This window comes from Croceivirga sp. ABH4_376, from assembly GCF_056160685.1.
The window spans coordinates 1-57,671 of record NZ_JBSWXQ010000006.1 but is presented as its reverse complement, the minus strand read 5'-3'; the positions used below and the strand labels follow the sequence as shown (position 1 = coordinate 57,671).

Annotated in this window: 46 protein-coding genes (1 of these 46 running past the window's edge); 5 read left to right on the top strand and 41 right to left on the bottom strand. The window is 34.9% G+C overall.

Translation table 11 applies throughout. The features are described 5' to 3' along the window. From ACXAGS_RS12995 to ACXAGS_RS12960, 8 genes are all read right to left on the bottom strand, one after another. Window positions 1–217: the 5' end (the start) of a uracil-DNA glycosylase family protein gene (locus tag ACXAGS_RS12995; RefSeq protein ID WP_474907309.1), read on the bottom strand. It extends 449 nt beyond the left edge of the window; only the first 217 of its 666 coding nucleotides appear in the window; its start codon is at window positions 215–217; its stop codon lies beyond the left edge, outside the window. A gap of 195 nt (window positions 218–412) precedes the next feature. Further along, complete coding sequence (locus ACXAGS_RS12990; RefSeq protein WP_474907308.1) at window positions 413–1,933, bottom strand: class I SAM-dependent DNA methyltransferase; 1,521 nt, start codon at window positions 1,931–1,933, stop codon at window positions 413–415. Next, on the bottom strand, window positions 1,933–2,517 hold the full coding sequence (locus ACXAGS_RS12985) for a hypothetical protein (protein WP_474907306.1): 585 nt from the start codon (window positions 2,515–2,517) through the stop codon (window positions 1,933–1,935). Before ACXAGS_RS12985 ends, ACXAGS_RS12990 begins: the two co-directional genes overlap by 1 nt. After that, the gene (locus ACXAGS_RS12980; protein ID WP_474907303.1) at window positions 2,510–3,778 is read right to left on the bottom strand and encodes a restriction endonuclease subunit S; all 1,269 of its coding nucleotides are present in this window, start codon (window positions 3,776–3,778) and stop codon (window positions 2,510–2,512) included. The genes ACXAGS_RS12985 and ACXAGS_RS12980 overlap by 8 nt, the downstream gene beginning before the upstream one ends. Beyond that, window positions 3,778–3,918, bottom strand: coding sequence for a type I restriction-modification enzyme R subunit C-terminal domain-containing protein (locus ACXAGS_RS12975; RefSeq protein WP_474907302.1), 141 nt, complete (start codon window positions 3,916–3,918; stop codon window positions 3,778–3,780). Before ACXAGS_RS12975 ends, ACXAGS_RS12980 begins: the two co-directional genes overlap by 1 nt. 25 nt (window positions 3,919–3,943) lie before the next feature. Continuing rightward, window positions 3,944–4,222, bottom strand: a complete 279-nt coding sequence (locus tag ACXAGS_RS12970; protein ID WP_474907300.1) for a hypothetical protein — start codon at window positions 4,220–4,222, stop codon at window positions 3,944–3,946. Between the two features lie 11 nt (window positions 4,223–4,233). Then, on the bottom strand, window positions 4,234–7,584 hold the full coding sequence (locus tag ACXAGS_RS12965; protein ID WP_474907298.1) for an AAA domain-containing protein: 3,351 nt from the start codon (window positions 7,582–7,584) through the stop codon (window positions 4,234–4,236). Window positions 7,585–7,586: 2 nt separating this feature from the next. Then, a complete protein-coding gene (locus tag ACXAGS_RS12960; RefSeq protein ID WP_474907296.1) occupies window positions 7,587–10,400 on the bottom strand; it encodes a type I restriction endonuclease subunit R in 2,814 nt (937 codons plus the stop codon). A 203-nt stretch (window positions 10,401–10,603) separates the two neighbouring features. On the opposite strand from ACXAGS_RS12960, the gene ACXAGS_RS12955 reads away from it, so the two are divergent. Further along, on the top strand, window positions 10,604–11,425 hold the full coding sequence (locus ACXAGS_RS12955; protein WP_474907295.1) for a hypothetical protein: 822 nt from the start codon (window positions 10,604–10,606) through the stop codon (window positions 11,423–11,425). 46 nt (window positions 11,426–11,471) lie between these two features. Here the strand turns inward: ACXAGS_RS12955 and ACXAGS_RS12950 are convergent, their stop codons facing one another. From ACXAGS_RS12950 to ACXAGS_RS12920, 7 genes are all read right to left on the bottom strand, one after another. Beyond that, window positions 11,472–13,400, bottom strand: a complete 1,929-nt coding sequence (locus tag ACXAGS_RS12950) for a DNA/RNA non-specific endonuclease (protein ID WP_474907293.1) — start codon at window positions 13,398–13,400, stop codon at window positions 11,472–11,474. 51 nt (window positions 13,401–13,451) lie between these two features. Continuing rightward, window positions 13,452–15,197, bottom strand: coding sequence for a patatin-like phospholipase domain-containing protein (locus tag ACXAGS_RS12945; protein ID WP_474907291.1), 1,746 nt, complete (start codon window positions 15,195–15,197; stop codon window positions 13,452–13,454). Between the two features lie 277 nt (window positions 15,198–15,474). Then, window positions 15,475–17,061 carry a purple acid phosphatase family protein gene (locus ACXAGS_RS12940; protein WP_474907290.1) on the bottom strand — a complete coding sequence of 529 codons (1,587 nt, stop codon included), beginning with the start codon at window positions 17,059–17,061 and terminating at the stop codon, window positions 15,475–15,477. Window position 17,062: 1 nt separating this feature from the next. After that, complete coding sequence (gene pbfA / locus ACXAGS_RS12935) at window positions 17,063–18,430, bottom strand: (R)-1-hydroxy-2-aminoethylphosphonate ammonia-lyase (RefSeq protein ID WP_474907289.1); 1,368 nt, start codon at window positions 18,428–18,430, stop codon at window positions 17,063–17,065. A gap of 4 nt (window positions 18,431–18,434) precedes the next feature. Continuing rightward, window positions 18,435–20,105, bottom strand: coding sequence for an alkaline phosphatase family protein (locus tag ACXAGS_RS12930; RefSeq protein WP_474907287.1), 1,671 nt, complete (start codon window positions 20,103–20,105; stop codon window positions 18,435–18,437). Between the two features lie 95 nt (window positions 20,106–20,200). Beyond that, the gene (locus tag ACXAGS_RS12925; protein WP_474907286.1) at window positions 20,201–21,643 is read right to left on the bottom strand and encodes a SusD/RagB family nutrient-binding outer membrane lipoprotein; all 1,443 of its coding nucleotides are present in this window, start codon (window positions 21,641–21,643) and stop codon (window positions 20,201–20,203) included. A gap of 18 nt (window positions 21,644–21,661) precedes the next feature. After that, window positions 21,662–24,880, bottom strand: coding sequence for a SusC/RagA family TonB-linked outer membrane protein (locus tag ACXAGS_RS12920; protein WP_474907284.1), 3,219 nt, complete (start codon window positions 24,878–24,880; stop codon window positions 21,662–21,664). Between the two features lie 276 nt (window positions 24,881–25,156). On the opposite strand from ACXAGS_RS12920, the gene ACXAGS_RS12915 reads away from it, so the two are divergent. Next, window positions 25,157–25,723, top strand: a complete 567-nt coding sequence (locus ACXAGS_RS12915; RefSeq protein ID WP_474907283.1) for a helix-turn-helix domain-containing protein — start codon at window positions 25,157–25,159, stop codon at window positions 25,721–25,723. Between the two features lies 1 nt (window position 25,724). Here the strand turns inward: ACXAGS_RS12915 and ACXAGS_RS12910 are convergent, their stop codons facing one another. The 6 genes from ACXAGS_RS12910 to ACXAGS_RS12885 all read right to left on the bottom strand — a co-directional run bounded on the left by ACXAGS_RS12910 (window position 25,725) and on the right by ACXAGS_RS12885 (window position 32,312). Continuing rightward, window positions 25,725–26,411 (bottom strand): phosphonatase-like hydrolase, encoded by a 687-nt coding sequence (locus ACXAGS_RS12910; protein ID WP_474907281.1) that lies wholly within the window; start codon window positions 26,409–26,411, stop codon window positions 25,725–25,727. A gap of 5 nt (window positions 26,412–26,416) precedes the next feature. Continuing rightward, entirely contained in the window at window positions 26,417–27,574 is a 1,158-nt protein-coding gene (locus ACXAGS_RS12905; protein WP_474907280.1) for a TIGR03364 family FAD-dependent oxidoreductase, read from the bottom strand. Further along, a complete protein-coding gene (locus tag ACXAGS_RS12900; protein ID WP_474907278.1) occupies window positions 27,558–28,856 on the bottom strand; it encodes a DUF5690 family protein in 1,299 nt (432 codons plus the stop codon). Before ACXAGS_RS12900 ends, ACXAGS_RS12905 begins: the two co-directional genes overlap by 17 nt. Window positions 28,857–29,617: 761 nt before the next feature. Continuing rightward, the gene (locus ACXAGS_RS12895) at window positions 29,618–29,878 is read right to left on the bottom strand and encodes a hypothetical protein (protein WP_474907276.1); all 261 of its coding nucleotides are present in this window, start codon (window positions 29,876–29,878) and stop codon (window positions 29,618–29,620) included. 203 nt (window positions 29,879–30,081) lie between these two features. Next, window positions 30,082–31,755, bottom strand: coding sequence for a GH39 family glycosyl hydrolase (locus ACXAGS_RS12890; protein WP_474907275.1), 1,674 nt, complete (start codon window positions 31,753–31,755; stop codon window positions 30,082–30,084). 17 nt (window positions 31,756–31,772) lie between these two features. Beyond that, entirely contained in the window at window positions 31,773–32,312 is a 540-nt protein-coding gene (locus ACXAGS_RS12885) for a helix-turn-helix domain-containing protein (protein WP_474907273.1), read from the bottom strand. A gap of 515 nt (window positions 32,313–32,827) precedes the next feature. Between ACXAGS_RS12885 and ACXAGS_RS12880 the strand changes: the two genes are divergently transcribed. Next, entirely contained in the window at window positions 32,828–33,514 is a 687-nt protein-coding gene (locus ACXAGS_RS12880) for a phosphatase PAP2 family protein (protein ID WP_474907271.1), read from the top strand. After that, window positions 33,507–35,111, top strand: coding sequence for an ArnT family glycosyltransferase (locus tag ACXAGS_RS12875; protein ID WP_474907269.1), 1,605 nt, complete (start codon window positions 33,507–33,509; stop codon window positions 35,109–35,111). The genes ACXAGS_RS12880 and ACXAGS_RS12875 overlap by 8 nt, the downstream gene beginning before the upstream one ends. A 148-nt stretch (window positions 35,112–35,259) precedes the next feature. Here ACXAGS_RS12875 and ACXAGS_RS12870 read toward each other — a convergent pair whose 3' ends face one another. From ACXAGS_RS12870 to ACXAGS_RS12845, 6 genes are all read right to left on the bottom strand, one after another. Beyond that, window positions 35,260–35,934, bottom strand: a complete 675-nt coding sequence (locus ACXAGS_RS12870) for a hypothetical protein (protein WP_474907267.1) — start codon at window positions 35,932–35,934, stop codon at window positions 35,260–35,262. 164 nt (window positions 35,935–36,098) lie between these two features. Beyond that, on the bottom strand, window positions 36,099–37,127 hold the full coding sequence (locus ACXAGS_RS12865; RefSeq protein WP_474907265.1) for a serine hydrolase domain-containing protein: 1,029 nt from the start codon (window positions 37,125–37,127) through the stop codon (window positions 36,099–36,101). Between the two features lie 3 nt (window positions 37,128–37,130). Beyond that, window positions 37,131–37,895 (bottom strand): DUF6090 family protein, encoded by a 765-nt coding sequence (locus tag ACXAGS_RS12860; protein WP_474907263.1) that lies wholly within the window; start codon window positions 37,893–37,895, stop codon window positions 37,131–37,133. A gap of 180 nt (window positions 37,896–38,075) precedes the next feature. Beyond that, window positions 38,076–38,381, bottom strand: a complete 306-nt coding sequence (locus ACXAGS_RS12855) for an antibiotic biosynthesis monooxygenase family protein (RefSeq protein WP_474907262.1) — start codon at window positions 38,379–38,381, stop codon at window positions 38,076–38,078. Between the two features lie 411 nt (window positions 38,382–38,792). Continuing rightward, the gene (locus tag ACXAGS_RS12850; RefSeq protein WP_474907260.1) at window positions 38,793–39,758 is read right to left on the bottom strand and encodes an AlbA family DNA-binding domain-containing protein; all 966 of its coding nucleotides are present in this window, start codon (window positions 39,756–39,758) and stop codon (window positions 38,793–38,795) included. A gap of 186 nt (window positions 39,759–39,944) precedes the next feature. Then, window positions 39,945–41,591 carry a serine hydrolase domain-containing protein gene (locus ACXAGS_RS12845; RefSeq protein ID WP_474907258.1) on the bottom strand — a complete coding sequence of 549 codons (1,647 nt, stop codon included), beginning with the start codon at window positions 41,589–41,591 and terminating at the stop codon, window positions 39,945–39,947. A gap of 1,048 nt (window positions 41,592–42,639) precedes the next feature. On the opposite strand from ACXAGS_RS12845, the gene ACXAGS_RS12840 reads away from it, so the two are divergent. Further along, on the top strand, window positions 42,640–43,218 hold the full coding sequence (locus tag ACXAGS_RS12840; protein WP_474907256.1) for a biliverdin-producing heme oxygenase: 579 nt from the start codon (window positions 42,640–42,642) through the stop codon (window positions 43,216–43,218). On the opposite strand, the gene ACXAGS_RS12835 is transcribed toward ACXAGS_RS12840, so the two are convergent. From ACXAGS_RS12835 to ACXAGS_RS12770, 14 genes are all read right to left on the bottom strand, one after another. Beyond that, a complete protein-coding gene (locus tag ACXAGS_RS12835) occupies window positions 43,193–45,436 on the bottom strand; it encodes an ATP-binding protein (RefSeq protein ID WP_474907254.1) in 2,244 nt (747 codons plus the stop codon). The genes ACXAGS_RS12840 and ACXAGS_RS12835 overlap by 26 nt on opposite strands. 3 nt (window positions 45,437–45,439) lie before the next feature. Further along, window positions 45,440–45,892 (bottom strand): response regulator, encoded by a 453-nt coding sequence (locus tag ACXAGS_RS12830; RefSeq protein ID WP_474907253.1) that lies wholly within the window; start codon window positions 45,890–45,892, stop codon window positions 45,440–45,442. Window positions 45,893–46,180: 288 nt separating this feature from the next. Then, entirely contained in the window at window positions 46,181–47,836 is a 1,656-nt protein-coding gene (locus tag ACXAGS_RS12825) for an RluA family pseudouridine synthase (RefSeq protein WP_474907251.1), read from the bottom strand. Between the two features lie 100 nt (window positions 47,837–47,936). Beyond that, window positions 47,937–49,052 (bottom strand): hypothetical protein, encoded by a 1,116-nt coding sequence (locus tag ACXAGS_RS12820; RefSeq protein WP_474907249.1) that lies wholly within the window; start codon window positions 49,050–49,052, stop codon window positions 47,937–47,939. Window positions 49,053–49,169: 117 nt separating this feature from the next. Continuing rightward, window positions 49,170–49,856 carry a ZIP family metal transporter gene (locus ACXAGS_RS12815; RefSeq protein ID WP_474907247.1) on the bottom strand — a complete coding sequence of 229 codons (687 nt, stop codon included), beginning with the start codon at window positions 49,854–49,856 and terminating at the stop codon, window positions 49,170–49,172. Between the two features lie 157 nt (window positions 49,857–50,013). Further along, complete coding sequence (gene bla, locus ACXAGS_RS12810; RefSeq protein ID WP_474907245.1) at window positions 50,014–50,739, bottom strand: subclass B1 metallo-beta-lactamase; 726 nt, start codon at window positions 50,737–50,739, stop codon at window positions 50,014–50,016. 108 nt (window positions 50,740–50,847) lie between these two features. Continuing rightward, window positions 50,848–51,435 carry a hypothetical protein gene (locus tag ACXAGS_RS12805; RefSeq protein ID WP_474907243.1) on the bottom strand — a complete coding sequence of 196 codons (588 nt, stop codon included), beginning with the start codon at window positions 51,433–51,435 and terminating at the stop codon, window positions 50,848–50,850. Beyond that, the gene (locus ACXAGS_RS12800; RefSeq protein ID WP_474907241.1) at window positions 51,419–52,216 is read right to left on the bottom strand and encodes an alpha/beta hydrolase; all 798 of its coding nucleotides are present in this window, start codon (window positions 52,214–52,216) and stop codon (window positions 51,419–51,421) included. Before ACXAGS_RS12800 ends, ACXAGS_RS12805 begins: the two co-directional genes overlap by 17 nt. A gap of 71 nt (window positions 52,217–52,287) precedes the next feature. Beyond that, window positions 52,288–52,896 (bottom strand): Crp/Fnr family transcriptional regulator, encoded by a 609-nt coding sequence (locus tag ACXAGS_RS12795; RefSeq protein ID WP_474907239.1) that lies wholly within the window; start codon window positions 52,894–52,896, stop codon window positions 52,288–52,290. Window positions 52,897–53,039: 143 nt separating this feature from the next. Next, on the bottom strand, window positions 53,040–53,186 hold the full coding sequence (locus ACXAGS_RS12790; RefSeq protein WP_474907238.1) for a hypothetical protein: 147 nt from the start codon (window positions 53,184–53,186) through the stop codon (window positions 53,040–53,042). Window positions 53,187–53,603: 417 nt separating this feature from the next. Beyond that, window positions 53,604–53,780 carry a hypothetical protein gene (locus ACXAGS_RS12785; protein WP_474907236.1) on the bottom strand — a complete coding sequence of 59 codons (177 nt, stop codon included), beginning with the start codon at window positions 53,778–53,780 and terminating at the stop codon, window positions 53,604–53,606. Between the two features lie 222 nt (window positions 53,781–54,002). After that, a complete protein-coding gene (locus ACXAGS_RS12780) occupies window positions 54,003–54,683 on the bottom strand; it encodes a HupE/UreJ family protein (RefSeq protein ID WP_474907235.1) in 681 nt (226 codons plus the stop codon). A 5-nt stretch (window positions 54,684–54,688) separates the two neighbouring features. After that, window positions 54,689–55,738, bottom strand: a complete 1,050-nt coding sequence (locus tag ACXAGS_RS12775; protein ID WP_474907435.1) for a DUF4198 domain-containing protein — start codon at window positions 55,736–55,738, stop codon at window positions 54,689–54,691. Between the two features lie 270 nt (window positions 55,739–56,008). Then, complete coding sequence (locus tag ACXAGS_RS12770; protein ID WP_474907233.1) at window positions 56,009–57,397, bottom strand: S41 family peptidase; 1,389 nt, start codon at window positions 57,395–57,397, stop codon at window positions 56,009–56,011. Between the last annotated feature and the right edge of the window lie 274 nt (window positions 57,398–57,671).

The following is a 57,671-nucleotide window of genomic DNA, read 5'->3' as shown; positions in this document are numbered from 1 at the left end:
TTAATCCTTCAATACCAATGTCCAAATTAGGCCAACCTTTCGTTTCCTGGCCAACAACAAGAATTTTGGTCTGCGCTTTAAAGTAATTTTCTTTAGGAGAACAAAGAAATGGACCGTGGAGACTAACATCCTTGATATTATACTTAATTCTTTGAAAATTTTGTAAATTTTGATTATATAGGGTTCTTAGCTGATTACCTTTGGCTTGTTCTATCACTTATTCTTTGATTTTTATATTACTCAATCCCCAAGAAATCTTTTTTCAAACATTTCAAGGTTTTACTAAGAAGCCACTTAAGGCTTTTTAGCTTTTGTTAGTTTTTTTCTTCAATTAACATTTAATCAATTAATCCACGTTCCATTTTCATTGATTTGATGGATTTGTTATTGTAATACATATAAAAAGAAGAAGTTAACTTTCCCCTCCTATTATTTCCATTATTTCTTTAAAACTATTTAGTCCAGATTCTATGTTTATAATGATTTCATTGGCTAAAATATCTGGGTCTGGTAGATTATCTAAATCGGTTAAACTTTTGTCTTTTAACCAAAAAATATCCAAACTGGTTTTGTCTCGTGCAATGATTTCATCATAGGTGTATTTTCGCCATCTACCATCTTCATTTTCCTCGCTCCAAGTTTCTTTTCGTTTGCTAATATTACTCCCATTGTAGAGTTCTATAAATTCAGACAAATGCTCTTGCCGCATTGGGCTTTTCTTTGGCGTGTGATGTACGTTTGTCCTGTAATCATAAAACCAAATATCTTTAGTCCACGCTTCTTTACTTGCTGGTTTGTTATTGAAAAACAGCACATTTGCCTTGACACCTTGAGCATAAAAGATACCCGTAGGTAATCTAAGAATGGTATGTAATTCTGTGGTTTTTAATAGTTGTTTTCTAACCTCTTCACCTGCGCCACCTTCAAATAAAACATTGTCCGGAAGCACAACAGCTGCTTCTCCGTTTATTTTTAATTGTGTTTTTATATGTTGCAAGAAGTTTAATTGCTTGTTGGAAGTTGTTTCCCAAAAATCTTGACGATTGTAGCTTAAATCTTCTTTTACAATTTCACCTTGTTCGTTGGTAAACGTCATACTGCTTTTTTTACCAAATGGCGGATTTGCTAAAACATAATCATAACGTTCGCCATCATCTGAAATTAACGCATCATTTGGATTTATAAACGATTCTCCGTCTATTTCTCCAATGTTGTGCAAATACATATTCATTAAGCACATTCTACGTGTATTGGCTACAATTTCATTTCCGTGAAAGGTTTTGTTCTTTAAAAACTCTTTTTCTTCTCTATCAAGCTTGTTGTTATCTACAATCCAATCGTAAGCTGCTAAAAAAAAACCACCGGTACCACACGCTGGGTCCACAATGGTTTTCATTGGTTTTGGCTTTACACAAGCTACCATTGTTTTAATTAAAGCTCTAGGGGTAAAATATTGCCCAGCACCACTTTTGGTATCTTCTGCGTTTTTCTCTAAAAGACCTTCATAGATTTTACCTTTTATATCTGCTCCCATTAGTGACCAATCTTCTTTATCAATGAGATTGATGACTTTGAGCAATTTTGCAGGGTCTTGTATTTTATTCTGGCTTTTGGTGAAAATCTGTCCTAATGTTCCTTTTTCTGTGGAAAGTGTACGCAACAACTGGCTGTAAAAGGCTTCCAGTTCTGCACCGCGCTTGCTGGATAAGGTTTCCCAGTTCGCAACCTCTGCATCCTCAACTTCGTTGCCTTCTACATCTTTTAGTTTAGGAAAAACCAAGCCTTTATTATAGGGCGGCTTATTAAGCTCATCTGCCATTTTAAGGAATAGCAGGTAGGTAATTTGTTCTAAGTAATCTCCATAACCAACACCATCATCACGCAATACGTTGGCAAGGTTCCATATTTTTGATATTATACTTGAGTCTGTCATTATAGTTTTAATTTGGAATAATCATAATTTTCATCAGAACGTTTTAATAGAAGTTCAATATGGTCAAGGTTTATGTAATTACGACCACCTAAAAAACTCTTTATATAAAAACTTCTCGATATTAAATTGCTTATTGCCCAAGGATTTTCAATATTTTTGAGAAAAATTTCACTAAAGACAAACTCGTCATGGTATGCGTAAGAAAATCTGTTGTTTGAACTGTCCTCATGTTTAAGTCCAGTTGCACTACGCACATTAGTACAATATTGCTTAAGGTCTTTAGATAAAACAAACACACAATAGTTATACAAAATATACCGAACCGAATCATGTATCATAAATTCCTCATCTGTAATTTTAACCAAAGGAGCTTTATAATTCTCTAAATACGGTTTTAATTGAGGATAATCTTTCTTAAACAAAGACAGTACTTCAGTATTATTATTATCCTCAAGGAAAGATTTTAAGTAGCTGTTACTTTCTATATAATCCCTTGGAAATATCCAATAATATTCATCTTCGCTTTTAAAATGTTTTGCTAATTCGCTGGCACCATCAATTAATCTCTGAATTTTTTTATCCATTTTTCTCCTTTTTAATTCGCTCCAATAACACACTCGCAGGTTCGTAAGCTGCATCTGCTTTGCATTTAGCAATTTCTTCTTCACTTAACAATTTACCTTCAAATGCTTTTTTAAGAATGCTTTGGCGTAAGGCTTGGGCTTTTTCTAAACTGTCTACTAAGTCTTTTTCTACTTTATCACAAACCGATAAACGACTTTCTATTTCGCTAACGATTTGGTGTTGTTCCTTTAATTCAATTTTGGGAATTTCAATTGATTTAAGATTATTTAAATTAATTCCCTTAACGGTTGTTCCACTTGATAGTTTAACAACTTTTCTTTCTGTGGACTTAAACAGATAATGAATGAACTTATTGAAAGTTTCAAACTTTGGCTTTACGACTTTTAAATCTTGATTAATTGCTGTATCAATTTCAGAAATTATACTTTTCCCAGGTGAAATTCTGGTTATTAAAATTATTTCGTTTTTTTTCGCAAGATTAGCAGAACTATTTTTAAGTCCTTCTTCGGTTATAAAATCTTGAGTGCAACTTAGAAAATCACCTTTAATATCTTTTACAGAAGCCCAAGGGATTTTTCCGTTCCAATATTTTGTTTCTCGTTTACTTGGTGTTCCTCCTCCAACAAAATCAAATAGTTCTCCAACAGTAGTACTTTCTCTATATCCCTCAAAAGCCTTTTTCAACACAGCTTGCCTGTAAATTTTGAGTTGGTCTTGTGCTTTTTTTAGGTCTGCAATTCCGCTATCTAAACTGCTAAATAGTTCTTCTATTTTTTTGACGATGGCTTTTTGTTCGACTACAGGTGGAAGAGGAAGTTCAATTTTACGTAAATGCCCTAAAGGGATAAATTTTTGAGTTGTACCTTTTAAAAATTGTTTCTTTTGAAGTTGATGATAAAAAGTAGTAGAGTCTAAAAAATAAGCTAAAAGGTTTGACTCTATAACTTTAAATCTATTTTTAAAAAGACCAACATTCTTTATTGAATAATGTGGTTCTTTTTTAATTACAACTGGATTTCCAATTGTACCTATCATTGCAAAAAGTACATCTCCAATATCAACCTTTGACCTTTTATTTATTTCAATAAAATCTTCTTCAGAAATATATTTTACGTTTGTTAAGTCTAATACTCCTTGTTTTAAATTTTTAGAAGTTACAAGAGGGTGTACTTCATCTTGAATATATTTCGGTGTTTCGTGGGTTCCGTCTCTAATATCTAATATTTCAGATGAAATTACTTCTATCCAATCTTTCCTCATTATGCTGCTAGTACTTCATTGAGTTCGTTAATAATGTCATTCATTAGGTTACCAAATAATTGGTGCATTTTTCCATTTCCGCCTTTAGCGTCAAAAGGTGTATAATCTAAATCGTCTATCTCTATATGGTAACTACTCACTACGTGAGTCTTTTTTATAATCTATTTATTCTATTATACAAGCTTTTATAATTCGAGCTATTTTAAAGGTACGCTCTTCTTCTCGAAGACTACAAAACCCTTTTATATGGTCTTTGTAAAAACCATCACCTTCAAAAGAATTATTGTACGCAATATTACTCAACACTCTAGAACTTACATCACCATTGAATTTTTTATAAGTAATTTTTATTGGTTTATTTAGAGTTATTGCCTTTTCAATGATTGATTGTGGAGAGTTGCCCCCCTCATTATTTGTTTTGTTCCATAAATCCAATAATCCCATGCTACTTTCTTTTAGTTGGCTGACACATAATTCGCCAAGTTTGCGAGCAATGAGTTTTGCCCGTTCAACCTCAATCTTCTACAATAGCTCTTATTACCTACTATATATAGTGCGCTCTTAGCTCGTGTTACTGCAACATTCAACAAAAATGGTGATGTCTCGTTTAGAAATCTAGGCAGTGACGCCCTACAATTTGTAGTGACAACAAGACTTAATATAATAATGTCTTTTTCGTCGCCCTGAAAATTGTGTATGACATCGCATGTTATTTTCTCAGCACCCTTGACATCTCTTAAAGCCGTAATTAAAGCTTCCTTTTGGTGTCTAAACGGTGTGGCCACACCAATGGATGCTTCAGGATATTCTTGCATTAATTTTATAGCTAGACCAATACATTGATGTACTTCTTGTTTATTCTCATTTCTTCCGTTCTCCATTTGACCAGTTACATTTATCCAATTCAGCCCTGGTGTACCCTGCGTAAAATCTTTAGGGTCGGTTTTTATATTTAAACTATGACCCGCTTTTGGCAAATAAAAATATTGATTGCTGAAACCAACTATATTAGGGTGACATCTATAATGCTCATTCAAAAAAGCAGATTCCAATAATGAAAGGTTACTAAGTGTTTTTGCTTTTTCAAACAGTGAATCCGAAATATAATTAAAATCTTTTTCAGGCAGACCAAGCCTGTCAATGACAAATTTTTGCTCATGTTTCCTCACAGAAGAAATATGTGGCAACTGTAAAGAATCTCCTATAATTACAACACGCTTGGCCCTATATATTAACGGCAGTGCAGAAGGTAAATCGCACTGCGAGGCTTCATCAATCACTAGTAGGTCAAATATCCCTGATTCTTGTAAAAACCCTTTTTTTATTGTAAGATTCGTAATAGATATGGTATTGAATATTTCCAAAAAACTATTGGTAATATTGGCACATTCCATTTGTTCATTTCTTTGCCATGGTATTCCATTTTGAACTAAACCTTTATAGCCCTCTATTGCTGAAATATCTGCTTTTCTAAGTCTTTCGTTGATGGTTGCCTTTAAAATTTCAATACCTATCAAGGGTTCTTGTTCAGTTAGGTTTTGGAAAGACTTTTTAAGGTTTTCTTTATTTTCCTGTAAGTACGAGAGTTTAGTTTTTGAGTCTTCAATTTTTTCTGAAAGTGAATTTATTTCCTTTGTAAACTTTTCATGTCTAGTAGTCAATTCCTTTTGGTTGTCGAGTTGTGTTTTAATGCAATCCAAATTTGAATATAAACTTTCAACAATATCACCTTGCGATGTAAAGACTGGAGCTATACCATCTATATATGATTTTATTTCAGATGGTTGGTTTTGATTAAGCTTTTCAACGCTCTCAATAGTTTTGCCTTTTTTAAACAAATTAAATGCAGTACGATTTAAAAAACTCGATTTGGATTTTGAAACTACTCTGAGCAATAAATTCAATTCAGAATTAGAAACATTTAATCTTAAATTGTTGGCTACATATAATTGAAACTCATCTTTGTTTGTGCTATCTAACCAATCACTAAAAGTGTTTTGAACTTGCTGAAGTCTCTCTTTTAATTTGGGAATCTCAGAATTTAAAACATCGATATGAGCTAGGTTATTAAGAATGTCTTCCTTGTCCTGTTTTATTTTTTTTAATTCTAACTTTTTAGTTCTTAACAAACCTGAATGGTCTTCATAATCATTATTTCGTATTTTTTGGATAATCGCATTCAGATTATCCAAAAGTGCGTTAGTGTGGTGGTTAGAACCTAATCGTAAAAAATAATTGGTGTTTAGCAAATTGCTTATCCTTTGATGAACATTATCAACTGCTTTGTTGTTTTTACTGGCAAATAGTACTTTTTGTTCCTTTAAGGTAGCATTTGCCAAAATGTTAGCAACTACTTGACTCTTTCCTGTTCCTGGCGGTCCAGTAATCACTGTTAAAGGTTGTTGAAAGGATAAGGCGATTCCTTGTTTTTGCGCTTTGTTTAATTCAGTTATTTGTATTATAGGGTCGTTATCTTCTACACATTTATATTGGATTTTAGAATTGGTTACAAACCCATTAAACACTGGTGGGTTATCCAGTATTCTTTTTTTCCTAATCCATTGATTTAATTCTGATTGTAGTTGTGCAGAAAATAAGCTCTCATTACTTAAACCTACTGATATTCTATCCACAAGTTCTAGTGGCACTTCCAAATAATTCCTAACCGCTTCAATTTTGTCAGACAATGAATACTTAACGTTTACCAAAGAAGACAATTCTTCAATTACATCCTCTGTTAAGTTCAATTCCTCTAATACAGGTCTGTAAAGGTCAAACCCATCAAAGTTCATTTCTATAGCCTTATGATTATCTACATCGGAAAATTGAATAATGGTATAAAAAAAAGGAACAGTCAATTCTTGAAAAAGAAGATTAATACTGAAAAATAAATTCTTAGGAAATTGCTGTTGACTGTTTTGTAAATAAATGTCTAAAAATCTAGTGTTATCCTCAAGATTTAAAATATACTTGTTAGTAGTAACACCTCCCCAATTTAATGGGTAATGGTGAATGTCTAAAACACTAGAATTGTTCAACCTTTCAATTGATAACATCGTGTTATAGAATCCGAGAGCTTTGATTATGTTATCTTCATGTTCAACCTCGGGGATTAATCCTATTATTCTTTCCAATCGACTTGAATCAATAGTGGTTGATTCTTCATCCTTATCAAAATCCTCTTGATTTGACTTAAATTGATTGGAGCTATTAATATTTAGAGTTTTTAAAATATTTTGAATCTCAACATCAGAAAAATTTAGTCCATTGCTATAGATGTCTTCAATATCATCAATAACTCTATCAAAATGAGTTATATGAAAATATCTTTGAATTTTAGGAGGAATTGAGTTTTGCTTAAACCTTACTTCCCTTTGAAACAACACCATTGCATTCGTATGTGCCCAAGTAATATTTGAATGATTTGCCTCCAAAATTGTTTGCTCATTCTCACTAAGAAACTGGAACAATGCAAATCTATAAGCATTGACTTGTTGATATGGATTTCTAGAATGGGCTCCTCCAGCAACAAATAGTATTCCACCATCATCCCTAGTTATTCTCCAAGGCCCGTTTTCAGAGAACGTTAACTCGCCAGAGTAGTCTTTAAAGTCAATAACAATTATTGCCCCCCTTTTTATAAAAATCGCATCCAAGGAATGTCCGCCAACACTTAAATTCCCTACAAGAACATGGTCATCGTCATGGTCATTAAATGCTAAGCGAAATTCTTCGTCTAAAAGGCGAAAGAATTTATTCTCATGAGTAAAATCAAACTTTTCTAATAAATAAGATGTGTAACCCATTACTATGCCGCTAATACTTCATTGAGTTCGTTAATAATCTCATTCATTTCCTTACCAAAAAGCTGATACATTTTTCCTTTTCCGCCTTTGGCATCAAAAGGCGTATAATCTAAATCGTCTATTTCTATATGGTAACTACTAACAACATGGTCTTTTATCATTCGCAACCAATCTAATTGTTCTGGTGTAAAACGATTGTGTTGTCCTGCGTTTTGTTTAAACATCCAGTTTTTAAAATTTTCGTCTATGGCTTTGTCAAAGGCTTTTAGTTCTTTGTCTATGCCACAAACTCTTCGTATCAAAGAAACCAAAGCTGTTAATTCATCTTTAGGTTGTTGACTTTTTACTTCTTCTAATTGTGTATAAGCATCCCAAACATAATCTGGTGCTAATAGCGGTTTTTCTAATTGCAGCTTTTCCATCACGTCTTTTATCATTTTAAATGTGATGTCTCTACGATTGTAGGGTTGATTGTAAAAAATACTCAACGCTTTAATTTCGTCTTTGTTTGCTTCTAAATATTCGGTAAAATCTTTTACAATTTTAGTTGCTTTATCAACAGAAGTGGTTTCCCATTCGCTTTTTATAACCGTGTCTATGTTTACGCTATCAATAATTTGTTCGTATTGTTTACGAACATTATCTAAATAATCATTCAACTCTCCATTAAACGTTTTACTTGCTTCTAAAATCAATTGTTCTTGAGCATTCTTTTTTGCATCTTCGATTAAAGCAGGTGTTTGGTCTTGAACAGGAATTTTGTCAATTTCAATTTGTGCTTTCGTTTCAATTTCGTCTTGGTCAAAAGCTGTAATTAGTTCTTTGGTAATTTGTTTTAAGTTTTTTCCACCAGAAAAATCCAATAATCTATCTTTTTCCTTTTCTGTAATTTGTTTCTCTAAACGGATTAATCGGTTAGCCAAAGACAAAAACAAATCTTCGTCTGCAACTCCCATTGTTACTGCTCCCAATAAATCTTTCATGGGCACAGACGGTTTGCGTTCTAAAGGTCTGCTGTCTGTTTTTTTAGATTTTGTTGCACCCACAGCATCTACAATTACGAAATGTGTTTTTGTTTTAGCCGTTTTAGTTACTAATTGCAAAGAATCACTATTTATAGTTCGTGTTCCACGACCTTTCATTTGTTCAAAATAGTTGATGCTTTTTACATCTCGCATAAACAGTAAAACCTCTAAAGGTTTTACGTCTGTTCCTGTTGCAATCATATCTACTGTAACAGCAATTCTTGGATAGTATGAATTTCTAAAACGATTTAATACCGATTTTGGGTCTTCGTCTATTTTATAGGTTACTTTTTTACAAAAGTCGTTGCCTTCGTCAAATTCCTCTCGAATAATTTTGATAATATCATCTGCGTGACTATCTGTTTTTGCAAACACTAATGTTTTGGGTACTTCATATTCGCCATTTTCGTCAATACGATTTGGATAAATAGTAGTTTTTAAAGCTCGTTTATATTCACGAATGATGTTACGGATTTGACTTGGATTGACAACTTTTTTATCTAAATCGTTGCGTTTGTATTCGGTGTCTTCATCTTCTTGTTGCCAACGTTTTTTACGAGTGAGTTTGTCTCGTCTATCTACAAACCAACCTGCTTTTATGGTTTCTCCTTTTTGAGAAATCTCCGTTTCAATCGTGTACACATCATAAGGAACATTTACACCATCTGTTACAGATTCTTCATACGTATATTGGCTAACTACGTTTTCATTAAAAAAACCGAAGGTTCTTTTGTCTGGTGTTGCGGTTAAGCCAATCAAAAACGCATCGAAATAATCTAATACTTGTTTCCATAAATTATAAATAGAGCGGTGAGCTTCGTCAATGACTATAAAATCAAATTGTTCAATGGGTACTTTTGGTGTGTACTCAACAGGAACCGCCTTGTTTTTTGACATTTTGTTTTGAAGCCAAGAATTTTCGTTTGGATTTTCTAGTTCAGCACTTTCGTCCAATTCTTCTCCTTTTAAAATAGAGTAGAGGCGCTGAATGGTAGAAATGCAAACTTGACTATCTGAAGCAATATAACTTGATGATAAACGCTGAACATTGTACAATTCTGTAAATTTTCGGTTATCGTCATTTGGCTGAAAGGTCATAAACTCTTGTTCTGCTTGTTCGCCAAGGTTTTTGGTGTCAACCAAAAACATAATACGTTTTGCATCTGCGTGTTTTAGCAAACGATAAACAAATGTAGCTGCTGTAAAAGTTTTACCAGCACCAGTAGCCATTTGGATTAAGGCTTTTGGTCTGTTCTTTTTAAATGAATGCTCCAAATTATTAATCGCAACAATTTGAGCAGGACGTAGTCCTGTTTCGTCTAATTTTGGAATAGCCAATAATCTTTCACGAAGACTTTTATCTTTTCGCAACCATTCCGCAATAGTTTCAGGTTTATGAAAACTAAATACATTTCTCCCTCGTGGTTTAGGGTCACGATAATCTGTAAATCGTGTTATTGTTCCGGTACTTTCATACACGAAAGGTAAAGAGTCGTTATTTAAATATTTGAGTTTTGCGTTGGCATAGTTTGAAGATTGTTCCTCAACAACAGTTAATCTGTGTCCTTCGTCCTCTCGTTTTGCTTCTATAATTCCGACAGGTTTTCGGTCAACGAAAAGTACATAATCGGCAGGTCCAACATCAGTTTGGTATTCACGAACTGCAACACCTTTTCCAGCAGATAAGTCAACTTTGTTTTTAGACTGAACTAACCATCCAGCTTCACGTAGCATTTCGTCTATTTTATCACGAGCTATTTGCTCAGGATTTTGGTTTAAGTTATTGGTCATTTTGGTCTCTTTAACAAAGATATTACTCAGTAATACTTTGATTATAGATTGGTTGTCTGTTCTGGGGGAATAAAAACGGTCAATTTTAGGTCTAATCTAAGACAAGTCTAAAATAACTATTTTTTTGAACCTTTAGAAATACAATTTCTTATACTCAATTATATCAAATAAGTAATCGACCTATTAGGATTCAAAAAAATGTAATGAAAACAATTCAAGAAAGAACCAAAAGTATTAAAAATGAACTTGGAGCTTTAATAAGCTGTCCAAAGCAACTAAGAAATGTAAACCCATTACTCATTGGAGCTAAACGAAATTTTTTATTGAACTATAAAAAGTACGGTAATACCCATCAAAGTCAAATTACTACTTCCGAAGACTTTTTTTCTATTAGCGTGTCTAAAAAATGCTTAAACCGTAGCTTAATTTTTTTAAATACCTTGATTAAAGGGTTTAAAGCCAGAGGTCACAAAATTGTTGTTAGGACAAACCAAAAATATAGTAATTATAACGGTACTAAAGCCATAGTATATGAACAAGTTTATCCCATAAGGTTAAGAGAATCTAGTATTAAAATTCCAAAGAAAGACAATTATAATTGGACTACGTATGACTATGAACCAACAGGGAAGCTTGTTTTTGTTTTGGATGACTTGTTTAGAAAGGAATGGACAGACTCTAAGACAGTCAAAATCGAAGATAAATTGGCAAACATAATAGCTTACTTTGAGCTTAAGGCTTTAGAAGATATTGAGAAAAAAAAGTATCACGAAGCGCGCAGAAAAGAAGAAGAATTAGCCCGGATTCAAAGAGAAGAACAAGAAAAAGCAATTGCCCTAGAACAAGCAAAGCTAGAAGCACTTATAAAACAGGTTCAACAACATACCTTAGCAAACCAAATACGTTCTTTTCTTAAACACAAAGAACTGCAGATAAAAGATTTACCTTTGAACAAAGAAAAAATTGAGCTGCAGTCCTATTTAGAATGGGGGTATAAAAAGGCAGATGAACTAGATTCCATTTAATAGTTTATATCCAAATCAGTTAGCTTACATAAGTAAGCAAAACCTTTTAAATACTTATTTCATAACTTGAGAATAAGTCTGGCAAACTTTTTAAGGCTTTGGCATCTTGTTGTAAGCTGTTAGCCGCGTCTCCATTTAAAATAGCTTCACCAAATTGTATACCTGTTAACTTTTCAATAGTATGTATTGGTTGTCGCACTGATTTCACATCCAATTCATATGCTTTTTCAAAGTCTATAATTTCTACCCATTGAGATTGGTCTAAAATATAACCAGCACTTACCAAACTACCATTTATATCTAAAAAAGCAGCTATTTTAAAAAATTTCTTTGGAATCTGCACACCTCTATGTACCGTGTCCTCTTTTGAGAAAATTGGCCCGGAAAAAATAGACATACGTAAATTATGTTTAATAGCCCCTTCATCCAACAAATACGTTTCAATACCCTGCCAATGTCTAGAGTTTTGATTAAAATACTTGTATTGAGGCAAACAATTGGTCCAATGAAACGTATCATCATTGGCTAACCTAGCACTTTCCGTTGGCCCCCAAGTAGGTTCTGTTCTTCGTACCAAGTGCCCCCTATCAAAATAATTACTATTATACCTTGCTGGTTCATTGCCATAAAACCAATTACCTATCTGCAAACGCTCCGGAAGTCTTCCATCATACTCCCACTTATCGCCTCCAAATTCCTTTCTAGGGCGCTGGTTATGATTTTTTCCATCAATATTTACTGCGGAGACAAAAGCCATTCTACGGTTTTTACTCATCCATAAAGAATAGTTGTAATAAGTGAACTCTGCTTCTCCCGTATCGCTATTAAAAGAGGTAGACCCCCATAATTCTTGTGCCTTATCTAAATTTGGTTTGGGTAATTCCACCCCTAAAAACGAACTTTGATAGCCATTCCTTTTCTCATAATCCTTGTCAGCTCTTCTGTTCTCAATAAAGCTGTTAGGGCTATGAGCTATTTCTGAACCATATTGGGTAATATTATCAAAACTTATTGGCCCAAGGTTGTTAAGCCATTCTGTAATTAATGGGTATTCCTTTGCTGCATCTGATTCTTTTAAGGCTTTTATCAAGACGCTAACTCGAGTACCTTCATTAGCCATCCAAACGATGTCACTTTCTAGGATACGAAGATTCTCAATAGCCTCCCACGTCATGTATTGGCCATTTTTTAATTTGATAAGCTTTGAGTCGCCTTCTTTTGTTTCTGGAATACCTCTTCTATGTATGGCAACTACCTGCCATTTATCTGAAAAACATGGAGCACCAGAACTGCCGTTAGAAGTATCTGAGGCATAAACCAATACTTTCTGTTTTTTTTGAATTAACCTATTTTCCCTCAATGCAACCTGTTTTAATTCGCCATTTGGATGATGAATTATACTGATAAAATTATTTACCTCTATTTTGCCTTCTTCTGGGTCAAGACTTAAAAATCCATAATCGGCTAATGCTTTATTTGCTTGGCTAAAAGGATTAACGGCAATAATGGTAACATCTAAATCTACATCTGTCCAAAACGCTTTCTCTGGATCCAAAACAAAACGATGTTGATTTTTTGGAAACCCATCTGGTCCTAGTTCATGGTCAAATTCAACAAATGCCTTTTTAGCTACCTGCCTATTGGGCAAATTATGATTATTGGTAATTAGTAAGTTTTCTGAAACCATAAAGCCCGTACCCGTAAATGGACCTTTATAATCTCTTGAATATACCTTGCATACAGAACGGGAAACAATATAGCCCTTCTGCAGGTAATTAATATCTACCAAATCCCAGGTATTGATTTGCCTTTCGTTAAAGACTTTAGGCAATACCGTTTTATCAATTTGCTTTTTGGTGATAGTATCTATTGGCGCTGTGGCAATGAAATCTTTAATTAAACCTGTTTTATTGCGTAAACTTTTAATTTCTAGAATCTCTTTGGCATCTGGGATAAATATTTGTTGTTCTTTCATGACTTTATGGTGATGGTAATTTGATTGTGTTTATAGTAAACGATGGTCTTTTTACATTCCCCTTTTGGTAAAATCACATTCAATAGATTTTGTAGCCCAATTAGTGATTCTTTTAGATACAAAACTGATTACAAACCTCTTGGACAACCACCAAAACACACCAGACATTCGCTGGTCTAATTCAATTTTCAATATTTTTTTTACTCGTTTTCTTATTGGTTGCTTCAGCTTATTTAGTGCTACTCTGTCTAATCTAGGCATGTCTGGAATATCAAACTTGGTTGGATTAGGGTCGTCATTAGGATGTAATTTGCTAACATCTGGAATAATCGGCATGTAGATTTTATCATTATACTTTTTACCGAATTCATTAACAGCTTCCTCCGTAACTCCATGAAATAAATTATTCACATCATTGGGATCATATTCTAACATTAAAAAATGACGTAAATATTTTCTTGCATTATTTCTACCTAGGAAAAAATCGTGTTGTCTAAATTTAATATCTAAAAAACCACCAAAGCCACCTATGGCCCCTGTTGCTAATGGATATTCAAGAGGTTCCTTTATTTTTCCTAATTCATACTTCCTAGGAAAAGACATGACCTTATAAAGGTTCGTAGCAAACACATCACTCCGTTTAGTCCTTGCCTGATTTAGTATAGTAGGTATTAAACTACCAATAAGATTTAGAATACCTTCAATCCTATAATTTAAATTAGTGGCACTTGTAAAATTAGGAAAGGGGTCAATGAGCATGGTGCCGTATTTTGGATTTTTAGGGTCTACCTCTCCATGTAATTGCTTTAAACACCTTAGTACTTCATCAAACGGTTCGTTATTAATAGTACCACCATCTACTGCCGTGAAGGATGTAAATTCCTTTTGATTATGATTTAATTCCTTTTCCTCATTAAACACCTCATTAGTAGACTCAAGTCCATTTCTAAAGACTAGACTATTTTTAAGATATTTAATTGTAAAATCAGCATCAAAATAACGTGGAGCCAAACCGATTGGAAATGCTCCTGTTGCGATGGTTGTTTTTATAAGGAAATCCCGATTATAATCTAGTTGGTTATCTAACGGACTAAAAGGTAAAAATTTGTCTTTATCCTCTTCCTCTGCATAATCAGTTTTAAAATGAGCTATTACATCATGGTAATAAATATTATGCTCCGGATTCAGATTAAATAAATTAGATTTTATTTTACTTAAGTTAATTGATTCCTTTATCGGAGTAAGACTAGTAAGTGTAATTAATATTCTTAGACCTTTTGAAACATATTTTGGAAAATTTTCTAAGCTTGCATTTGCTGGTAATTGTTTAAATACCCGTTCTGCAATAGTGTCAATAGGTTTTGAGTTTAAGAGAGAAACTACAGAAGATTGATTTTCCAAATCATCTAGGTTAAGCATTTTTTCAAATGTAGTTTTACCGCCATCACTGCTTTTACTTTCTACTTTATCATCATCTAGAAATACCCAATTATCGTACAATAAATTACCAGTTTTTGTATTCACTGGTTCTTTTACCGGAACGTATTCTTTTTGATAAAAAGCGAGTGCAGTCATCATACTAACCATACCACCAGCGGATGCTCCGCCTATAGCATCTATACTAACCTGATGCATTGGAATAGCACCCCTATCCTTTTCTTCCCATGTTTTTGCTTCCTCCCAAGCATTCAAGGCTTCAATTAAATAATCTACAAAACCAGCAGTATATGCACCCGCAGACACAGCACCAGCCATAGATAAGCCTAAATGGAAAATTTTGTTGTTTTCGTTTGGCATTTCAACTATGTTAAATTAAAATTTAGCAACTACTCTAAAGAATAACTGCAAGTATTGAGGGAAGTTTAAAACTACTTTAATTCATTTCGGGGAATGCTTAAATTTATAAATAGCATTTAAAATTTCTTTGCAGAAAAACCACAATATTTTAAAGGTTTACCAAAACTAAACCTCTCTTTTACAATATATTAATACACCAATAGCACACACTACAAACCTTTTAAACATAACAACTTTAAACTTAAAAAGCACGCTAATAATAGCGTGCTTTTTTTGCTTATTTGGTTTTGAAGCTATTTGTAATAGACCATTTACTCCAATTTAAAAATTGGTCTCTATAGCGTACCCGCCAATAGTAGGTAGTATTAGGGTTTAATCTAGTGGACACTTCATCGGTTAAATCGTCATCTTTTTGCCTATTTTCTTTATAATACCAATTTTCAAACTGTTTCCAACTATCAAAAACTGGTTTATCAAAAGTACTATCCGTTGCAATTTGCCACTGGCTAGCCGCATGGAAAGTCCCTTTACGACCACCAGAAAAAGTCCCGGCTTTAAGGGTTACAAATAATGTATCTACTAAGGAATCTTTGGGAGAGATAGGGTCTGGAGTGTTTGGTTCTTTTTTAAAACGATATACCGTAACCCGGTCCGTTTCTTCGTTATCTTTAAGGCCATCTACGTTATTGCCCCTAGATATGCGCTTAAGGGTCATTTTAGGGTCGTTTTTATCAGGATCTATGGTAACCATGACAAATCCGTATTCGTCTTCCGTTTTGGTAAACTCCTCATAATCCCTTCCTTCAAATTCGCCCCAATTGTCTAGCGCACCGCCTGCAGAGGCCACGTTTACCCATAGATGGTCGTGCTCCTTACTTTGCCCCCTAGAATAACCATGGGTATGTCCAAAAAAATGTAGTGTTGGTTTCCCGGTTTTATCGGAAAATTGCTCCAATAGTTTTACCACCTTACCAGTAGAAGCTTCCTCTCCCGGTATCCATAGTTCTGATTTATGTGGATGGTGCAACTGCGCAAAAACAAAGTCTATATCGGCATTGTTTGCCGTTTCCTCCAATACCTTCTCTAGCCATTCAAATTGATATTTAGAATCGCGATAGCCTTCATTGGAATTTAAGCCAATAATACGAATGTTGCCATAATCTTTAAACCACCAATGCTCTGCATAGGCCGGGGTTCCGTTTTTTGGTAACTCAAAATACTTGAAATAGAAGACCGAGTTCTGCTCATGGTTACCCAACACAGGATATACGGGCACCTGTGAAAACAAATTAGCAGATTGTTTAAAAAAATGCTGGGTCCAATGATTGTAATTAGACCCTGTAGAAACCAAATCGCCCGGAATCATAACCAAGGCTAAATTATCCGGAACACTGCCATCAAATTCATTCTTAAGGTATTTAATTACCCCTTCATTCACTATTTCTTCAAACTTCTCTGGATACTGCCAATCGTATTGCATATCGCTCATGGCCACTAAATTGAACGGTTCTGCTTCTTCTGCAAATGGAGGCGTTTTAAATTGATAGATAGCCGATTTTAAGCCTGCTGTTTTAACGCGATAGTAATAGGTGGTAAAGCGTTTAAGGCCTTCCAATTTTACTTCGTGTATTCGTGTGGCCGAAAAATTAACGTCATAGGCTATACCCGTTGTCTTTTTACCTAATTTCTCGGTAGTTCCATATTCTACCACACTTTCTTCGCCAGAACTGGTTTCCCACATGATTTTAATAGAATTGGGTTCGGCATCTTGTAAATAGGGTTTAACCACAAAAGTGGGTTGCTGTGCCACTACACTGGTTACACAGGCTATGGCCCAAAGGGCCAATCTTACTTTTCTTTTCATTTTATGCTATGGTGTTGATTTTTAAAAATGCTTGGTTCAATATTTCTATGGCGCGTTCCAAATTGCACCTTGTAATGGTCAAGGCTGGGGATAGTTGTAAAACGTTGCCTTTAGATACTTTAAAACTAAGGCCGTTCTTTAGACATTCATACATAATTTCTTCCGCTTCTTGGCAGGCCTTTTCTTTGGTTTTACGGTCCTTGACCAACTCTATGCCCCACAATAAACCCTTGCCCCTGACATCGCCAATTAAAGAGAATCTTTTGTGTAGCTTGTGTAAGGCATTTTTCATGAAAACTGCATCTTCCTTTACTTTTTGAAGTAGTTGATCCTCTTCTATGATTTGTAATACGGACAAACCTGCAGCCGCCCCTAATGGACTTTTCTCGTGCGTATAGTGCCCTAATGAGATGTCGCCAAACCTGTTGTATTCATCCTTGGTAACTATTGCGGCCTGCGGAACTATGCCACCGCCAAGACCTTTGCCCAAACACAGAATGTCCGGAACTATACCGTAATGCTCAAAAGCATACATTTTTCCTGTTCTACCAAAAGCAATGGGAATCTCGTCCAAAATCAATAAAACCTTATGGGCACTACAAAGTTTTTTGGCCTCTTTCCAAAAGTGTCTAGATGGAAACTGTACATCTGTGTTACGCACGGTTTCTGCTAAAAAAGCCCCAATTTGATTGTCTTTCTGTAGTACGTACTCCAAATGCTCCAAAACCTTATCGGCATTGCCCTCAAAAAGTCCTCTGTAGGCTATTGGTGGTGGTATCCTAATAGCACCTGGCACAAGGGGTCCCAAATACTCTTGAAATATAGCCTCACCGCTTACACCAGCCACATCCATGGAGGCACCATGAAATGAATCCCAAAAGGTAATAACTTTATATTTTTGGGTTACCGCTCTTGCCAGTTTTAATGCAATACCAACTGCAGAGCTGCCGTTGGGCGTCATTAAAATACGGTCTAGACCACTGGGTAGACTACTTACTAATTTCTCGGCAAAGTTTATGGCCACCTCATTAGTAAAACGTCTAGTACTAAAGGTTAAGTACGCTAATTGTTCTTGAATATTTTGAATCAATTTTGGGTGGCCAAAGCCCAACTGGTGTACATTGTTACCATGAAAATCCAAATACTTTTTTCCTTCAATATTTTCGATATATGCGCCATAATTTTTACCTAAAACATCCATACAGGGTGTAGAAAGCGCTTGGTGCATAAAGTATTTGGAATCTTTTTCTAAAAGCTGCTTGGTTTTATCGCTCACAGCAGTTTGTAGCCAATCTGCCCTGCCCCGGGTTAAATTAACATCTCCCTCTACGGCCCTTTCAAAATTCGCTTCAACGTTTATCTTTAGCATAGGCCTATTCTTTAGTGCGATACAATTGATTGGCAGAAATAATTTGTTTGGGTAAGTTTTTACCGGCATATTTTACATCTAAATGATAGCCACCACCACCGTTAAAATAACCCACACTTATTTTATGTCTACCCGCATTTAGGTTTATTTTACCACTTCGTTCGCGTACGCCATGATCACCATCATTATCTACAACTTTACTATCATTAACCCAAAGGATACTCCCATCATCACTATTGGTAAAAAAGGTATACTCGCCTGCTTCCTCAATTGCTAAATAGGCTTCATAAAGCAAAGCTACCTGTTCTTCTTGCGCTTGTATACCCAAAACATTTTTATGGCTATACTCCAAGCAGTACCCGCTTGCATTTGGGGTTAGCGAGTTAAAATCGGGCATTTTTTCAATCCCTTCAACCATATAGGACTTAAACGCTACCGGCTCTTTTTTGCTTTTGGGAACTAATCTGAAATTTCCTTCGGACAGGGTACTCGCCAACATTTCACCTTCAAAAACACCCGCCTTTATTAAGGTAGTTTCTTTTACATAAAAAGTATCCTTGTAGACTATGCTATTTTTAATAGTAGGTTTACTGGCATCTAAAGTATATCTGATGGTTCCTTTGTTATTTGGGTTTTGCATAATTACCGCTACAGAATCTGCCTTGAAAGCACCACCTGCTGGTTCAAAATAACCAGCATCCGGTAGTATCTTTGGAGCAGAAATTACTTCTTTGCGTTTGTAACGCAATACAGGTTTTTCATTACCAATAAAAGCGCCCATTACAGGTCTGCCAATCCAAGATTGGGGTGTATTTAGATTGAAAGCGTAGGCAACGGTTGCTGCATTATCATATTGATACACTGTCTCTTCTATACTATATCCTTTCTTTATCCCGGCTCCCGAAAGAATAAAAGGGATGGTCATTTCTGCTGGACTTTCCCCACCATGACCAAACCCAAGACCACCATGGTCTGAAGCAATCAAGAATAAGGTTTTTTCTAAAATACCGGCAGAACGGGCAGCATTAACTATTTCGCCTATTAACGAATCTGCCTTTGTAATTGAAGCATAATAAGCCTTGGAACCATGCCCCTTGCTGTGGCCCGCATGATCTACGTGGTCTAAATGAACAAAAGTAAATGCTGGGGTATTATCGCGTATATAAGTTACTGCCTCTTGAGTAGTTTTATCTTCATGGTCCGCATCTATATCAAAATCCACATCGGTTTTTTCAAATAAGCGTCCAAAACCATCCCAATCATAAATTGCCCCTTGATGTGCATCGGGTTTTTGGTCTTTTAGCAAGGTAAAGATTGTTGGGAAGGTACCAGCCTCAGTAGCTACTATAGTTGGTAACCTATGGTCATATTTTTCCCAACCGTTAGAGGTTATTCCATGTTGTTCGGGTCCGGCACCCATAATCATGCTTGCCCAATTTGGACTGGAACTAGATGGTAAAACCGAACGTGCATTCATGGTTGCTGCACCATTATCAATTAAGGAATCTAAAACAGGAGTGGGCGCTTTTTCTATTCCGTCTGGGCTCATCCCGTCTACCCCAATTACTACCACATGGGCAATGCCCTCTCTTTTGGTTTCTTTATTGGTATTGCAGGATACAATTAGCGCAAACATAGCTAACACTGCGTAATTAATTTGGTTTGCTTTGGTCATTTTTATACGTATTTATAAGCTGTTTTTTTAAATGATAAAAGGGTTACCCTAGCTATTATGCCAGGATAACCTTTTACACTAACTGAACATTTTTGTTAATATCTGGAACCGCTTTCCCACCATCCTGGAGAATTAATGTTATCTCCACCAATAGCTTCTACCGCCGCCCCATAGTTTTGGGTGTTTAGGGTTTGTTCTGAAGATGGATATAAAAAACGTACCGGATACCTACCTTGGTTTAAGTTATCTGGCCCTGCTTCTAACGCTGGCAAACCGGTTCTTCTGTAATTGAACCATCCTTGGTAATCCACGTTCCACAGCGCAATAGTTTTTTGGGTTAGCAACAGTTCTAAAGAACCATCATACACAACAGTTGGTTCTGCCAAGTAAGCAGAAATGGCATCATCGCCAACACCCCAATATGCTAAACTAGCAGTTATACCTGCATTGTAATAAGACGCTGCATCGCCAGAGATGAACCCTCTTTCTGCCGCTTCTGCAAGAATAAACTGAACCTCGGAATTTTTCATGATATAGGCTTCGGCATCTGTTCTAGAAAAATAGAACAAGTTTACGTCTAACCTACTAGGACTATTGGCATCGTCATAAGCACGGGCATTATCCTGATTAAGCCCTACAGGAATCCCTACCCATTCGCCATCACTGTTTCTATCGAACCAAATTTCTAAACGCGGGTCATTAAAATTTTCAAAATATGCTAAACCCGTAGTACATAGACTTTTTTCATCAAAACCACCAATACGTCCGGTACTTTCTGGCCAAGAGTCCGTATTAGAAGTGCCACTATAAGTTAGTATGGCATTATCCGCATTGTTGTTTATAAAATTACCATCGTTAACAATGGCTTGCATTTGGGCAGATACATCTCTTTGTTTAGAGATACGCAATAAGTACCTTAATCTTAGGGAATTGGCCAACTTACGCCATTGGCTAGGGTTACCATCATAAATAACATCACCAGTAGAACCCGCAATTGCTTGGTTCTGGGCCAAAGCTACATCGGCAGCTGCTAAGTCTGCCAAAACACCATCATAAACGGTTTCTTGACTATCATATATAGGCCTAAAAACACCATCTGTATCACCAGACATAGCCTCTGTATAAGGTATGGCCCCATATAAATCTGTTAAATTGGCAAAACACAAAGCTCTTAACGTAAGGGCAATACCTTCATAAGTACTATTTTGGCTCCCTTCTTTCCTTGCTATTTCTAGAATATCATTTACCTCTGGTAAAATACCATAGTAGAAATTCCACATGCCTTGGTCTCCCCAATCAAACTGACCAAAACCCGGAAAGTTATTTTTAGCCATTAATTGGGTTAAGGTGTTACCATCACTATACCCTTCTTGGGTTAATGTTCTGGTAATTTCTGAAGTTACCGTAGAAGTAAGTAAGTTGGCACTTACCTGTTCTGGTGCGTTGGGGTTGGTATTTATGCTTTCAAAATCTTCCGTACAGGAAACAAGTACCGCTCCGGAAAACAAAAGTGCTGTAATAAATTTATAAGCTTTCATCTGTAAATTTCTTTCCAATTAGAATTCAACGTTTAAGTTTAGGCCCAAGCTACGAGTACTTGGTAAGGCCATATCCTCTACTCCGGGCACTATGGTGCCACCAGAAAAAGAAATGGATTCTGGATCTACATGATCGTTCTCTGTCCATAAGGCTAGGTTACGCCCTACAATAGAAATACTAGCGGCATTTACCGGTAAGGATTTTAATAGTTTTTTAGGGAAGTTATAACCTAATTTCACCTCTCTTAATTTAACATAGGTAGCATCAAACATTGAGCTTTCCTCATTACCACGGTTGTATACATGAGAGTAATAATTAGAAGCCGCTACGTTCTGGGTGTTGGGCGTATATACCGGATTGTCTGCAGTACCGGTATTGATAACGCCTTGTGCCACAATACCATTTTCCCTACCTGGCACCGTAAAATCTAACATACCTGTTGTACCACCAATGGCAACGGTCCTGGAATGGAACCTTCCTCCTTGTCTCCAATCAAAAAGAAAACTTAGATTAAGGTTTTTGTATTGGAAGTTGTTTTGTAGGCCAACCATAAAGTCTGGGTTGTAATTACCTAGATTTCTTAATTCATTGCTACGAATAGGTAGACCAGATGCCTCATCTATAATCCATTGCCCAAAGAATGGACTACTCTTATCCGTAACTTTTTCAAAGCCGGTACCATACAAATCGCCCATGCGCTCACCTACTTCCGCGCCAACAATTAGGTAATTACTTTTTATTTGATAAAAATCTAAATCTTCTGTTAGTTCTTTAATCTCACCCCGGTTAGTGGTAAAATTTATATTGGTATTCCAGCTAAAATTTTGTGTGCTTACAGGGGTTGCGTTTAAGGCAACCTCCAAACCTTTGTTCTGTACTTTACCCGCATTAATAATTCTAGACCCAAACCCAGAAGTATTAGAAACAGGCAACGAAATAATCTGGTTTTTGGTTTCGGACTGGTACACGGCCACATCTAAACCAAGACGATTGTTAAGGAACCGCAAATCTGCACCAACTTCTATAGAATTAGTACGCTCTGGTTTAAGGTCGGACAGTTTTAATTCCGAAGGGGAATACACTCTTGAAAATCCATTGAAAGCTGTACCAAAACCATAGGTTGCGGCCAAATTGTAAGGATCGGTATCATTACCCACACTTGCCCAACCACCTCTAAGCTTTGCAAAGCTTATGGCTTCTGGCATTTGAAACATATCTGAAAGGATAAAAGACAACCCTACGGATGGATAAAAATAACTGTTATTACCCTTTGGTAATGTAGAAGACCAATCGTTACGTGCCGTTACATCTAAGAATGCATAATCTTTATAAGCCAAATTAGAGAAGGCGTACAAGCTGTTTACATTAAACTCACTATCATAATCTGAAGAGGTCAATGGTTCTGCAGCGTTGCCAAAATTATAGATACCCGGAACACTTAAAGAACGTGCACTTATACGTTGATATCTATTTTTAGCCGAACGGTGATTGCCGCCAAAAGAAACTCCAAAATCGAAATCTGAATTAAGCTCCGTATTATACGCCAATAAAAAATCTGTATTTTGTTCAAAAGCGTACACATAATCTTCTCTATACATACCGTTTGGAAAACGTTGTGTGGAATAGGCTCTTTTACGAGTGTCCGTTTCGTTAGAATAATCAAAACCGGTACGTAACATAAAATCCAACCCTTTTGCCACTTTAATATCTGCACGCATGTTGGTTATTAACCTATCCTTATTAAACGCATTAGTATTTTCATGAACCGTGAAATAAGGGTTGTCATGATAGTTATAATTGTAATTGTATTGTTGTACGCCCTCTAGACCCGGTTGCCAGTAATCTTTTAAACTATTCATGTTAATATGCCTACCGAACCAAATCCACAAATACATAATGTTTTCCGTTCCATAGGAGTTGTTGGGCCTATTATCCGAGCTACTATTTACATAGTTCATAGAACCGGTAACCTTTAACCAATCTGTAAGGTTGTAAGTACCATTTACGGCATAGCTTCTTCTCTTAAAATCAGAATTAGGAATAATACTTTCGCTTTGCAAATCTGTAAAGGATACACGGAAGTTACCATCTTCATTAGCACCTGTTAAGGCTATATTATTGCTCATGGTAAAACCTGTTCTAAAAAAATCTTCGATATTTCCAGGTTGTGGTAAGAATGGGGTTGCTATAATTTCGTCTGCAAATGTACCATCTGCGTTTCTTGGTCTTACATGCACATCACCAGCGCGCAAACCACTTGTGGTGGGGCTATCGTGTTGTGGTAATAATTGGCCATCCATAGCTGGACCCCAACTTTCGTCTACATGATCATTAATACCACCGGTTAAAGAACGGTTTTGACCACCATCATTAAAAGCGAACTGAAAATTAGAACCTTGCCCGTATCTGTCTTGATATTTAGGCATGGTCAAAATATCTTCAAAAGTGGTATTATTGGTAAAAGAAATGCCGATACCCTTTGTTCCTTTACCCGATTTTGTGGTAATCAAGACCACTCCATTTGCACCCCTAGAACCATATAGAGCCGTTGCGTTTGGACCTTTTAATACGGTCATGGTTTCCACATCATCCGGGTTAATGTCCATGGCGCCATTACCATAGTCTACCTCCATATTACCATCTCCACCCCTACTACTCACATTGTTATTTATAGGAATACCATCCACCACAAATAATGGTGAGTTCGCATTAGGACTAGGATTTAAAGAGTTTTCTCCTCTAATGATGATTTGTGAAGAACCTCCAACACCAGAGTTACCACCGGTCACTTGTACCCCAGCCATTTTACCTGCCAAAGAATTTACTACGTTGGTCTCTTTTGCCTGTGCAATTTCTTCTCCAGACACCTTTTGGACCGCATAGGCCAGTTTCTTTGTTTCCCTCTTAATACCAAGAGCGGTAACCACAACCTCATCAAGCGCCTGGGAGTTTGGTTGTAATTGTACATTTACATTGGTTTTACCCGTAATGTCCACTTCTAAATCTAAGTACCCTAAAAAGGAAACCATAAGAGCAGTTGTACCCTCAGGGACACCAATCTGAAAATTTCCATCAAAATCGGTAACTACACCTGTACCACCTCCTACAACCATAACGGTTGCACCGGGTAATGGCACGTTGTTTTCATCTACGACCGTACCCGTTATTTGGGTTTGGGCCCATCCCACAATACTACACCAAAAGAGAAGCATTGTAACGAATAGTGTTCTTTTCATTTTTTGAATATTTGTAAATATTGGTTAATTATTTATCAACAAATATCCTTCAAGATTATTAAGGCATGCTTCAAATAGAATTAATAAAAAGCAAGGATAAGGTTAAAAGAAAGCCACTAATGTTAGCTAAACATTATTTACTCATATGCAACTTTTACCCATCCCTTTTAGCATAAACCTTTTGAAAGGCAACAGTTAGTAATACCTAAAAGAATTAGTATTTTTAAGACTTTTACAAATAGTTATAAATATTAAACTTTTTAACACTACCCAAAAATGGAGGACTACCTAATTGGAATTGGCAAACGCATAAAAGAAATACGTAAGAACAATAAAAAGACCATAAATGATATTGCGTCTACCGCGGGCGTTACCGCCGGGTTAATTTCTAGGATAGAAAATGGACGTACCATACCTTCTTTACCTGTGTTTTTAAAAATAGTTGATGCTTTGGAAACCGAATTACCCGTTTTTTTTGATGGCATACCTAAGGGAACCGGACAAACATTTTTGGTTGCCAGAAAAAACGAATACACTGTTATAGAAAAAGAAGATGAAGCGGTTGGCTTTACCTATAACTATATGTTTAGTAAACAATTAAATTCTGTAGGCTTTGAGAGTGTACTGTTAGAAGTTCAGCCTAATTCTAAAAGGGAAAAAGTAGTTACGGATGCATTTGAATTTAAATATATCCTTTCTGGGTCTTGTTATTATGAAATTGGAGACCAAGAAGTACTTTTAAATGAGGGCGATTCTATTTTTTTTGATGGACGAATTCCCCATGTTCCTAAGAACCGGGGAACAATCGCCTCTAAAATGTTGGTAGTTTACTTTTTTATTTAGTTCAATTATCAAAAAGAATTTTATCCAACTCTGGTAAGGAGTTAAGAATATAATCTGGATTAGCTTCTTCTAATTGTAATCTTGTTTGTGCTCCAGAAAGTACACCTACCGTAATACCACATTGTGCGTTCTTGCCTTCTTCAATATCTATTGCAGAATCACCCGCTTTTAAAACTTCCTCCGCATCTGTGATATTGCAAATTTCCATGGCCTTATAAATCATATCTGGCGCAGGCCTACCATGCTCAGCATCGTCTGCGGTAACCAAACCATCAATGGTTTCCCCAATAATCCAATTTAATTTAGACAATAAGGTTGTTGCCGTTTTTTTGTCATAACCCGTATTTAAAACAACTTGGATTTCATTATTTTTTAAGTTTTGAAATAACTGCTCCATTCCTGGATAAGTTGTAACAGCTAATCTTTCATAGGCTTCTTTCAATTCCATTTTAAAGGTTGCAAATAAATCGTCTGCTACACCGTCAACATTCTCTACAGTAGTAAATCTTCTTAAAATATCTGCAATTGCTGTTCTTTTTTCTTTACCCGCCCCATATGTAAGTACGTCTTCTAATTTTATAGAAAAACCTGAATTGTTTAGCACCTTTGCCAATGTTTTGTAAACCACGTTTCCTTCATCTACGGTGGTTCCGGCCATATCAAAAACAGCAAGTTTAATGTTGCCCATAATTTTTATAAGTTGAAAAGTTTTGTAATATTCTTTTTTGCATAACCTGCGCTCCCTGTCATTCCTTTACCGCCAATACCCGTTATCACATGTATATTAGGTTCTATTTCTTGGTTAAAAATATCACTGTTCTTACACTGGGCATACATTCCGTACCACCTATTCTGAATGGTATAATTGGGTAACTTAAATATTTTTTTGGCTTCTGTAAGCATAAAGTTGTCTATGTCCATATTTAAATCGAAACCTAACTGATCTATGTTTTTTGCATCTGCATATTCATGGGAATCTCCTAAAATCATAGAGCCATCCATAGCTTGTTTAAATAAAATATGAACTCCCCATTTTTTTTGTAAACTGTTTGCATCTTCTTTACTTTTTACCGCAGCATAAGACGGACACTCTGTAAAAGCTTCGTACCTGCGTATAGACCAACCCGTGAGAATGCTACCTTTTAAACTGTAGTTTTCTTGTGGCTTGGTTTGCATCATTTGTAATTTAGACACCTCCAAATCACTCAATTCAAAATGATTAGGATATAAAATCTTAAATTCGGAACCGTTACAAATAACAATCTTTTTTGACTCCAAAACCTCCCCTTTAGTACTGTGTATGCGCACAGTGTCCATTACAGACTCGCAAGTATTGGCCGTCCATTGGGTAAATAGGTGCAAATTTTTATGATTTACCAAATAAGACTGTAATTGATGAATCATTATCCTTGGCTCTACAGTAACTTCTTCTGGAAAAAAAAGGCCTGCTTTTACATAATCTTGGTTTAATCCGGGATAATTAGCCAAGCATTCTTGCTTAGTTAGCATTCTTGAACTGTAAGAATTGGTATTGTTTATTGCCCTTAACTCTACCAACAATTGCTCTTCTTCCTCATTTGACGCCAGATAAACCGACCCATTTTGGCGCACACTAATATTAAATTGTGATTGAATTTCCTTGTAAATTCTTAAACTTTCCCTACCAAACTTTTGCCATTTGGCATTCATACCAGATGGTACTACTTGCCCAAAATTCTGCGTAGTTGCTCCCCTAGGTTTTTGGTCTTTTTCTACCAAAGCCACTTTTAAACCTGCTTGCAAGGCGTGATAAGCGTGAAATGTTCCTAAAACACCTCCGCCAATCACGATTAAATCATATTTCATTTCCATAAATGGCTTTACTATTTAATCCTATTTTATTGTATCTAGATTTAAAATCTAAGTAAGAAATGATGGTGATTAGGATACCCACAGTGGTTATTGCGTAAGCACCATACACAAAGAAGTTTAACCAAGACAAACTACCTTGTCCAAAATTCTTATATAACAAAACCCCAACACTACCTAAATATCCAAACGTATCTGCTATATAAATTAAAAAACCGGAATTACCTTTTATTCGAAATGCGGCTATAAATCGGTCAAAAAACAAGCAGTTAAACGGTACGTAACAACTGTACAAACCAAAACCCGTAATTACCATCCATAGAAAAGGATTAAGTAATCCATATTGAAAGAACACCGTAGATATTCCAATTACACCTACCCCTAGCAGTAGTAGAAAGTGATAGGCCAATAATGCTTTAAAATTATTTTTGATAAAGAACACCGTTGCAACCAATGCTAGCACTACAACTGCTATAACCACCTCAGAAGTTGCATATACACTAGCATCTCCCTCATAGCCTATACTATCCCATAATTCTCTAGCAAAATTGTCTCTAAAATCTCTAAACGCCGTTAAAAAGGTATAGAACAGAACCAAAATAGCTAAGGGAAACCAAAAAACACTAATTACCTTTTTACGGTCTGCTTTTGTCATAGGTTTACGGGCTACCTTATCTATTTTATCTAGCTTGTTGGGTTCTGGAATTTTGTTGAGCCAGTAAGCACAGGCTATTAATGGAAGGTAAAAAATAGCCCCAGTAACAAATGGCATCCAAAACGGGGACACCCCAAATTGGTTTATTGTTACCAAGCCAACAGATTTTACCATTCCACTAGAGACTATAAAGGAGGAACATAAAACCACCCCAAGAATATCTGTATATCGCCTACCCTCCAAATAGGAAAAAACAATACCCCAAATCATTCCAAGGGGTATGCCGTTCAAAAACATGAATAAAATGTTATAGGGTGAGGGTACTAACGCAAAAAATAATAAGGCAAATTCTGCCAAACTTATTAAACCTATTAAATAGACCAGTCTACGTTTGGGCTTAAGCTCTGAAATAAATTTAATACCCAGATATTTAGAAAGGGCGTAACCTAAAACCTGCGAGATTACCAGCCAAATCTTGTAATCTATACCTGCAAATGTTAGACCTTCAAAGGAGGCTACAGCAAAAGGTTTCCTAAAAGCGTACATGCAGAAATAGGTGCCAAAAGCAGCTAAAGAGGCATGGCCTACCACTATTACATCTTTAAACTTTTTACTTTTAAAACCCTTCAAGTTTACTAATATTAAATATATGAGGCAAAAAAAGACAATAATATGATTATAAGTAAACTTCTATAAGTTAATATTTGGTTAGGAAATTGGAACGTTATTTTGAAAAAAGGCAATTTTAGAAAATTAGCAACTAAGAACACTGCCTAAGTTATTTTTTAATAACAACAATTATTAAGATAATTTTAGCTAGTATTGCCTTTAAATATTTATTAATAATCAGTGTATACGAATACGCATACGTTTTTTGTTAAAACAAGCTAAAAAGAGGCGGAAAAAGGTAAAATCTTTGAACTCATAACCCGAAGGTCGCTGGTTCGAGTCCAGTCCCCGCTACTAAGGCTAAGGCCAGTAAAATCAACGGTTCGTCCAAAACGAGCCGTTTTTTTATGCCTGAAATTTCCGTATTTTTAGCTGCCGTACACGATTTCGTACACGATTCCACAATGAAGAAAGACTTTAGTCAACCAAAATATTTACCGGTGGCGTAGATTTTTCTCATTGGGCAAATCTATCCTTGGAAGACAAATCCTCCGCTCTAAAAAAGGAATGGTATGTCTACTAGTCGTTTAAAAATCTTTTATTTGAACTTTCAACGGTTCGGCTATGCGTAGTGTTTTTTGTGTTGCGCCTGCGGCAAAAAACATTACGTATGAGCCATTGTTGTGCGGTCGTACTTCCTTTCTAGTCGTCTTTCAGCGCTGGCGTGAAAGCTCTTTGCAACCGCAGGAACGAGTATTGCAAGTTGCTTGAACTTGCGTTGGCTATTGTAATTCATATTCCCTAAATTCAGTTAGAATTTCGTTTAAACTCTCATCTCCTTTATATTTTGCCAAAATCAATTTTTCGTCTTTCGTGATGAAGGTTTTGCCATTTATTTTTCTAAAGTTCTTTTCGACAAAGTTTTCAAAATCTTCTTTCTCATCTCCATAAAATTCAAATTCGGATTTCTTATTAGAAAAGAATTCAATAAAGTTGGTTTTAAACTTATCTTTCGTTTCCCTTCTAAATTTTTCGATGGTCATATTTCCGAACTGAGAATATGCTTTTAAAACATATAGAAAATTAATTTTATATTGATGTACAAAGAGAGTATCTCTGTCAAACAAACGGTCGACAAAATGGAACGATTTTACAATTTCGTCATTTTCATCAAGCTTACTTGTTTAAATCGCATGCAATTTTCAGGCACATACAAATGTCAGCGTCAGCAAAGTATTTCTGCATTTTAATAGGTAATCTGTAAAAATGAAACGGCCTGGCGTGGAAGATCAATTGTAATATTCGCCTTGCCATTACTGAACTTTACCTTTCTGGCTTTTTCAACTAATGCAAGTTCGCTGGCTTTTTCTAGCGCTTTAATCTGTTCAGGCGTTGGTTGTTGGGGCGATCCCATTTCTTTCCAGACTTCGTATGCGTTACTGTGGTCTGCATCAATTCGATAGTGCTCCAAGGTTGCTTTCTTAACGTTTAATCCCTTAATGGTTAACTCTATAGTGGCACTGGATTCCTGGATGTCCACATCATGGTAATTCCATAATAACACTGTTGTTTTTTCTTTATCAGTGGCAGCAAAAGCCGCAACATCTGTTTGTCTACCGCGCACGCTATTGCTTTGGATCGATTCATGCGTATAAGCCAGCTCACCGCTTACTTTTACCCTTTCTCCTGACATCATTCCTAACATTTGGAATACATTCAGCACTGGCTTGTTAATTCCATTGGTCGAAAGACTCCTAAAACCATAAAACCAAGGTTGGTTCTCAAATTCAAATGACCAGTTTACAGCTCCAATTAGATTAACGTTGTATTGTTCTGCAAAATCAAGTATACGTGGAATTGAAGCTGCTGTATAGCTGGAATACATGGTGCCGTTTCGGTATGCATTTTCAGGGTTGGTTTTCATTCCGCATGCAGCACAGCCTTCCGGGTCAGACTCTCCGATGATAACAGGGATGTTTTTCATCTCGGGGAATGATGATATTACAGCAAAATTGTTTTTTACATTACTCAATTGACTAGCCATTTTCATTACAACTTTTCCGTCCTTAACTTGTGGCCAGCCTTTGGCATGAAAAGCTATAAAGTCAAGCTGTGTGCCCTTTTCTCCGGTAGCAGCATTGGTGCCATTTATGCAATGATTGATAAATCCACGGACAAACTCGTGTCCGCCTCCGGTAGTATGTGGGCCACCTATCTTTGCTGTTGGCAATGCTTTTAATACGGCATCTGCACCGTAGTCATACATCTTACAGTATGTTTTAAGTCGGTTTTCGGCTTGGAGATAGCCAGCATCAGGTTCATTCCATACTTGCCAGTACCAGGTTTCAACCTCGTCGCGTCCGTATCTTTCTATACAGTGTTTAACCCACTGATATATCAGTTCGTGCCATTTGTCGTAGTTGTTGGGAGGATATGCCCAGCCCGTTAATATTTTATGATATGGAACTCCAGGTTCCCATTCGTGCTGGTAGGGTTCTGGATTTGTAGATAAGGCTTTGGGCATAAATCCTATTTGAACTAATGGCCTCATTTTTAAATCCACATAGGTGTCAAATATACTATCAACAATATTCCAATAATATATCGGGTTGCCGTTTTCGTCTTCGGTATACATATTAGTAGAGCCCCATTTAAGAGCGGGTGTTCCATCACCTGTAGTCATCAAGTTGTGCGCCCTGACGTATACCGGCACCGGGCTTATTTCGGCCAGGTTAGCCAAAAGCTTTTTGCCATTTTGCATGTACGTATAGTTGGGTTCGTCATAACCGTACCAAGCCCAGATATGTTTGAGTGGGCCTTGCAGTTCCGTTATATCAACTTCCAGATTAACAGGTTTTTGTTGAGCATATATTTGGGTAAAGAATGTTATAAGAAGAGAGAATAAACTAATTTTCATCATAATTGAGGTTGTAGTGATTATACAAATATGTTTAGATAATGAACGGTGTCTGTAATTGGCATAATGCCGTGTTCTTCAATTGCATTAAAATAGATACTGTCGCCTTCTTGAAGCTTGTATTCAATGTTTCCAACACGAAGGGTCATAGCTCCTTTTACAATGTACATGTATTCTTCGCCCTCGTGAGAAAGCCGGTGTTCAATAACTTCCCCTTTCTTTGCCTCAAACAGAAAAGGCTGCATTTTTTTTGAAGGTATTTCAGATGCAAAAGGAAAGATGCTATAGCCTTTTTCAGTTTTAGTGAAGTTCTTCATAGCCTTTTCCAACGACACCTTTACTGAACTGACAGAATCATTCTCTTCCATTAATACCGAAACATTAGTTCCCAAAGCTTTGGCAATTTTTACTAAGGTGGCAACAGAAGGTATTGCTGAGTTGGTCTCAATTTTTGATACCATACTCTTCGAAAGTCCGCATGAATCGGCGATTTCTTGTAGGCTTCGTTTTTGGCCTTGTCTTAGTATTCGTATGCGACTTCCAATTTTAAGTGATTTCAACTTCAATCATGTTTAATATAATTCAACACTGTTGAATTCAAATATATGAATTTTTAGTAACTTCCAAAGAAGGGCATATGTTACAATTGTCTTGTAGTGGGTTGAAATAGGGCAAGCTCTTTTGGTTTTTCAGCGTTGGAATTTAGCGTTGGAAAAAACCAAATGTGCTTGACCGAGCGTTGGCTTTCTTTGTATGCCGCACAACAACTGAATATCCTTCATTTGATGGATATATACTATAATTTGTGGATATCTGTAATAACGGATATATCTTTTGTATAAAAGTACTAAACCTGAGACGGGTAGATAATCCTTTACTTGAACCATTCTTTTTAATCTATTAAAAGTCCTTTCCTAAACAGGCTAAATTTTCAATTTGATAAGATTGATTTAAATCAGCTAAAACAATTATAGAATTTATTTACAATCCCTAAAGAAATTGGTAAAGAATAGATAATTGGTACTTAACCATTTGCCCTGTTATAGTGAATAATTTTGGAATAAAACCATCTTATATGAAGATAGTATATAAGCGACTTCTACCCTTTCTTCTGTTTCTCGCCATTTTTTCTCCCTTCTTATTTTTCCCAAAAGGAACCATAGTGTTATCCGTTAATGCTGTAAGAACCCCTTTTTGGGATTTGTTCTTCAGTAAGGCCAGCGCATTAGGAAATGCTTTAATGGTTGTTTTTGCGGCACTTTTGGTTTTAAAATTCAAATTTAAATGGCTAGCCATATTCCTTCTAGCTTTTGTGGTTCAAATCATCTTGGTTTTACTATTCAAAAAGGGCATTTATGCCGGTGAATTAAGGCCTTATCTTTACTTCAGAAATGCAGGCCTTGGAGAATTCATAAACCTGGTGGATGGGGTAAAAATCAGATACGTTAATACGTTTCCTTCCGGACACACTGCAACTATTTTTTACTTAACCTCTTTTTTCGCTTTGCTATCAAGAAACAGTACTGCCAGCTGGGTATTGGTATTTTTGGGGACTATAGTTGGGTTCTCCAGAATTTATCTTGTTCAACATTTTTTTATTGATGTATATTTTGGAATGTTTTTCGGGATGCTTTCAACCATAGTGGCATATTTAATAGTTCGTAAGTACCCAAGAAAATGGCATTCCCTTCAAATCAATATCAATTTATCCAGGGCACAGAAAAGAACTCAAGACGCTATTAACCAGTTTTTTAATGGATAATACTCAATTATACCGTTTGGTTAAGGGTTTCATCTATAAGTACGATTATGGCATTCTAAGTATTTTAAGTCTCTTGGTTTGCACATCGTTTATTGCCTCCTACCCCATCTACATTTTGGACGAAGCTAGAAATAGTGAGGCCGCTAGAGAGATGTTGGTTTTCAATAATTTTTTGATTCCTTACTTCAACGGAGAATTACGGACCGATAAACCGCCCTTACATTATTTCTTTATGGTCCTAGGCTATAAATTATTCGGTTTTAATGCGTTTGGAGCTCGTTTTTTTTCAGGCTTTTTTGGCACATTAACCTTATTGGTTACCTATTGGTTTATTAAAAAGTATACAGATTTTTTTAATGCATGGGTAACGGTACTAATTTTAATGGCTTCTATTTTTTTTATCAATGAGTTTCATTTGGCCGTACCCGATCCTTATCTAATCTTCTTTGTTACAATTTCGTATGTTGGTTTTTACGCTTTCTACAAGTCCCGTAAATGGGGGTGGTTCTTGGCCATGTATGGTGGTATTGGTTTAGGTGTATTGACAAAGGGGCCCATTGCCATTGTTTTACCAAGCTTAATCGTACCTATATTTTTATTAATTAAAAAGGATTTTAATTGGAAAACGCTGCTACGATTAAAACCTGTTTTTGGAATGTTATTAATTTTATTAATAGCTGCGCCATGGTTTTATGGAGTACATATAGCAACTGATGGAGATTGGACAAGAGGCTTCTTTCTAGAGCATAACATTTCTAGGTTCAGTTCTGAAAAAGAAGGTCATGGAGGACTTTTTTTAGTCACGATTATGTACGTTTTGCTGGGTATGCTACCATTTTCGATATTTGGTATCCAATCTTTTGCACACGCTTGGAAGAACAGAATAAGTAATGACATGGTACTATTGGCCCTGGTGGTTTGCAGTACCACCATACTATTCTTTAGTATATCTAAAACAAAACTCCCAAACTACCCTATGGTATGCTATCCTTTTTTGGGTTTTATAATAGCCAACTATTTTCAAAAAGTATATTGGAAAAAAACTAGTAAGAAGTGGGTATACTGGAGTTTATCTATTTTGATTATTGTATCCATACTTCTTGCCGCAGGGGGATATTTGGCACTCACAATCGAAAAACAATTCTACGAAATAAGATTTTTGAGCTTGTTCTTATTAATTCTGGCGGCAGCTTCAATCTTAGGCCTATATTTTTACCAAAAGGAAAAACTAAGAATTTCCTTTTTAGTAATTACAGGAGGTTGGATGTTTATGGGACTTTTACTTTTTGGTTACATATATCCGAGATTAACAGAGAAAAGTCCGGTTAATATGGCCCTTGAACATATTAACGTAAATGACAATATTATTGTATTTAAACGTTTTGATAGTGCTTTTCCAGTAAATTTTAAACGTACTTTTTCCGTATTTCAATCCATTGAAGCTATTGTAAAATACGCCGAAGAAAATCCGCAAACTTATATTCTAACAAATACTCGAAATAAAAACGATCTAAAACTTCTAGAGGGTTTTGAATTAATTATGGAACAAAAAGCACTTTTCGAGAACCATACTACCAGAATATACTTGGCGAACTAAAACTATTAATGTTAAACCTAAGGGTCTGGTTAAATACTCCATGCGTTCCAAGATTCCTTATGGTAAGCTTTTATTTTTTAAAAAAATAACGCCCATATGGTAATTTTAATTCTTTTTTTGAACTTTTGATTACCTCAGTTCTTTGTTGTTAAACGTTTGTATTCACTTCACTTTCTATTAATGACTTAAATTTTTTCATTCCGTGTTCATAATTTTTGTTATGCCAATATCGACCGCCTGTTCCTGGATGACATACAAAATCATATTTTACTCTTAATTCCGATTTTGGAATTTTCCATCTTAATTTATCCCAAGATAGTTTTGATACAAAAATTACTAAATCTGGTTCGATAATATTAATAACTGCATTAATAGTTTGCGCTCCAATTTTATAATCAATTGGCTTACAGAATTTTTTTATCGAATCTCCAGTTTCTGGTGCTGGTCTTTGAAATCCATTCATAAAAGCTACGTTAGTCATAGCTCTAAATTCCTTAACATCCATAAAATCAGACATTCGAGTGTTCAGCTCTCTGAATATCATATGTCCATTAGGCTTCCAATCTCCACTCAAAATACCTCTTGTGTTTATCCAAGCAATTTCTTCTTTTGATAAATCTGTTTGTTTAGAATTATACCAATTTTCAGGATTTTGGCTTATAGTCGATTTTGGTGGTAAATAATGGCTTTCAGCAACCAACATTATTTTTCGTGAATTGTACTTTCCGTAATTCTCTCCAATAAAAGGACGCATTGAAGGAAACTTTTGATAATGTTCTATTTTATCAAGTTTAGTGTCAAAAAATTCTGTCGATTTGTTCATATTTTGTTGGTCTGGGCAAATGGCTTACCACAATTATATCCGTCATGTGATGGATATCTCTTTTGTATAAAACTACTAAATCTTAGACGGGTAGATAATCCTTTATTTGAACTTTCAAAACTATGGCTAAACTGCCTTTCAATGCAATTAATGCTTTGTTGCGCCTAGTTTTCCTTTTTAACAATTTTCACAATTCGGTTAATTATAATTTCCGATAAATTCCATTCATAACCTTCAAAATCAGTTGTGTTAATAAATTGAACGACAACTGCATCTATATCTTTGTGATATTCTGCCAAGCTTTGATAACCAATGACTAAACCACCGTGATTATATTCGTAAGGATATATTTCCTCCTCACCTTCTTCAAATACAGAACCATCATTTAAAGCTCTTAAAAATATTCCAACATCCTCTGCGGTTGCTAACATTCCAAAGTCGCGGGCCTTAAAATCTTCTTCAATTCCTACATAATATCCACTCATTACATCATCTAAATCAACCTCATTAATCGAAAAAAATGTGTTTTTCAATTCAAGAGGTTTCAAAATTTTTTCTTTGACATACTCATTATGATTGTATCCCAAAACCTCATCAAGAATTCTACGAAGCAACAAATAATTCGTGTTCGAATATTCATATCCTTTGTCTGGTTTAAAACTAGCAGGTAAGTCCAAAGCAAAATCTAAAGCATTTTTGCCATTTTCTTCTTCGTTTTCCCAAAACGCCGGATTATCGGTAAAGTTTGGAATCCCAGAACGGTGTTGAATCATCATTTTCAATGTGATTTCATCGGCATTTTCAATTCTTTCTTTTAGCTCAGGGAGATAATCGGTTAGTGATTTATCAAAAGACAGACGCTTTTCTTTAACCAACTTGGTAGCTGCCACAGCCGTATACAGCTTACTGATACTAGCAATTTTGAACAAAGATTTTGGTTCGGCTGGTATTTTCTTTTCTCTATCTTTCCAACCACCTGTGAAAAATATTGGTGGTTTGCCTGCTTGATCTATGTAAACAATCATACCATCAAAACCATAACCAATTGCTTCATCTACTTGTTCTTGAATGGTATTCGGTAGCGGTAAAATCCAAGCCTTTACCAAAATCCAAGGAACAAAACATAATGAAACTACGGTTCCTATAAACAAGAATGCTCTTACAATCCATTTGGCTTTTTTGTTTTTTATCATTTTTTAATTTTCGATAATAGTATCTATTTCTTTGATTATGCTTAAGCCTACACCCTTTAATTCGGCGTACCGATGAATCATGGTATCAAACTGCCAAGCAGCTAAACTAATTACGTTTCTGTAGGCAGGAAATGAAGTGTACTTCTTAAAATCAGTATAATATTCACTTTCTTTGGTGGCTCTGATATTAAGGGAATCGGGTGGTACAAAGGCATACGCTAAAACCAAAGACCTGTCAAATTGAGTGGAAAGATATGCCTCTTGACTTTTCGCATATTCATTATAACTTTTTTCATTTAATGCAATCTCGCCAATAATGGTATGGTATCTTGTTAAAAGTGAATCCAAGGCAGTATTGTTGATTTTTCCATAGTAATTTGAATTTTTTAAAGCTTCGTACCCAGCAATACTAGGACTAAAATAGAGATCTATAAACGCCCAACCACTAGACATAAAAAGCATGGTGTTTTCTTCTTCAGTTTTATTTAAAATACTTGTTCGTGCCTTTTTACATAGTTCAGCTATTTGTCTTCTTCCTGTTGTCAAAGAGTCTAGTTCGTGAATATCTTCTAGGGTATTTGATTTGATTTTTACTAAAAATTCTTTCAAGGCCATATCACCTTTTCTAGATTCATTCCAATTGTTAATTTGCAAGGCAATCAAAATCCCAATTACTACCAACACAACTTCTCCTAAAGCATACTTAAGATATTGAGCTTTTTTATTGTCCAAAATCAGCTTATGTCGTATTCTTCTAAATAATTTCATTTGGTTGATTCAAATTAGTCACAACAATTTAATAACCATAAACTTACGGATATCTCTATTATTTAAAACTACTAAATCTTAGACTAGTAAAAAATCCTTTATTTTAACTAACAACGGTTAGTATATGAAGTATGGTAACCAAATGGGAGGTTGATTTCAAATACAGTATTGTACGATGGCTTATTCAGCAAACACATCATAATGTATTACATTTCCTGGAAAGTCAACTAAATATTGTTGATCCTCTTTATAGGATACTGCCTGTTTAAATTTTGGTCCTGTAAAATTTTTAATGGCATTCAAATCTGTCCAATAGGTCAATAGCTTGAAGTATGTAAATTCATTGTCTGACCGTTTTAGAAATGATAATCTTATGAACCCATCCGCTTTTTTGTAATCGCAAATATCCCGTTCCTCAATAATTTTAGTATATGTTTCTGAATGCTCAATTCTTGTTTTTCCTTCCCAAACTCTTGTTATCATCATATTTGTTTAATTTGCATTCTTGTTATAAATCTATATTGGAATTGTTTCATCTTCATGTTCTAATCCCGCCTTTTGTAAAAGTCGATTACTTTTTCACCAGCAGTCAACATTTTCACATCGTTTTTTTGAACTTTTAAAATTAAGCTGAAAACATTGGCAAGATAAACTCACTGATTATTGCCCATAAAATAAATCCTACAACAATTCCTATAAAGAAGTTTCGTGTGTTCTTTTTTAGTTTTTCATTTTCCATTTTGAATCCTTTTTTGAACTTTCAACGGTCTCGTATAACCGTCAGTTACGGGTTAATATGCGTTAATTTTCGGTTAAGCACTGACGTTAGCAATTCCGAGTGGATTCGGACGTAGTCGAATCCGCCGTAATTGCGGTTATACATTGTTGTACTGCGTTTTATTTGCATTTATATTCACTAATTGTTTCTGTCAGCCAATTTGGATATCTTTTTAGAACAGCTTTTACACTGTCGACAAACTTTTGGGAATATTTATGTGTTTCGTTGGTTTTTCCAATTTGAATTGAAGTGTGATATTTTTTATCTCCTTTTACATTTAATTTCCATAAAATACATCTTAATTCATATTGGTTTAATCCTAACTCGGATTTTAATTGTTCAAATCTGAAAGGATAGAGTTCATCTGAAGTTGGCATACTTTCAGTATCTACCATTCCTGTAATTTTACCAATTAATTGTAAAGTTGGTGCGCCATTTTTTTCTACGAATTCCCCTTCTTTAATAAAGTTTAACTGTTTAGCAATATCCTTGTCAATTAATATTTTTCCTTTTGTTGAGTGCAATTCACCTTTATAGCTGTCAAGAATATGAATGTGTCTAGGACCAACTTCGCCTATTTTTTCTATGTGCTTAACCCAAAACTCTTTTTCTTTTTGTCTTTCAGATTCAAGTAGTTTTTGAAGTTCGGGATATTTAATTTCCGTTGACTCTCCTCTATATCTATAATAGATAGCACCTTCTCTTAAAATCTTACTGTAGTTGGCTTTACAGACAATAGGTTTTATTTCAGATTCGTTAACCCAAAATCGTCCGAATGTCATTCCGTCAAATTCTACAGTTACCATTCCCCAATCTATTTCGTGACTAAAATATTTTTGACAAAATTGATTAATCACAAGAGAATCACAATCCTCAAATCTGTTGTTTTGAAGTCCTAAAGGTTTTCTTGGTTTGTCGTTAATACCAAAAACTATTTCGCCACCTCGGTTATTTGCCATTCCGACAATAGTTTTTAAATACTTTGCTAAACTGTCACCAAATTGAAACGCTTTTTTAAATTCGATATCAAATGATTCTCTTTGTTTTAAGTATCCTTTTGAGTTTATTTCGTATTTAAATTTCATTTATTGAATTCAGTTTCAAAATGCAGTACAATAATTGAATATCCGTCATGCGACGGATATATACTATTATTTGTGGATATCCGTAATAACGGATATCTCTTTTGTATAAAACTACTAAATCTTATACCGACAGAAAATCCTTTTTTTGAACTTTTGATTACCTCAGGTCTTCACCGATAATAACATTTATAACTTTTCAAATTCTAATCCCATTATTTTCATTGAAACAACTTTTCCACGCTTATCTTTTAAGAATTGAATAGGATAGTTTGGAATATGAAATAGGTCTTTAGCTAATGCATCTATTTCTGCGCTATATGCTCCTTTTCCATAATAAAATTGCAACCTATCATTTTCGAGTTTAATTTCTTTAGCTACTTGCAAATTCTTATTTAAATAAATGCCTTCAAGTTTACTTAACTCTAATTTTGTATGCTCATAGGGTTTAAATTCCTTGAATAACCAGGGTTTTTCATTCTTGTTAGCGTAAAATCGATATTGCCTATTATTGGGTCCAACATCAAACTCCATAATTATTCCATTCATCAAAAACTTTTGATTCCCAATTGGCTTTAATTTATCTATTTCTTCTCCATCTATTGTTCTCAGTACTAAATGTTTTTCTTCTAGTTGAATAATCCCTGTTTTTATATCTTCATATTCATTACCTAAAAAGATGTAAGATCCTTCATATTTTTTGAGGGTATCTTTAGGCAGTTCTATTATTACATTTTCTTGTTTCCGATTATTTTTATTCTCTATTTTACTAGGAATATATAAATCCACAAGTTGAAAAAATCGTTCTTCAAAGTCGTCTTCAAAGGTGTTTTGCGTTGTAAAAAAAGCTCTGTCTAATTCTGGAAAGTAAAGGTATTTAGAAACGAATCCGCCCATTATCATTCCATCAAATCCCATAGCAGAATAACCGTTATATGTTTCAAATTCTACTCCTAAGCCATATTCAATAGTTGTTCCATCATTTAACTTCGCTTTGGTTTGCATTTTTGTCCACAGCTTAGGCGTGCCTATGGTTGCTTTTAGAATACCTTGATGCCATTTAAATAGATCTTGGGGTGTTGTTAAAATTTGACCGTCTCCATTATAAATTGCGTTAGGCAAGTCCATTTTAAAATAAGCTCCCTCATCTTCTACATACCCTATAGCTCTATTTTTTATTAGATCATACGTTCGGCTTTTCTTAACCGTGTTTTCCATCTTTAATGGTGAAAAGATATGGTCTTGCAAAAATTCCGTAAAAGACTTACCGGATACTTTTTCAATGATATTGGCAAGCAGAATGTAATTTGCGTTTGTATACTCAAAATATGCTCCTGGTTTAAAGTTGAGTTCTTTTAAATTTAGAATGATATTGCTAACTCTTGATTGGGTAAGCAAGTCATTAAAAGATAAATCGGCCAAATAAAAATAAGAATCAACTTCTGGTATTCCGCTTGTTTGATTTAGCATTTGCTCTACTGTAGGATCGCCATCCTTATATCTAGGAAGATTTTCTATGTATTTATAAGCAGGTTCTTTTATGGATAATTTTCCTTCATTCTCTAATAACAAAATAGCGGCTGCCGTAAATTGCTTTGCAATGGAACCAATATCGAATACGGTTTTATTTGTTATTGGAACGTTATAATCAAGATTTGCAATACCGTATTGTTTTTCAAGTATAATTTTATCTTTTGTAAATACAGAAATTGAAAATCCAGGTTGGTTACCGCTTAGCTGGTACAGACTATCTACCCTTGAATTGATGTTTTGTGAAGTAACTTTTGAAATAAGAAGTAAAAAGATAATGAATAGTACAACCTGTTTTTTATTCATGAATTTTGATTTGCTTTATCTAAAGACCTGTTTATGTTCTCATTGTTACAGTTAAATAGGCCAAATTGGGATACATAACAATCCATTACATGGGGAATAGTGCCTTTGTATAAAACTACTAAATCTTAGCTCCAGAATAACTACAAGAAACTATCAATGCTTTTTCTTCTTGTAATGAATTGGAAGAATAACTAAAAACAATACAATTAAACAGACTACAATGGGCATTATTTTCATAATAGACATACTGAATTCTAATTTTAGATTACACCTATTAGAATAAGACTAGACCAAAATGTTAGAATTATTTAGCCCTATTACTCTTTTTAAAGGCAATTCGGAAGAAATATAGCTTTTCTATTTACACAGGCGGATTAGTTTTTATGTAAAAATTGATTGAGTTGTTTTATTTTCTTAATTAGCATAGTAGTAGGTAAACACACTAATTAGTAGCGTAAGAAAAATGCAGATTAACCAGTTCCATTCAAATTTCTGAGACGTATATAATTGTATTGTTGAACTTATTAAGGCAAGTAAGACAAAAAGAGCAGCAACTAAGAGTAATCCTATGCCTATGTATATAAGATAGTCTAAACCCGACTTCCAAAAAAAGTAATTCAACTTAAGGAATAGCAATAGACCGCCTATTACGCCGAATAACAAACCGATGATTAAAAGTTTGTTCACACTAATTTTTAACTCTGTTGCAACCATTTTATCTATAAATCAACAGTTAACATATCTAAAAGCACACTATCGCTAACGCAATACAACATCTATTACCTTAATAGGCATATGGAAGATAAACAAATACATCGCCTTTAAAGGCCATTAAATATGCTTTTCCTTTTCTACCATCCAGTAATCTAGAATCCAAGAAAAAGCTTCCCTTTTCTGTTTCTCCATAGTCGTAGATTAGGTTTTTTTGAATACCATAGATTGGTTTAAGATACTAAAATTAGAAAACCTACTTCTTTTCAATTTAAATTCTATGGTAGAATACCCCTTATTCCACTTATATTTATACCTTTCGCCTTAAACATTTTCTATGTCTATTCTAGCTATTCTAAAGAACATTACCAAAGCTGCTCACGTTAGGGTAGAAAAAGTAATGGTAAAAGAGCTTAAGGCTATTAGTAGCCCTGAAGACTATGCTAGACTTTTGGAACGCTTATTTCTGTTCTACGATCCTCTGGAAAGCAAAATACACCAAACCATAAACCAATCTATATTACCGGATATTGAAAAAAGAAAGCATACCAAGTGGATTTTAAAAGACCTAGAAGCGCTAGATTACACCGTAAATACGAGCAGAGAAAACAAGACGCAGCAAATTACTTCTACCTCTTATGCCATTGGTGTTTTGTATGTTATGGAAGGGTCTACCATGGGTGGCCAAATTATTTCTAAAATGATTAAAAAGCAGCTACACGGAAATATAAGCACCCATTACTTTGATTCGTATACTGATAATACCATGGAAATGTGGCTTTCCTTTAAAAATAGTATAGCCCAACACGAAACCCATCTAGACAAAGAAGAAGTTTTTAGGGGTGCCAATGAAACCTTTTCTGCCTTAAAAGAATGGCTAGAATTAACCTCTATTTTGGAAAATACAACCGAATAGTAGCGCCCTCATCCTTAACACCGTCCGCACGTATAAAACCGTTATGCTTTAGCATTATCTTTTTACAAAATGCTAGACCTATACCCGTACCTTCAAACTCGGACTTAGAATGTAATCTTGAGAAAATCTTGAAAATTTTTTCCTTATGCTCTTGATCAAAACCAATACCATTATCCTTAATGGCCACAACGTGGTATAAGTCCGATTTTTCGTCGGCTAAATCATTATATACTTCAATAACAACATCCCGTTCTGGAAACTTAAATTTTAAGGCATTACTAATAATGTTTAGCACACACTGTTTAATTAAGAATGGAATGCCAGATATAATTGGTAGGTTTTTAGACACTTGTATGGTTGCTCCCTCCTCATTTAAACTCTCTTTTATATCTTCTTCTATTTTACGCATCAAAGCATAGCAATCTATTTCTTCAAATTCTTGAAGTTCTGCATTGGTTTTGTTGTAATCCAGAATGTTTCTCACCAAATTTTGCATACGCTCCGCAGATTTGGCCATTCTGGTAATTCGCTTTACCACGATATCCGTTACCTGGTATTGCTCTGGGTTTTCTAGCAAAGTAGAAGCCATCATCCGTATTTTACGTAAAGGCTCTTGCAGGTCATGTGTGCTGATCCAACTAATGTTCTCCAATTCCGTATTTACGGCTTTTAAATTTTCACTTAAAATACGTTGCCGTTCTTTATCCTCATTGGTAAGTATGGACCTTACCAAAGACTGTAAAAACAGTCTAAATTTTTGGGCTGCTTCTATCTCTGGGGTAAGCCAAGGCTTACTGGTATCCTTAACTCTTTCTTCAAAAGATTGAAATGATTTTCTTGGCGACAAACCATTTTTATCTTTTTCTATGGCTTTGGTAGGATCACCGGCCCATGTTATGGTCTTAATGGTGGGCACCCTAAACCATGCTATATAATTTATATTGTCTAACTTATAAAAAAGCACCCCGGGAAATTCTTCTAATACATCGTTTTCTAGCTGATGTAGTTGCGGCATATTAGACGATTTAAATGTATTTTGATTTTTTTCTTGAACCAACAGATTTATATAAGGCTCTAATTTATTCTTATCTGGAATAGTGCCCCTACTATAATACTCACCACCAAAATAGGCTACCACACCATTACTGTTGCATAAATTGTAAATAGCATCGTCATTAAACAATTCTTGTACCGAAGCCCTAACAAAAGGTAATTCTTTTGCGGTTAGTTGGTCTACACACTGGTTTGCCTGATTAGAAATCTCATATTGTTCATTTAAAATCCTGACATCTATTTGCGAAGTGATAAAATGCCCATGCAACTTTACCGTGTTACGCACTTCCTGACTTAAAAACTTAGTGCCATAATGGTGGCAGGCTATTAAGCCCCAGAGTTTTCCTTTATGTAGCAAAGACACTGTTAGGGTAGCGCCTACGCCCATATTGTTTAAATACTGCACGTGTATGGGAGAAACACTCCTAAGTACGGACAAACCCAAATCCAATGTTTCTAAATTACTTTTGTTATAGGTAAATAATTTTACGGGTTGGTAATTTACATCTCCTATAATTCGTAATAAATTTTTGATATAAAGTGCCCTAGCTTGCGGCGGTATATCTGTATGCGGATAATGTAAACCCAGAAATGGCTCAAGATGTTCTTCTTTTACCTCAGCGTAAACCTCGCCGTTGTATTCTTGGTCAAACTTATAAATCATTACACGATCGTAACCGGTAATCTCTTTAATAGCCTGGGCAACGGAATTACATAAATCTTTTAAACTATTGGTATCCTCTATGTAGCTTAATAGCTTTTTGCTAGCATTGTAAAGTTTGGCTTCTTCATTAGGATGGTTTTCGGTTGCCTCCCCTTCAACAATAATATTGTGGTCAGATTTATGAATGGTAAACGCGAGTAACTTACCCGCACAGACCTCGTTGAAAGTTATTTTTTGCTCACCGGTATCTTCCTGTATATCTTTTATATGGCTATCTAAAGAAAACTCAAAAACCGATGCTATGCTTTTGCCTAAAACTTCAGTATAGTCTACAGCTAGGAATTCGTTTATATTCTCGCTACAAACGGTAATTATCTTTGTTTCAACATCTATAGCAATTAAAAAACCATGCGGTTGTATTAAACCTGGTATGTGAATAGCCTCGTCCTCACAGTTTTCTAGATTAACTATCTCCCTGTTAACTATATCCCTAAACTCCATTACTTACCCTATCAATTGGTTAAATAAAAAATTATTGGGCGGAGCCGTTTCTGTTTGAAAATCTATACTAATGGCTTTTTGGATAATCTTTTTTAAATCATTAAACGAATTGGGCTTAATGGCATAATAATTAGCTCCTAATTGCTGACTTTTTAAAATATTATCTTCATTAGAACTTGTAGAATACATAACTACCGGCACACTAGATAAAGATTGGTTGGAACGTAGTTCACTTAAATAATCAAAGCCACTTTTTACGGGCATGTTTATATCTAGAAATATAACCTTACTCTCCGCTTTATCATTTTCAATATGCTCTAAAAAATTACTGCCATCTTCAGAAACATGCAACTGTATTTTAAAGGATTGCTGCGCAGCAATAGCCATTACTGCCTCTTCAAATAATAAGGTATCGTCCTCATCGTCATCAAGATAATATACAGAATAAGTACTCATAATTGGTGGTGTTAACTTGGTTCTAAACGATAAATAGTACTTCTTAAAACTTTAAGCTACACAAACAATATTGTTTAATGTTTTTGTTAAAATACAAAACAAAATTTAATAGGGATGTCTTTTAATTAAGAATTTTTAATTCATATCCCTATAGATAAGTTTGCGTCATAGTTGAACTATTTGTGCCAAATATACTATTAAACCTAGTGTTAATTTTACTAAAACGGTATAGATAAAACAACACGTACACCTAAAACCAATGCTAGCTTTGCCTTACTTCTTGATTATCTAAATAGTAAATGGCGCTGGTGCCGTAATCACCATTTTTTGCTGTTTTATAGGATGCTTAAATTCTATTTGCTGCGCATGCAGATACAAACAGTCTAATGGTGTTCCGTACAAATTATCACCTACTATTGGTGCATGCAACCCTAATTTATGGGCACAATGTACCCTTAGTTGATGCGAACGCCCTGTAACCGGATTCAGTTTAATGAGGGTTTGCGTTTTAGTGGTTTTTAAAACCTCATAATGGGTAAGCGCCTGTTTACCATGTAGGACATCTACCTTTTGCATGGGTCGGTTATAAATATCCAAAATCAAGGGTAGTTCTATCTTGCCTTGTTTTGTTGTAATTGCTTTTTCTAAAACGGCTACATAAGTTTTATGAATAGAACGCTCTAAAAACTGCTTTTGCAATAACTTATGCGCCTCCTTGGTCAATGCTACCAATAGAATACCAGAGGTATCTTGGTCTAATCTATGCACGGTAAGCGGGCCGGTGGCATTGGGGTACAAAGCTGCAATTCTAGTTTTAACCGAATCTAGAATGGTTTTACCCGGTACGGACAACATACCAGAGGGTTTATTAACCACCACAAGATGTTGGTCTTTGTAAAGTATTTCTAATTTTTTGTTCGCGCCAAAATTCTCTAATAACGGATTCGGTTTTACGGGCAACCCCTTTAACATATGCGCCAAAATGGGCTTACATTTACCTTTACAGGCAGGATAATATTTACCGTGTTCCCTAATTTCCGAATCTGGTGCAGCGCCCCACCAAAACTCAGCTAACGCTATTGGTGTTAGCTTATGTTTAAAAGCATATTGAAACAATTTTGGCGCGGCGCATTCTCCCGCTCCTGCTGGTGGCACCTCTACCCCAGCTTCGTAAAAAACCGTTTTTACGTCCTTACTTTTTCCCTCGGAATTTAAAAATAGGTAAGACTTAAAAATAGCGTCTTGCAAGGCTACCGATTTATTTTTTCGCGCTGTTTTAAGTGTTTCTATTTGCTGTTGTAACGCATTTAGTTTGGCTTCCGCTTTTTCTAATCGCACATTTTCTGAACGCACGTAACGCCTAAGGTCCATACCCGCACCAGCCCCCTCTTTTGCTAAATTCGCCAATATAGTTGTTCGTTCCTCCTCAGAAAGTTCTTCTGCCTTTTTTCTTTGTTGGTCCCTTTTGGCCTTTGCTACTTTTGCAGCTGCTTTTGCTGCTTTAATATTTTGTGCCACGGAAGTTTTAGCTTGCTCCACCGCAAGCTTTGCCGCTTTAAATTCTAAACTATTTTCTAAGGCTTTAATTTGTTTTCCAATAGCGTTTATAGCTAGCATTTCCGGAAAATCCTCTCCTTTAGGCAGCTGATACACCGGAGGCACAAAGGGTAGTTTTTCCATACTTGGTTGTAGCTCACCGGAATAAGCAGAAAGGTAACCTAAGTTACCGTCTTGGTTTTTAACTACCAGAACACCAAACATGCGTCCTTTAGGTTCTGTTTGTAAACCTGGTAATTTCTTTTGCAACTGGTTTTGAAGATGGGTGGCCGCTTCTTTTGCTAGTGCGTTTGGCCTATAAAAGTGAGGATAATCCAATTTTTCTGGCGTTGCATGTTGCTCCAGTGCAGGTAATACTACTAATTTTAAGGATTTTATCAATGCCAATTAAGTTCAAGGTTTATCTACAATTCTACTAAACCACGACAAATTTAGAGAACTCAATGCTTTTTAAATTGCTTAAGTTGTAATGAAAATTTGAATCGATTTAAAAGTGTGCCAATTGGTCTCTTAAGTATTGGTTCAATTCACCTTTAGGTATTCCCAAATTGGATTCAATGGCCTTGTAATAGTCCGAATCTGTCTTTACGGTTTTCATAACCTTTTTAAGCAAGGGGTATCCGCCTGATTCCCAAAACTTTCTGGCAATAAGTCCTCCAATTGCGTAATGATAGGCCGTTTCTGAATCCAAGTTTTTAAGGGTTAGCATTTCACTCAAATCAATTTCAGGGTTTTGTGTTAAAAAATGATTGGTTTTTTTAAGATGCCAATCCAAACTATGACCCCGACTGCCACCCAAAAAAGTAGCAATACCTTCTGAAACCCAAAAGTGCAGCTCTGGAAAACGTTCTTCTAGTTGTACATGAAACACCTCATGTGTATAAAATTCGCCTAAACCACCACAATACACTTTGTTTTCAGCAGCTTTTCCGCTTGGTCTAAGCGGGCCGCCCATACCCAAATAATAATCGATTCCCTTTAAAGCTTGAATCTCATCATAATTAGCCGCCATATAGTAATCAAACGGTTTGGGCTTAACCCCAAAGTTTTCGCAAAGATTAATTATAAAAACATTTAGTTCTTGCGCTTTTTCATAATTGAATTCATGATAGTCTGGGTAGTAAAAATCTACCATACCCACAGTGGTACAGTTCCAAGATTGCCTATTTAACGGTAACATATTAAACAGTTTGTACGAGCCCTTTTCCTTTTTTGCCAAATAGTTTACAATAGCTAGTACGTAAGGGGTACCATCTTCTTTGCAATAGGAGAATTGTACTTTTATAAAAGCAACTTCTTCCTTAAAAGAAATGCTTAAAACATGTACGGGCAACCCCATATAAAGCGAGGGCTCAAATTCTTCTTCTAAGAAATCGTAATTTTTGTACTTAGTCTGTTCCTTGCTATTCCAGTAAGGGCTCTCCGCTTTTAGTTGCGGATTAGAACGGATATAATTTTCAAATAGCGTTTTAATTTGTTGGGTAGGCCCGTGGGAGGCATCTACTAAATGGTTATAGGTGACTTTTTGACCAAATCCATATAATCCAATAAACAGGAATAGGGTAATTATAAAATGCTTTTTCGCCATTAGATGGAAATCCATTCTTACATTGTGATTTGCTTTAACTGGTAGATAAAGCTAAGAAATAAAGTTAATGCGTTTGGTTAACCTTTTTAAAGAGCTGGATAAAATCAAAAACTAGGAGCGCATACGCTAATCTCACAACGTATTTAAATACAAAGCCAACACCAAACCAATTGCCGTGGCTAGGCCTGTCCAGTATTTATCTTGTTTAAACGCTTTTGGAAATACCTCTAGGGCCAAAGAAGCCACAACTGCGCCTCCTGCAAAACACTTTAAGTAGCTTAAATATTCTTTAGATACATTGGCTAATGTATAGTGCCCCACCAAAGCAGCAGCTGCAAGGATTAAAGCTGTTGCCAACCACAACAAAAAAACTTTGCTTTTCGTGTGCTTGGCTACCATTTCTTTTGCTCCACCTGCAGCCTCTGGTAAATTGGATAATAATATGGAACCGGATAATGCGGCAACCGATAGTGGGTCGGCTCCAATTAAAGCCACTCCAAGAGCTAAATTTTCAGGGATTCCGTCCAACGTTATGGCTGCCAATAAACCAGCACCATTTGGTGCGCTCCATTTTTTCTTGATTAGGTAATCTAAGACGGTAAAAACAATAGCGCCAAAAAAAACGATACTTAGTGCAATTGGTACTGAATAGTTCTTTACTGCTGGATGTATCAATTCTAAGAGAGCGGATACCAACAACGCACCCCCAGCCAAGGCAACCAAAAAACCTTCAAGGTTTTTGGAGAGTTTACCGTAGATTCCCCATAGTGCACCAACGATTAGCGCTGCAGAGACCATGAGAATTACGATTACCGTCATTTTTTAAACATTTTGTATTTAAAAACAAAAATACGCACGACACCAAAAGCCTTTACAGCTCTTTTACCAAAAAGATTAACGCTAAACCATTTAATAACAGATAGGTAAACCCAACCCCAAAAAGCCTGTTTTTACCTCAGTTCTTTGTTGGCAGTAGTTATTTTTCTTTAAATAATTGAATTGTAAAGTCTAATAGTTCAATTCCACCATTCTTTCCGTGACCAGGTATTACAACTTCAATTCCATCTATCTTGTTTTTTATTCTCTCCACAGTTGTAGACCATTGGTTTGTATTTGCATCTACAAGATTTCCTTTTCCAGAATTTAAAGCTTTTATTAGACATCCACCAAACAAAGCTTTTTCACTTGGAACGTAGCCTACAACATTGTCTTTAGTGTGCCCTTGCCCAAAAAATTGTGCATAGGCAATTTTCTTTTCTATTACAAATGCTATTTTATCATCAAAACTGTGCCTGGGTAATTCTTGACCGTCTTTTTTAGCAAGCTCAATCGTGAGTTTTGAAGCGTAGGACTCAATCTCATTCAAGTGAAATTCTTTGAGTCCACCTAGACAATCAATATGAAAGTGCGTTACTACTACACCTTTGATTTTCCTTTTTCCAATCCAATCAATTAATTCAGACGATGCTTTATTATTTGTTGGCGTGTCAAAAACCAAAGCTTCATTTCCGTTAAGATATACCATTCCGTTACAAGAGACCTTTCCATAGCTGTCAGTTTCCAAGTAAGAAATATGCCTGTAAATGTGATTAGATAATTTTTGAATTTTCAGCGTTTCGGATTCATAGTTTTTAAGCGGCAGTTTGGTAGACTTACAACTAGTTAAAATCAAAATCGGCAATAGGTAGATTATGTTTTTCACGATTACTAACGGTTTAAAATTTAGATTTATAGTCTTAAATATTCAGCGTATTAAAATAAATATGTAATAAGTAAAAAAATAAGAATTTTCAACTCGCTTTACCATCTGCTATTCTTTATCTACGCCGTTAGCAAAAGTTTTTGTCCATCCTATTCCTATTTGATATCCAGATTGCGCTTTATCACTTGTAATAGGGAAAAAACCATAAAGACCTAAACTGTTAGAATTGTTAAGTCTATATTTTGGAGAAAAAGATAAACCATAATTAAAAAATATTTCCTTATTAGAAAAGCCTCTTTCAAATCCTACCCTGTCATTCACCAAAGTTCCTTTTGTAAGAGCGAAACTAGCACCTATGGGAAGTTCAAAATGCAATTGTATTTTATTGAAATTTAATGCATATCCAATATTCATTGTAGGTATTAATCGCATATCAATGTCATTCTTTAAATAGGCTTCTGGTTCAGACTCTCCATTAAAATCAAAATAAGCAACTAAAGAAAATCCTAGGGTAAAAGGATGTTTATTTTGTGATAGTGGAATTATATATTTACCATATCCACCATAATAAAAAGCTTCATCCCCGGCTCCTAATAGTCCTATTTCTAATGTGGTGTTATTTGTGTTTTGAGCGTATAAAGCGCTGCTTCCAAATAATAGGCAGAAAAATAGAATCAATCTAGTTACTGAATACATAATCTAATCCTTTTTTGAATATTTCTATGGCAGAACCACTATGACCACTACCTGTTATTAATTCGCTTTTATGTCTAAAATTTGGAAAACCCCTACTATCTAAACGCTTGTTCATTTCTTCAAAAGAAGCTAACATAACACCACCTTCTAAAGTGCCCATTCCGTTGTAAAGGCTTACTTCTAAATCAGTATTTACATCAGCATAGGCTTGTTCATATTCAAAAATAATTCCTGCATCATACCAATATGATGTACCGCTAGCTATAAATTTATTAAAGGGGTTTAATGTTCTTTCTTGAGCCATTACGTAATGTGTAAATAGCCCCCCAAATGAATGACCTATGAGCGTTTTATTATTTGAAGCATCGATATCATATCTTGATTCTATCTCTGGGATTAATTCATCTTTAATAAATAGATAAAAATTATTAGCACCTCCTGAACCGTGGGCATAGGCAGTTGGTGTATAATCTCTATTTCTTTTCTGGTTATTGCCAATAGCAATAAAGACAGAAGAACGCATTTTTCCGTGGTGAATTTTATCGGAAATTAATGTAGCAATTTCATTAAACCTGGTCTCACCATCTAAACCAATGATTAATTGATTGTTGGAGCTATTGGAATAATTGTCTGGTAAGTAAACATAAATAGGATAACTGTCATTTATTATGGAGGACTCTATTCCAAACTGTTCCGTAGAACCGTTAATATTAGAGAAATCGTCGCTCTTAGAACAACTACATAGAATAATGGGCAACAATAAATAAAAAATGAGCTTCATAACTTAAGGTTTGTACAAAACTCTTAAAGTTTTAAAACCTAAAACTTATTTTAAAATAAGTAATGCCATTATTATGTATTTTTCAAGTATTCTTTTTTTACCCTGCTGTAGGTTTCTGCCGTAATGCCAAGGTAGTTCGCAATTAATTTTTGCGGTACCTGCCCTAAGAATATTTTGGCCTTCGGAATTGTGGTTAAAAAAAGCTCGTATTTTTTATAGGCATTCTTATGCTGCAGTAACAAAGACCTTTTTTCTCGTTCTAAATGAACTTGTTCAAATAATTTTGTATAGATATATGAAAATGGATGACTTTGCAACAACAGCTTTTCAATGTCATTTTTTTCAAAATACAGGATTTCAGTGTCCATTAGCGCCTCTTGTACCTGATTAGAAGGTGAATTTTCCATATAACTGGTAAAATTGTTAAAACTCATGCCTTCCAGTGCAAAATCAATTGTAAACAATTCACCTTCAATTGTTACATATTGATGAATAAAACCTTTTAAAACAAAACTCGTTTTAGTTTCTATTTGCCCAATATTTAGCAAGTTTTCTCCTTTTTTTAGTTTTTTCTTTTTTATTGCTTTAGCTAAAGGTCTAAAGTCGTTTTTACTAAGCGGGTAAACTTGATTGAAGAAATTAAAAAGAATAGTTTCTTCAGTAGAAAAAAAATCTCTCACAACAGGATAATATTTGATGGCGGTTTTAAATATGAATGCACTGCGAGCAACTAATTTAATATTAAATAACAAGCTATAACTTAGTACGGGGATTTTTCGAAAGATAAATCAGAAGAAATGTATTATACCCGTGTACCTCAAAATTATTTCCAAGTATTGGTAGTATAATTCTCTAATCCTAATCTTATATCACCATTGTCATAAAATTGATACGTAATTCGTGTTCCGTAGTAACCTCCTGAAGTATTTTTATTTCTCTCCCTAAACCTTTTTATTTCCTTTGCCTTCATATATGGCCTTAAGTCTATTGTTTTTGCAAACATTAAAGTATCAATAGCGGTCCATTTTTTACATCCGCTATTTATTTGGAATAATCTTGATGTTTTTAATTCTTTTTGGTATTGCTCTATGGTCTCAATTATATTTAGCCCTTTACCGGCAACAGAAGCTAAAGTAGCAATCTAGCTTTTGCCTTTTTTAATGAAAAAATCAGCTTTTTCTTTGCTAGTCTCTATAATATCTCCCTTTTCATGAGGGCTGTAATTTTTCAAGAAAATTAACTTTTTCCTTTTTCCCCTAAAATAGGTCTTTTTAAGGGATATAAAGACAGTTTTAGCCTCTGTATAGAACCATTTTTACGTACTCAAATTTGGACTTCTTTTTCCAACATCGCCATAATCTTAATTGAGAATATTAAATCCGAATTATTAGGATTTTTTCCCTCGAATTAAAAGAAAAATAGTTCCACCAACAATCATTATATAATACGTTGGTGAAATACTAAGTCCACTTTTATATTGGTCCCAAATACTGAACACACCAAGAAAAATTATAAAACCAGCTATTATTTGAGACCAAGAGGTTGGTTTTCCTTTACCTTTCATAGACTACTTTTAAGTTTTACATAATACAAGCTTAGCGATTTTTACATACGATTAATTACATATTCAAAGTGCAGACCTTAGCAAATGGAATAGAGAAACCACGAGGATTTTCACCAAGAAAAAAAAGGACTCCAATTAAAGGCAGAAATTTGTTGGTTCTTACCTCAGTTTTTTGTTAAGCGTATGTAAATCTTTTATAAAATGGTCTATCCATTATTCAATTTATAAATGACCATTTAAATAGCCAAATATTTGATATACAAATAGAAACAATCCAGCTATTACAAGATAGAAATTCACTGCTTTATAAAAGGCAGAAAAATGTTTGTAATTTCTTGATAAGGTGATTATAAAAATAATTGGAATTAAAGCTAAAATTTGGCCTACTTCTACACCTAAGTTAAAACATAAAATTTTTCCTAAAAATTGCTCTTCACCTATATCAAAGGATTGTAGTCTAGTGGAAAGTCCGAAGCCATGAATCAGCCCAAAAATTCCTACCATAAGTAATAAATTGGGCAATGTTACTTTAAGTTTTTTAAAGCCCTCTAAATTCTCAAACCCCTTGTATATTACGCTCACGGCAATTATTGCATCTACCAAATGCTCATTAGCTGTAATTCCAGCATAGGTTGCACCTATCAGTGTAATACAATGCCCTATTGTAAATACTGTTACGAATTTCAAAATGTCGTTAAAGCTTTTTAAGTAAAATATTATACCAACAAGAAAAAGAAGATGATCATAGCCAGTAAGCATATGCGTAGCACCTACGCGAATATATGCCCACAAACTACCATTACGTAAAATTTCTTGATCTGCACTTGTAACGTCATGGGCTAATCCTAATACTGGAATAAACATCCATAAAAGAGCTAATGCACGTTTTAAATTTATATGCATTGCTATTACTTTTTTCTAAACATTAGAAATAAAATTCCGATTGTAATAATACTTCCTATTATGAACACCCAAGTTGGGATACCTTCCTTATGTTCATGCTCATGTTCATCATTATGTGTATGTGTGTCACTGCCATGTTTATGCGTAACGCCAAATGTTAATGTTGCCCATTTGGATTGATGTGTTAATTCAGTACTATCTTTAACTTCAGTCATGTAAATAGTCCGTAAATAGTAGGTGCCTTCTTCAGGTAAATCTAACGTAATGTTTCCTTGAGCGTTTGTACGTAATATTTGACCAACATTATGAGAGTGTCCATGTTCTTTTGTTTCTGATTCAGAATGAGTATGTTTAACATCTGCTTTTGAATGGTCGTGTGAGTGTGTTTCTTCATTGTGTTCATGAGATTCATCGGTGGATGTATGTGAATGTCCATTTTTAATGTAATCTGCATAAACTATTTGGTTAGATAATGGTTTACCATCTAACAATAAAGATACTTCTAGACGATCACCAATGTATTTGTCATAAGGGTTATCTTTTGGAATAAATTCGATAGGATACCCAAATACAGTATTCCAGTCGTTCGTTTTAACATCACCAACTTGATAGATAGCTTTAACATGTTTTTGATAGCTTTCCAATGCATCTTGATGTAATAAGCTATCTATGTTACGCTTTTCCAACATATCCAATACACCATCACTTTTTAGGTAATTGTTAAATTTTTCAGCGGTGAGTGCAATGTTCTTTGCTTTAGTAGAAACTCCAGCAACATACGTGCCTTCTTTGTCTGTATTAAAGGTTAGTTGCGTAATGGTACTGTCTTTGTCTTTCCATTCATCTGCATTAATGGCAATTCTTTTTCCATGAGTCACAAAAGAGGCATCCAGTAAACGGTCACGGGTAATAATATTTTCGCTTTTTTCAAAGGATCCATTATAAAGACTTAAAGTTACTTCTTGATTAGGTTGTAAGAAATAACTATCCATTTTTACATATAAGTTATGACTACAGAATAAAATAATGACTAAGAAGTAAAAAAAATTTCGCATCGTTGTGGTTTTTTTTATATACGTAGAAAAAATACTTTGGGTTTTGTGTTGAAAAACGAAGATTATTTCAATGACATTATTTTCTGGGTATGATTCTTTGCTTTTGAATGTTCTAAATATATAGCTTTTTATTAAGCATACCTGTTTTGTATAAGAATAGTAGCGGATTTTAGACACTTAATTTTCAGTTTTACACTTATCTTTTAAATAGTTACTTACTTTCATTTGAGCGATTAAACCGCTATTATTTTTATACCGTGTTGGCAACAGTTATTTTATTATTTCTTTAATTTTTTCTATTGCTCTGTCTTTAGTGTCAAATTCCAAATTCATTGCTCTAAATAGTTCAGTTTCTTCTCTTGGATATTTAACTTTGTAATCGGCCGGTATTCCTGTTTCCTCAAATAAATTACCATCCATTGTTTCATAGACTTCGTTTGATAGCCAATAAGTCCAGCCATTAGGAAGTTCCTTGTATAATATATCTGACAAAGCTCCATTAGTATTAGAACCAACTCTTTTGAAATTTGGAAAACTCATTGTAGCTATTGTCGTTGTTTCAGCAGCACTAACCGTAAAAGGACTTGTAAGTATATATACACTTTTTAGATAAGCAGGATTTGAAGGTTCTATATCAATAACTTGATACTCGTAAAAATCGTCTTTAAATCTTCTTTTCTTTTTAAAAACATCATACTTTTTGTCAATAAAATGACTCATGAATGCCATTCCAATCCAATCATATCCTCCACCATTAAATCGTAAATCAATGATACAGGCTTCTTTGTTCTGAATCTCGTTAACAATTTTTACGGCAATTTTATGTGTGCCATTTATCAAATCCTTTTCATAATCATCACTTTCCTCTGCTTTTTCCCAATATTCATTTGCATTGGTAGGTTGATAATCAGCAAGCCCATCCATACCATTCATTTGAATATAAGCAAGATTTTTATCGATACTTCCCCAAGCTATTTGTCCTCCATTATATTTCTGTACGTCTGCTACAAAGTTCTTTAGAATTTTATCTTTTGCAAGGTCTCTGTAATCCGTGGTGTCTTGTTTATGATTTAATTTGTGCCATTGCTCATCGTATTCTTCTGGGACTTCAAAATCTGAATGTTCATCATTAAGTTCCAACACCATTTTTTCTATGAGCAAATAGAAATCAAATTTTGATGTTTGGTTGGTAAACTGAGATTGATACTTTTGCTTTAAGGCATTCCAATCGATATTTCGTTCTTTAAAAAAAGCATATTGGTCGTTAAAAGTATGCCAAAGAGTCTCGAAATTGTAAGTATTGCTATTTATTTGTTCTTCGGTAAGTTCTTTGCAAAAAGTTGGTTTTGCCTTTAATTTTTTATAGGTAAAAATGGTGTATCCTTCTTGATTAGTAAAAGTATTTTCATCAATTACCTTTATAAGTGGTGTTTCTGTATTGAAATATTCTCTCGAAATTTTCCATTCAGGAAAGCAATTAAAGGAACTGCTATAAAAAGAAGTTACTAAAGAATCATTGATTTCAATAATTTGTCCTTCTCCTTGTTGTTCAAAGAAACCATAGAGTTCAGCTTTTGTTATTTCAGTAATTTGTTTTTCTGAATTTTTGCAACCAATTATTGCAATGACAATTAAGGCGAGAAAGATATTTTTTACCATAAAATAGTTTCTATTAAAGACTGTCGTAAGTAGAAATTGTTACAGTTTGGTTTTAATTGTTGCCAACGGTCTCGGCTATGAGTAGTTGCGTGGTTTAGCGGTTAACTTTGCTAGTACACACCAAACTGAAAATCCGCGAGGATTTTCAGAAGTAGGCGAGAACAAGCAATTACTTATAGCCCTCTTAAGTTTGATTCTTTTTAAATTGATGTAATAATAAGAAAGAACAAAAGAGAGGAATAAGGTCAATATAGCCATAGGAACTATCGATTCC

Coding starts and splice junctions, on each gene's coding strand:
- ACXAGS_RS12870 (WP_474907267.1), bottom strand. CDS start 35,934: ATGAACAAATCGACAGAATTTTTTGACACTAAACTTGATAAAATAGAA.
- ACXAGS_RS12800 (WP_474907241.1), bottom strand. CDS start 52,216: ATGAAGCTCATTTTTTATTTATTGTTGCCCATTATTCTATGTAGTTGT.
- ACXAGS_RS12895 (WP_474907276.1), bottom strand. CDS start 29,878: ATGACCATCGAAAAATTTAGAAGGGAAACGAAAGATAAGTTTAAAACC.
- ACXAGS_RS12860 (WP_474907263.1), bottom strand. CDS start 37,895: ATGAAATTATTTAGAAGAATACGACATAAGCTGATTTTGGACAATAAA.
- ACXAGS_RS12985 (WP_474907306.1), bottom strand. CDS start 2,517: ATGGATAAAAAAATTCAGAGATTAATTGATGGTGCCAGCGAATTAGCA.
- ACXAGS_RS12835 (WP_474907254.1), bottom strand. CDS start 45,436: ATGGAGTTTAGGGATATAGTTAACAGGGAGATAGTTAATCTAGAAAAC.
- ACXAGS_RS12880 (WP_474907271.1), top strand. CDS start 32,828: ATGAAGATAGTATATAAGCGACTTCTACCCTTTCTTCTGTTTCTCGCC.
- ACXAGS_RS12815 (WP_474907247.1), bottom strand. CDS start 49,856: ATGACGGTAATCGTAATTCTCATGGTCTCTGCAGCGCTAATCGTTGGT.
- ACXAGS_RS12770 (WP_474907233.1), bottom strand. CDS start 57,397: ATGGTAAAAAATATCTTTCTCGCCTTAATTGTCATTGCAATAATTGGT.
- ACXAGS_RS12850 (WP_474907260.1), bottom strand. CDS start 39,758: ATGAAATTTAAATACGAAATAAACTCAAAAGGATACTTAAAACAAAGA.
- ACXAGS_RS12980 (WP_474907303.1), bottom strand. CDS start 3,778: ATGAGGAAAGATTGGATAGAAGTAATTTCATCTGAAATATTAGATATT.
- ACXAGS_RS12790 (WP_474907238.1), bottom strand. CDS start 53,186: ATGAAGGCAAAGGAAATAAAAAGGTTTAGGGAGAGAAATAAAAATACT.
- ACXAGS_RS12840 (WP_474907256.1), top strand. CDS start 42,640: ATGTCTATTCTAGCTATTCTAAAGAACATTACCAAAGCTGCTCACGTT.
- ACXAGS_RS12920 (WP_474907284.1), bottom strand. CDS start 24,880: ATGAAAAGAACACTATTCGTTACAATGCTTCTCTTTTGGTGTAGTATT.
- ACXAGS_RS12970 (WP_474907300.1), bottom strand. CDS start 4,222: ATGGGATTATTGGATTTATGGAACAAAACAAATAATGAGGGGGGCAAC.
- ACXAGS_RS12965 (WP_474907298.1), bottom strand. CDS start 7,584: ATGGGTTACACATCTTATTTATTAGAAAAGTTTGATTTTACTCATGAG.
- ACXAGS_RS12845 (WP_474907258.1), bottom strand. CDS start 41,591: ATGAATAAAAAACAGGTTGTACTATTCATTATCTTTTTACTTCTTATT.
- ACXAGS_RS12785 (WP_474907236.1), bottom strand. CDS start 53,780: ATGAAAGGTAAAGGAAAACCAACCTCTTGGTCTCAAATAATAGCTGGT.
- ACXAGS_RS12950 (WP_474907293.1), bottom strand. CDS start 13,400: ATGAAAGAACAACAAATATTTATCCCAGATGCCAAAGAGATTCTAGAA.
- ACXAGS_RS12925 (WP_474907286.1), bottom strand. CDS start 21,643: ATGAAAGCTTATAAATTTATTACAGCACTTTTGTTTTCCGGAGCGGTA.
- ACXAGS_RS12905 (WP_474907280.1), bottom strand. CDS start 27,574: ATGGAAATGAAATATGATTTAATCGTGATTGGCGGAGGTGTTTTAGGA.
- ACXAGS_RS12805 (WP_474907243.1), bottom strand. CDS start 51,435: ATGTATTCAGTAACTAGATTGATTCTATTTTTCTGCCTATTATTTGGA.
- ACXAGS_RS12960 (WP_474907296.1), bottom strand. CDS start 10,400: ATGACCAATAACTTAAACCAAAATCCTGAGCAAATAGCTCGTGATAAA.
- ACXAGS_RS12915 (WP_474907283.1), top strand. CDS start 25,157: ATGGAGGACTACCTAATTGGAATTGGCAAACGCATAAAAGAAATACGT.
- ACXAGS_RS12940 (WP_474907290.1), bottom strand. CDS start 17,061: ATGAAAAGAAAAGTAAGATTGGCCCTTTGGGCCATAGCCTGTGTAACC.
- ACXAGS_RS12890 (WP_474907275.1), bottom strand. CDS start 31,755: ATGATGAAAATTAGTTTATTCTCTCTTCTTATAACATTCTTTACCCAA.
- ACXAGS_RS12990 (WP_474907308.1), bottom strand. CDS start 1,933: ATGACAGACTCAAGTATAATATCAAAAATATGGAACCTTGCCAACGTA.
- ACXAGS_RS12775 (WP_474907435.1), bottom strand. CDS start 55,738: ATGCGAAATTTTTTTTACTTCTTAGTCATTATTTTATTCTGTAGTCAT.
- ACXAGS_RS12910 (WP_474907281.1), bottom strand. CDS start 26,411: ATGGGCAACATTAAACTTGCTGTTTTTGATATGGCCGGAACCACCGTA.
- pbfA (WP_474907289.1), bottom strand. CDS start 18,430: ATGCTAAAGATAAACGTTGAAGCGAATTTTGAAAGGGCCGTAGAGGGA.
- ACXAGS_RS12855 (WP_474907262.1), bottom strand. CDS start 38,381: ATGATGATAACAAGAGTTTGGGAAGGAAAAACAAGAATTGAGCATTCA.
- ACXAGS_RS12945 (WP_474907291.1), bottom strand. CDS start 15,197: ATGCCAAACGAAAACAACAAAATTTTCCATTTAGGCTTATCTATGGCT.
- ACXAGS_RS12830 (WP_474907253.1), bottom strand. CDS start 45,892: ATGAGTACTTATTCTGTATATTATCTTGATGACGATGAGGACGATACC.
- ACXAGS_RS12930 (WP_474907287.1), bottom strand. CDS start 20,105: ATGACCAAAGCAAACCAAATTAATTACGCAGTGTTAGCTATGTTTGCG.
- ACXAGS_RS12820 (WP_474907249.1), bottom strand. CDS start 49,052: ATGGATTTCCATCTAATGGCGAAAAAGCATTTTATAATTACCCTATTC.
- ACXAGS_RS12875 (WP_474907269.1), top strand. CDS start 33,507: ATGGATAATACTCAATTATACCGTTTGGTTAAGGGTTTCATCTATAAG.
- ACXAGS_RS12780 (WP_474907235.1), bottom strand. CDS start 54,683: ATGCATATAAATTTAAAACGTGCATTAGCTCTTTTATGGATGTTTATT.
- ACXAGS_RS12865 (WP_474907265.1), bottom strand. CDS start 37,127: ATGATAAAAAACAAAAAAGCCAAATGGATTGTAAGAGCATTCTTGTTT.
- ACXAGS_RS12955 (WP_474907295.1), top strand. CDS start 10,604: ATGAAAACAATTCAAGAAAGAACCAAAAGTATTAAAAATGAACTTGGA.